This is a genomic window from Phenylobacterium sp. (genome assembly GCF_036264965.1).
Taxonomy (GTDB): domain Bacteria; phylum Pseudomonadota; class Alphaproteobacteria; order Caulobacterales; family Caulobacteraceae; genus Phenylobacterium.
Genome location: NZ_DATAPY010000139.1, coordinates 1 through 53,895, shown reverse-complemented (window position 1 = coordinate 53,895; position 53,895 = coordinate 1). Strand labels below are relative to the sequence as shown.

The window sequence follows — 53,895 nt, the reverse complement described above, 5'->3', positions numbered from 1 at the left end:
TCGGGCCGACGCCCTGGGCGCGGGAGACGGCGGCCTGGTCGCCGCGCTGGGCGGCGGAGGACAGCTCGGCGGGCGGCAGGACGTCGAGGACGGCGAGTGCGGCCTTGGGTCCCACGCCCTGGATGGTCTTCAGCATGACGAAGGCGCGGCGTTCGTGGCGGTCCAGGAAGCCGTAGAGGGTCATGCCCGTCTGCTCGCCCCACTGGCTTTCGATGTGCAGGTCGATCGTCCCGCCCACCGCCGGCATCCGGCCCAGCGTCCGCGACCCGCAGCGCACGACATAGCCGACGCCCGAGACGTCGATCAGCGCATCCTCCTCGCCCACTTCGGCGACCAGGCCCCAGAGGCGGCCGATCATGGGAGGGGTCCGATCAGGACGTGCGGCCGCATGGGTCCCCGGCTCGGCCTGCGCGGCTTCGCCGCTCCGTTGGCCGGGGATGAGCGGGTTCTAATGTGAATCACGTTCGGCATCTGTTCTGACATTGCCGTAAACCGCGTCGCCCTGCTTGAAAACCGTGAACGCCCGTAGATCATCGGCGCGTGGCCCCGCGTCGTGCGTTAACCCAGCTTCTCAACCAAACGTGGCCCGCGGCCCACCGGCCGGGACGCGACAAATTTGTTCGGTTGGCAGGCGGCCGGCGGCGGCTAGTGTCGCGGGACAGTCGGGGACCAGATGACCGAAACGCCAGCGCCCAAGGCCAGCACGCATCCCGGCGTCTATCTCCTCCTTTACCTGCCCTACGGCATCGCCTCCGGCTATGTGACCGTGACCCTGGGCTGGCTGCTCAGCCACGCCGGCGCCAGCGTGGCGCAGATCGCCGCGCTCGCCAGCATGACGCTCCTGCCCAACACCTGGAAGGTCGCCTGGGCGCCGGTGATCGACACCACGCTGAGCGCCAAGGCCTGGTTCATGATCGGCCTGGTCGCCACGGCCGCCAGCCTGGCCGGGATCGCGATCCTACCCTTGGAGGTGAGCCTGCTGCCGGTGTTCAGCGCCCTGGTGTTCGCCGGCAGCGTGGCGGCCAGCGTCACCTCCATCGCCGTGGACCGGCTGATGGCCTTCGACGTGCCCGATCACCTGAAGGGCCAGGCCGGCGGCTGGAGCCAGGCGGGCAACCTGGGCGGCGCGGGCCTGGGCGGTGGGCTTGGGTTGTGGTTGGCGCAGCATTCCGGCCATCCGTGGATCTCCGGCTCCCTGCTGGCCGTGGTCAGCCTGGCCTGCGCCTGGCCGCTGATCCGCATCGTCGAGCCCGGCCGGGTGGGCCACGGCAAGAGCTATTGGGCGACGCTGGTCGAGACCGGCGCCGATGTGCTGACCCTGATCAAGACGCGGATCGGCCTGCTCGCCTGCTTCCTGATGCTGCTGCCGATCGGCTCGGGCGGCCTGCAGCAGCTCTGGGCGGCGATCGCCAAGGACTGGAGCGCCGGCGCCGACGAGGTGGCCCTGGTGGGCGGCCTGCTGTCCGGCCTGGTCAGCATCCCCGGCTGCATCCTCGGCGGCTACATCGCCGACAAGATCGACCGCAAGCGGGCCTACGCCCTGTTCGGGATCGTGCTGTCGATGGTGGCGGTGGGCATGGCGCTGGCGCCGCGCACGCCGATCAGCTTCCTGGTCGTGGCCTGCCTCTACAACGCCGTCGTCGGCTTATGTTACGGGGCCTATTCGGCGGTGACCCTGGAGGCCATCGGCAAGGGCGCGGCGGGCACCAAGTTCAACCTGATCTCCTCGCTCTCTAACGTGCCGATCCTGGTGGTCACCCTGGTGGACGGCTGGGCGGAGACGAGGTTCGGGGCGACGGGCATGCTCTATGTCGAGGCGGCGATGGGCGTGGCCGGGGTCGTGGTCTACAGCGCCGTGGCGCTGGCCACGCGGGGGATGAGCTGGGGCGTGCTGTTCGGGCGCGGCAAGATCGCCCCGGCGGCTTAGGCTCAGTCATTTTGGCCACGGAAAACACGGAAAGAGCACGGAAAAGGGGAGAATGGCGCTGGCGCCGGGCCAGGAGGAATCGCGCGCTATGCGCGCAATGAAGTCGCCCCTTCCATCGAAGATCTAGGCGCCTTCCGTGCTCTTTCCGTGTTTTCCGTGGCCAATTCGGAAGGCGCGCGCCGCGCGGGCCTCTCGGGATTGGCCGCTAGCCGTGCGGGGGTGGGATGGCGGAGTCCCAGGGCGGGTCGGTTCCGTGCGGGGAATTGTCCATCACGCTTTCCGCGCAGGCGCTAAGCAGGACGGCGGCGGCGAGCAGGGCGATCCAGCGCATGGGCGGTACCTCCGGGACCGCACCAGACTGCGCCCAGGGCCGGGCCGAATTGGGGCGGCTGACCTTCGGGGAAACCAAAAGCCGTCGCCGCGTTCTATCCGGGCCGGTCGGGGTTTTGGGACATGACGATGATGAAGCCCCTTGCTCTCTCCCTGATCGCCGCCGCCGGCGCCCTGAGCCTCGCCGCCTGCGCCGACGGAGGCTACGGCGGCCACTATTTCGGCGGCGGCTACGACGCGTTCTACGACGACGCCTATGGCCCCTATTATGGCGGCTACTGGGGGCCGGACGACGTGTTCCTCTACCGCCACGAACGGAACGGCGAGTTCGTCCGCGACGAGGCCCACCACTTCCGCCATGAGCACGGCGGCACGGGATTCCACGGCGTGCATACGATGCGCGCGCCGGCCGCGCCTGCCGCGGGCGAACACCGGCCGGGCTAGCGGTCGAGCCACGAAAATCCTTCTCCCCTTGTGGGAGAAGGTGTCAGGCGAAGGCCTGACGGATGTGGGGTTGCGCTCCGCTCTCCGCGCGACCCAGCTGTCAGATTGGATAGGGCTTTCGACCCCACTCCGACCTGCTCCGCAGGCCACCTTCTCCCACAAGGGGAGAAGGACGCCGTGGGCTAAGCCACTCTTCCCAGCGTCCGCGCCCGCCGGGCGTGGGCGTGGGCGATGGCGACGGCCAGCGCGTCTGCGGCGTCGGCGGTGGTGTCGCCGGCGGTGGGCAGCAGGCGGCGGATCATGAAGCCGACCTGGGTCTTGTCCGCAGCCCCGGTGCCGACCACGGCCTTCTTGACCACGGTGGCGGCGTATTCGGCGACGCTTAAGCCCGCCCGCGCCGGCGCGATCAGGCAGCAGGCCCGCGCGTGCCCCAGCTTCAGCGCCGACTGGGCGTTGGTGTTCATGAAGGTCTCCTCCACCGCCGCCTCATGCGGGGCGTGGAGCGCGACCACTTCGGAGATCTGGTCGAAGAGGACCAGCAGCCGCTCGGAGAACGGCAGGCTGTCCTTCGGCGCGATCACCCCGTGGGCGATGTGGGTGAGCCGCGCGCCCTCCACCGAGATCACGCCCCAGCCGGTGCGGCGCAGGCCCGGGTCGAGGCCGAGGATGCGGAGGAGTTGATTCGGGGCGTTCATCGTCTGTTCCAGTGTGACTGAGCTAGAGATGAAGCGGAAGGGTTGATGAAGGGTGAGTGGGGGAAGGATCGCGGAACTAGGGCGCCTTCTCGCGGCCGGCCCTCAGTTTTGCGTTCCCGTGGCCGACGAGCGTCATGCCGTTTGCGTCGAAAAGCACGTCGAGGTCGGACGTATAGGCGTAGTAGCGGTCCGGACCGTTGGGCAGCAGGAAGACCGGCGCAGTACCGCTGATTTCAGCCGTGAGCATGGAGTCTCGCGCCCCCTTGACGGTGATCGTGCGCCCATCCGGCATATCGTAGACCCCCTCGTACCGCGCGATCGTGCTGGCCGGCAGGATGGCAAACGCCAGGTTCACCGGTACAGTGGGCGGCAGGACAAATCGAAAGCCGTCGAGGATCAGTTTTGGGTAGTACGAGAGATGGACGTCACCCGGATAGGACCGCGCCTCCAAGGTGATGCCGGGCTGGTTCTTCAGCGCCTCAGCCATACTCGCGAAACCTTGCCGCATCATCCGGTTTTCGGCGGTTGTGCCATCCTCGTCACCGCCAACGGCTAGGAATACCCGGACGCCGTGGGCCGCCTTGGCTGCCTTGGCGACGCGCCCGACGATGGTGGGGTCCCGCGGCACGACTAGGCTGCCGATGATGTAGCCCGAAAAGGCGTCCGGCCTATCCGTGAAGACGTTGGCGGCAAACACCGCGCCGAGCGAGTGACCGAACAGGACCGAGCCGGCCGGGTCGGCTGGATATCTTGCTTCGATAAACGGCTTGAGATCCTGCAGCAAAAAGGCCTCGAACGCGGCGCCACCACCTCCCGCAGTGGTCCCGGCGACCGTGAACGGATTGTGCGTGAAATCGGTCGCGCGAAAGTTTTGCTGGCCGGAGACATAGTCGATGCTGACGACGATGGCGGGAGCCATGAAGTCGCGCGCGGAGAGGAAGAGGCTTTGGAGCCCCGCTAGTCCATAGCCGCCGTCGAGCGCGTAGATCGCCGGGAGCTTCTGGCCGGGGAGGAAGACGGTCGCGCGAGGTACATACACCACGACCTCGAAATCGCGGCCGAGCCGGTCGGCATGCAGCAAGAACCGGGTCGCGCTCGACTCGGTAACGGGCCCCTCGGAGACGACCTTCAGCGGCTCTCCGAACGCCGCCTCATGCACTGCTGCGGCGACGAACATGGCCAGACCCATCGCGAGCAATCGACGCATGTCCCCTCCCGAACCGCGCTGAGGTGATCCGCCAAGCTTGGCGATAATGCGACCGTCGGCAGCGCGCCCGAATCGCCAAGCCAAATGGCCGCCATGAGATTTAAGCCGGAGACTGGGGTTGGCCTTGGGCCCTCGGCTGAGGTCAGGGCTTCTCCCCTCATCCGCTCATCCCCGCGAAGGCGGGGATCCATGCGGCGGCGGGACGCGGTCAGCAGGGGGTCTGCTTCGGGCTCGGCTTGGGTCCCCGCCTTCGCGGGGACGAGCGGTGGAAAACGCACTGAATTTTTGGCCCCTGGCCGACCTCGTGAGACCATCTCCCCATGCCGCCCAAACCCCGTTTCCGCTCCCGCCGCACGCTGGCGCCGCAGCCTTCGCCGCCCGGTCTCTATGTCTCCACCTACACGCCGGAGCTGGGGGCGGAGATCTGTCGGCGGTTGGCGGTGGGGGAGAGCTTGCGCTCGATCTGCCGGCGGGACCCCGCGATGCCGACGGAGCGGACGGTGTGGAACTGGGCGCGGGCGCATCCGGCGTTCGCGAACATGAAGCGCCATGCGCTGAACGTGGCGCGGGCCGCGGCGCTGGCGGCGCAGGGCGAGGCGGACCTGGCGCGGCGAGCGGCGCGGGCCTCGGCCCGCAAGGCGGTGGGCCGGACGGGGCGGCCCAGCGGCTACAGCCGCGAGGTCGTGGACCCCATCCTGGCGCCGATGATGGGCGGCGAGACGCTGGCGGAGATCTGCGCGCAGCCAGGCCGGCCGTCGGTGGCGACGGTGTTCAACTGGCTGCGGCGCTATCCGGAGTTCCTGGAGCGCTACCGCTGGGCCAAAGACCGGGCGCCGGACATCATGGCCGGCGAGGCCTGCGAGGACCTGCCGTGGCTCGGCGAGCGGGAGTCCTACGCGCTGCTGCGGCGCACCGTGCGCGAGAGCGACAAGCGCGCCGCGCGGCTGTCGCTGAAGCGCTATGCGCCGTGGGCAGGGCCCACGCAGGTGACCATGGCGGTGGAAGAGCCCGACGGGGTGCGGCGGACGATCTATGGCGGGGCGGCGGGAGTGGCGGGGCCTGTCGGGACCGCGCCCACCGGCGCGTCCTAGGGGCGAGTTGAACGGAGACGCGGATGACCTTCCAGGCCTATCTCGACAACATCCGGGCGAAGACGGGCAAGGGGCCGGAGGAGTTCAGGCCCCTGGCTGAGGCGCGCGGCCTGCTGGCGCCAGGGGTGAAGGCCGGCGCGGTGGCGGCGTGGCTGAAGGCGGACTTCGACCTGGGCCATGGGCACGCCATGGCGGTGATCGCCAGCTGGCGGCGCGGGCCGGACGGGGTGCGGGCCTCGCCGGAGTCGCGGCTGGACAAACTGTTCTCCGGCGGGCGGGCGGCGTGGAGGGGCGTGTTCGAGGACCTCCTGGCGGCCGCCCGCGGGTTTGGCGGCGCCGGCGCGGTGACCAGTTCGGCCGCCGACAAGTACGTCAGCCTGATGCGTGATGGGCGGAAGTTCGCGATCCTGCAGCCGGGCGCCGCCTTCCTGGACCTGGGCTTCAAGGTCCCGGGCGCGGCGGCGACAGAGCGCCTTGCCCTGGCGGGCGCCTGGAACGCCATGGTCACACACCGCGTCCGCGTCGCCACGCCGGGCGAGGTCGACGCCGAGGTGCTGGCCTGGCTGCGTGCGGCCTATGACGTTGCGGCGAAGGCTGGCTAGGGGAAAGGCGCGGCGAATTCGCGTCCGGCGGCGCCGAATGGGCCGCCCGCGAGTTGATTGGGTCCTGACCAACCGCCTCGCGAGGGACCCTTGGCCACGCCCGCTCCCCCAACCCTGCCCCCGATCCTGCCGTCGCTCCTGCCCTCGACGATCCCCACCGACCCGACCGTGCCGGTGTTCGTCAAGGACGCGCGCCGCCTGTTGCTGGGTGACGGGGAGCTGATGCGCCACATGGCCGACGCGGCCGGCGGCCTGGCGGTGAACCTGGCCCTGGCCCTGGCGATGTTCCTGGGCACGCTATGGGCCGCCAACTGGCTGTCGCAGCTGACCAGCCGCGGCATCGCCAGGGCGCACCGCCGCCGACCGCCGGACACCACCCTGCAGAGCTTCGCCGCCTCGCTGGTGCGCTACTTGGTGGTCGTCATCGGCCTGGTCGCGGTGCTGGGGCAACTCGGGGTCAAGACGACCTCGGTGATCGCGGTGCTGGGCGCGGCGTCCCTGGCCATCGGCCTGGCGCTGCAAGGGGCGTTGGCCAATGTGGCGGCCGGCGTGATGCTGCTGATCCTGCGGCCCTATCGGGTGGGCGACGCCGTCGAGGTGGCCGGCCGGCAAGGCACGGTGCGCGGCCTCGACCTCTTCACCACGCGGCTGGCCAGCGGCGACAACCTCAGCGTCCATGTGCCCAACGCCAAGGTGTTCGGCGACATCGTCGTCAACCAGAGCACGCCGGCGGCGCGGCAGGCGAGCCTGGATTTCGTGATCGACTACGAGGACGACGTGGACCGGGCGCTGGAGATCCTGCTGACTTCGGCCGGCGCCGAGCCGGCGGTTTCGCCCAAGCCGGAACCCTGGGCGCGGATGACCGCGATGGGCGAGCGCGGGGTGACGGTGAGCTTACGCGCCTGGTTCACCCCCAACGCCTTCGACACCGGCCGCTACGACCTGATGAAACGGGTGAAGGACGCGCTGGAGGCGGAGGGCTTCACCTTCCCCTATCCGCAACAGGTGGCGGTGGAGGCCCGCAAGTTCGAGCCGCCGCACAGCCGACGTCGCGCCAAGGCCCAGGCCGCGACGGCGAGTAAGCGAGCCGGCAAGCCGGCGATCAGCCGACGATCGTCCGGTCCTCGCTCCACCAGAGCGGGCTCTTCGAAAGGTCGATGAAGCGGCGCTCGTCCTCCAGCAGGAGCGCGCCGGCGGCGCGCGCCTCTGGGCGCTGGGCGTTGGCCGCCACGGCCTCCAGGCTGTCGAACCAGAGCTCGGCGACGCCGTCGTATTCGGCCGGCGCGGCGCGAGCGGCGCGGACCTCCGTGTTGACGTCCGCCGGCAGGCTGTGGGCCTGGACGTAGCGGCGGATCTGCAGGTCCTCAGCCACCGAAGCCACCAACGGCCCGTGGGTGTTGAACCAGTAGTGCTGGAAGGCCTCGCGGCTGAGGTGCGGCGCGCGGATGAGGCAGAAGGTCAGCTTGATCATGTCAGTCCGGAGACGCTCCCGCCACGGTTGGGCCGCAAACCCTGTGATCCTCACCTGACTGAGTTGACAAGGTCCAGTGCTTCCCCGCCACTGGGGGCAGGGGACGATGTAGCGTAAACTTCGAGGCCGAGCATGACCCTGCCCACCGAAGCCGTCACCCTGGCCGGGAGCGGCCTGACCTTCATCAACTCCTACGACGCCAGCGTCACCGACGCCTATCGCAGTGCGGTGATCACGGCCGAGAACTTCCTGCAGGGCCACTTCACCAACCAGCTGACGGTAAGCGTGGACTTCAGCTACGCGGCGCTCGGCGCCGGGACCAGCGGCTCGAACAACTTCAACGAGATCAACGTCAGCTATGCGAGCCTGGCGTCGGCGCTGCGGTCGCACGCGACAACGGCGGACGATGTCGCCTCGGTGAACGGCCTGCCGGCCAGCGATCCCTCGGGCGGCGTCGGCTTTGCGCTCCCCGAGGCCCAGGCGGTGATGCTGGGGCTGGCGACGCAGTCCAACGACGTCGACGATGCGGTGACGCTGAACAGCAACCTCGGCTTCGCCTTCGGCCAGGACGCGGTGGGGGTGATCGAGCACGAGATCAGCGAGGGCGTCTTCGGGCGGACCTCCAGCCTGGGGTTCGCCGAGACCCGCTGGAACCCGCTGGACCTGTTCCGTTTCACAGCCAACGGGACGCGGGATTACACCGGCGGTTCGGACGGGGTGGCGACCTTCTTCGGCCTGGACGCCAACCAAGTCTCGGCGCTGCAGTACCACAACTCGGTGAGCGCCACGGGCCACTTCGACGGCCAGGACCTGGGCGACTGGGACCACACCTTCGGCGACGCTTTCGGCCCGGGCGGGCCGGGTGCGGCGGGCGTGATCTCGTCCACCGACCTGCAGGTGCTGGGCGTGCTGGGGTGGAATTCGACGCCCTTCGTTCCGGCCGCGGACGACTTCGCCAACAGCCTCTCCGACACCAGCCACCCGATCGGCCAGCTGGCGATCGGCGGGTCGATCAACGCGGCCCTGCAGCAGGCCGGCGACCGCGACTGGTTCGCGGTGCAGTTCCAGGCGGGCGCCACCTACACGATCAGCGAGACCGGCCACACAGGCGGCGGCGGGACGCTGGCCGATCCCTTCCTGCGGCTGCACGATTCCACCGGCGCGGTGATCGCGTCGGACGACGACATCGTCGACGGGACCAACCCGGACTCGCGGATCTCGTTCACGGCGGCTACGAGCGGGACCTATTACGTGGAGACCGGGGCCTTCGCCGACGGCTATGCCGGCACCTACCGGGTGAGCGTCAGCCAGACCAGCGGCTCAACCGCGCCGCCCGGGGAGGTGCTGAACCCGGGACCGGGCGACAACACCCTGCAGGGCGGCGCCGGCAACGACACGATCACCGGCGGCTCGGGGAACAACTACCTGCGCGGCGGCGCCGGCGACGACATCATCAACGGCGGCTCCGGCTTCAACGACATGAACGGCAACATGGGGAACGACACCCTCCATGGCGGCACAGGGACCAACTGGGTGGTCGGCGGCCAGGGCGACGACTCGCTGGTCGGCGGCGGCGGGTTCCAGGACCTGGTGCTGGGCAACCTCGGCAACGATACCCTGGTCGCGGGCTCGCAAGCCAATGTCCTGCGGGGCGGCCAGGGCGACGACGTCATCACCGGCGGCCCCGGCAACGACTTCATCTCCGGCGACCTGGGCAACGACACCGAGACCGGCGGCGGCGGGGCGGATATTTTCCACGGCTCGCAGTCCGTCGGCGTCGACCAGATCATGGACTTCAACTACGCGCAGGGCGACCGGGTCGAGCTGGACCCGGGCACCACCTTCATGACGACGCAGATCGGCCCCAACACGGTGGTCGAGCTGGGCAATGGCAGCGAGATGATCCTGATGGGGGTGCAGCTCTCGACGCTGCCCAGCGACTGGATCTTCCTGGGTACGCAGTCGCACCTCTAGGCTATTTGCCGGGTCGCTCTTCCTGATCGACTGACTTGGGGCAAGTCAGCCGAGAAACGCTCCGCAGACAGCAAGAGACCCGCGACCGGGGAGATCGCGGGTCTGGCGCCCGCCCGGCGGCCGGGGAGCCTGGGCGGGCTGGCTGGAAGGCCGGGGGAGGGCCCTCACACTCCATGTACGCACGGAGATTACGTTTAGACGCGGCTGGCGAATTGCACCGCGGCGGCGGCCTTTTCGTGGGCTTCGGCGCGGACGCCGGCCTGGCAAGCGGCCTTGCTGGTCAGGTTACGCTCGACGACGCAGAACTTGCTGGCGGCGCGGTCGACGCGTTGTTCGAAGGCGGCGCGGCCGGACGCGCTGGCCATGTTCAGGTCGCCGGTCTGGACCCGTTCGCCGGCGTGGGCGGCGGTGGTCAGGGCGGCGATCGGCAGGACGGCCAGGGCCAGGGTGGCGACGCCGGCGACGCGGGAGGTGATCTTGGCGGTGTTCATGGTCGTATTCCTCTTTCAAATCTGAATGGCGGTGCGGGCCGCCGATGAAGAGGGAATACTTGGGGACACCTGTTAAGTCCCGTGAAGTCTCCGTAATGACCTCGAATTCACAAAGTTACCATGCATTCATTACCTAAACGCGATGTAATGTTCTGAACGCGTTGTAATGTTCAGCCGTGGTAGTCGGGCACGCCGATCAGCTGCAGGAAGCTGATGGCGACCACTGGCTTCTGCGGGACGTTGGTGAAATTGGCCGCGGGGCGCGCTTCGACGGCCAGGGTCGCGATGATCCAGGCGTCGGGGAAGGCCTTCAGCTCGCGGTCGGGCATGGCCTTCAGGTGCGGGCAGTGGGTCAGCGCGCGCTCGGCGCAGGCGCGGTGCAGGGGCGCGATGGCGCCGGCGTCGAGCAGGCGCTGGTCGTCCGGCATGTCGGCCGGCAGCCAGACCCCCATGTTGCGGGCGCGGACCTCGGCGGCGGTGGTCCAGTGGCCGGTCTGGCTCCAGCGATCGCCGTTGGCGGTGGGCTTGCCGCACATGGGGCAGAGCATCTCGCGTACCGATTTGCGCTGGCGGAAGAAGTGGTTGCGCGAATAGAGCGGCCGTCCCTCGCCGGGCTTTTCGGCCTGGGCCACGGCGATCGCGCCGTCGACGCTGGGGCAGGGACCGACGCCCAGCATTGGCTCCTCCGACCAGCTGGTCACCCACGGCACATCGACGCCGACCTGAAGTCTCGAAGCGGTGGTCATGGATCAGGCTTTCGGAGTCGTCGCGGGCGTCGGAGCGGGCGGTGCGGCCTCAGGCGCGGCGGCGGGCGGCGGCGAGGCGGGGTCCGGCGGCGGGGCGCGGCGGATGGAGATGATCTTCACCGGGTGGACCAATATCTCGCCCTTCATGGCGCCGACGCCGGCGTTGGGATCGGTGGGCTTGCCGAGGATCGCTTCGGCCACCGGCTTGCCGTCGGTCATCCGCCCGAAGGCCGCGAAGCCGGGATCGGTCGCCGTCGCGTCGAGATAGGTCATGTCGCCGATGCAGATGACCCAATCGGCCTGGGCGGTGCCCGGCGCATAGCGGCCCATGGAGATCGCCCCGTCGGTGTGCTTGATGCCGGTCTTCAGCGTGCTCTCGTGGGCGATGGGCGGCAGCTTCTTCTTCACGTCGTCGCGCAGGCCGCCTTGGATGGCGCCGTAGTCGTTGGCCGCCTGGCCCGGCGGCTTCGACGCCCGGTAGAAGGTCGCCCCGTCATAGAGCTTGCGGTCGACGTATTTCAGGAAGTTGGCGACGGTGATCGGGGCCTTGTCGGGATAGAGCTCGACGGTGATCACGCCCTCGGTGGTGGTGATCACCACGCGGGGATTGGTCGGGGACTGCGCATGAGCTGAAGTGGCGGCGAGGCTCGCGGCGGCGGCGAGGGCGAGGAGGGTTCGGCGGAGGAGCATGGGCCGAACTTACCCGATGGCGCCGGCGCGGCAACGCACGATGGTGTCGGTCTGGCCGGTGGCGCGCGGACCTGGGGGCGTGAGCGCGAAGGTCTCGGTCCGTTTGGCGCATACCCGGCGCGGCGCGCCCACGCCCGAGATCTGGGTGACCACATCGGCGGCAAGCTGGGCGGTGCGGCCGTCGGCGGCGAGCATCACCGCGCCGAGGCTCAGGGTCTCGTGGACCTTGCCGCGCGCGAGGGTCTTGCGGCTCTGCTCGCGGGCTTCAGCCAGCGTGCTGACGCCGTAGGGCACGATCCTGTTGTCGTTGCCGAGCGCCTGGTCGGTGAAGCGCGCTGTCGGTGCGAAGGTGGCGAAATAGGCGGCAAGATCGCCGGCGTTCCAGGCGTGCGACTGGCGTTCCGCCAGGCCGCGGACCTGCGACTCTGTCAGGCGTGGATCGGCCAGGGCCGGGGCTGTGAGCAGCGCCACGACGCCGAGCACGAGCAGCCCGCGCATGTCCCTACCGCTGCCAGAAGTGGAAGGCGCGCCAGCCGGCCTGCAGGGCGTCGAGGTCGAGACCGAGCTTGAAGCTGAGCGTGGCCGCGCCGCGGAACAGGATGGCGCTGGCCCCCGGGACCCAGAAGATCACCAGCAGCAGGCCGATCATCACCAGGCCCTCGACCTTGCGGATCTGCGGCGCTAGGACGGCGGGCAGGAACGGGCGGATCGCGCCGAACCCGTCGAGGCCGGGGATCGGCAGCAGGTTGAGGATCAGGCCCATGGCCTGCAGGAAGCCCAGCACCGTCAGGGCCTCGAAGAGGGTCATCGGCCCCGCGCCCGCCACGCCCCACCCGGCCCAGAACGACAGGCCAAACGCAATCGCCAGCAGGACGACCAGGGTCGCCGCCGGCCCGGCCAGCGACGCCGCGGCGCGCCACAGCCGGGTTCGGATCAGGTCGTTGCGGATATAGACCGCCCCGCCTGGAAAGCCGATGCCGCCCATGGCCAACGCCAGCAGCGGCAGCACCAGGCTGACGCCCAGGTCGCCATAGCGGCGCGGGTCGAAGGACAGATAGCCCTTCTCGGTGACGGTGCGGTCGCCGCCCAGCCAGGCCACCGCGGCATGGCTGAACTCGTGGACCATCACCGACAGGATCCAGCCCACCATCACGAAGGCGAAGACCGCCAGGCCGCTGGGCTGTTCGACGATCCACGCGCCGAGCGCCAGCCAGACCAGCAGGATGGCCGGCCCGACGAAGGGGTTGGGTTTGGCGGGCGCGGGCGCGGGCGGGGAAGCGGCGGAATCGGTCACGCCGCCAGCCCTATCACATCGGCGGCTTGGCGCCGTTTTCCCCGACCGAGACGGAGTTGGCCACCATGCCGTTCGCCGTCTTGCCGACGACCATGAAGACCGGCGTGCCCACCTTGACCATCTCGCGCTTGCCCGGGCCGATCTGCACGACGGGCACATTGGCCGGCACGGTGATGTGGCGCTTGCCGTAGGAGTAATCGACGTCCAGTTCGCGGCTGCCCTTCTTGCCGGCCACGACCGTGCCGACGGTGCCGTTGGTCATCATCGAGCCGGGCTTCAGGTCCCAGCCGTAGTGGCCTTCACCCATCTTCACGCCGGGCGGGAAGACGTGGACCTCAAGGCTCTCGCCCGCGCCGTCGGCTTTGGGCATTTCCGAGGTGCCGATGAAGCTGCCCGGCTGGATGGCGTCGAGGGCCACAGCCTTGGTCATGGCCACGGTCCAGCTGGGCGTGAGCGCGATGGTCTGCGGGCCCTTGTCGGTCTTCACGGTCAGCGACGTGTCGGTCATGGCGGTGACGACGCCGCGGACGACGGTGGGCGCGGGCGGGGTCTGGGCGGCGGCGGTCAAGGCGGTGGCGCTGAGCGCCAGGGCGGCGGCGAACTTGCTCATGTTGGCTTCCATCGGGGTGTTTCCCTCGTCGGCCGTTCCAGCTGAACGCCGTTCGCGCATGGAATAGGAAGCCTTGACGCTAGCGTCAACTTGGCTGGAGCGCCTACTTCCGCATCGCAGCCGTCGCCGCCCGCGTCGCCTTGAACTCGGAGTCGGGGTTCCAGGTCGGCCAGCGGGTCGAGTTGGCGAGGTCGTGGCCGACCTCGTAGAGCAGGTCGATGTCCTGGGCCGCGCCGCGCAGGTCCCAGGCGGCGCTCCAGTCGTCGCAGACCTGATGGTAGCATTTGGCGGTGTAGTCGTTGACCCAGCGCTCGCCGGCCGCGCGGCCGCCCTCGACCAGGTCGGGCCCGCCGGCCATGCCCATGATCAGCACCGTCGGCACCCCGCGCTTGGCGACGCTGAAGTGGTCGGCGCGGTAGAACAGCGCCTTCTCGGGGTGCGGGTCCGGCGTGATGGTGCGGTGCTGACGGGCGGCGGCCTTGGCCATGTCGCCTTCCAGGCTGTCCTTGCCGGAGCCGACCAGCACCAGGTCGTGGCTGGGCCCGGCGGTCTCGACCACGTCCATGGTGAAATTGCCGGCGGTGGTCGCCAGCGGGAACTTGGCGTGGGTGGCGTAGTATTCGCTGCCCAAGAGGCCGCGCTCCTCGGCGGTCCAGACGCCGAAGACGACGGTGCGCTGCGGCTTCGGGCCCTTGGCGAAGGCGCGCGCGATCTCCAGCACGCCGGCCACGCCGATGCCGTCGTCGGCGGCGCCGTGGCGCACGGTGTCGCCAGTCGCGTCGGGCGGGCCCTGGCCGAAGGCGTCCCAGTGCGCGCCGAACATGACGCTTTCCTGCGGCCGCGTGGTCCCGGGGATCTGCGCCAGGACGTTGTGGCTAGTGATCCGCTGTGTCTTGATCGCGTAGTCGGCGGAGAAGGTCGCGCCCTTCAGCTCGACCGGTTTGAATCCGTAGGTCCGCGCACGGACTTTCTCGGCTTCGAAGTCCAGGCCGGCCTGTTTGAACAGATCCACAGCCAGGTCGCGCTGGATCCAGCCCTGGAGCAGAGGGTGGACCTTGGTGGCGTCGGGGCGGACCACGTCGTAGCTGTCGCCGTTGGAGGCGACCACCGTCGACCAGCCGTAAGCGGCGCCGGCGGTCTCGTGGACGATCAGGCAGCCGATCGCGCCTTTGCGGGCCGCCTCCTCGAACTTGTAGATCCAGCGGCCGTAGTAGGTGGCGGCCTGTCCGCCGAACTTGCCGGCCACCGGCTCGCCCGGCTTGGCCTCGAAATCGGGGTCGTTGATCAGCACGACGGCGATCTTGCCCTTCAGGTCGACGCCCTTGAAGTCGTCCCACTTCCGCTCCGGGGCGGTGACGCCGTAGCCGACGAAGACCAGGGGCGCGTGCTCGACCTGCACGCGGCTGACCGGGCGCTGCGACCAGATCATCACGTCCTTGGTCTCGGCGAGGTCCCGGGTTTGGCCGCCGGAGGTGAGCGAGAAGTGGGTCGCGGCCGGGTCGACCTGGAAGCGGATCAGCGGCACGGCCTGGGTCCAGCCGCCCTTGTCGCCGGCGGGCTTCAGGCCGGCGGCTTTGAACTGGCTTTCGATGTAGGCGAGCGTGCCCGCCTCGCCGGGGCCGCCCGGCGCGCGGCCGGCGAGCTTGGAGTCAGCCAGGACTTTCACGTCGGCGGAGAGGCGCGCGGGCGAGATCGGGCCGGAGTCGAATCTGGTCTGAGCGGAGGCGGAGAAGGCCGTCAGGGCGGCGGCGAGGACGAGTGAAGGGATGCGCATGGCGCAACCCTAGCGCAGATGCTCCCCATAGGGGGAGCTGTCAGCCCCCGGGGCTCGGCCGAAGGCCGACCCGAGGATAAACTCCGCTGACTGAGGGGTTTCCTCTCCGGCGCTCGGGATGTCGGCCGTCGCGGGCTCGGCGGGTGAAACCCCCTCCGTCTCGGCGCCGGCGCGCCGATCCACCTCCCCCAGATCGCGCTCCGCGCTGAGGGAGGATCTGGGCGTGTCGGCCAATCCTAGCCATCAATCTCAGGGCTGCCAGTTTGCTTGGCGGTTCGGGCAATTCAAGGACGCGCCAAAGGCGCGCCGCGCGCGGCCGGCCATGGGCCGGTCCTTGACTTGCCCGAACCGCCAAGCTCGCATCTGACCATGAGATTTAAGGGCCGGAAGCATCCTGAAGGATGCTCCCCCCGGGCCGGGCTCAGCGCGGATGGCCGGCCTGTGAGCTCCGGGTCGCAAGCGGACGGCGGGCGCGACCGGTCAGGCTGAGGCCAGCGCGCCGGCGTTCGATCCGGAGGCTGCGAGGTCCGTCCCGCGGATGCGTCGCGAATAGACCTGAGCCAGGACGAAGGTCGACGCCGTGGTCGTCAACGAGCTGAGGGCCAGGCTCCAGAGGCGGTCCGTCGGCGATCTTGGGAGGTGGTGCGTCCAGGCGCCGGCCACTGTGAGGAGCACGCCTGGCAGGATCAACAGGACCGCTGCCAGCAGGAACGGCCCGTAGGCCTGGCTCATCCAGCGCAGGGCGCGCAGGGGTGAAAGCCGGTCGCCGACCAGCAGGCTGATCGGCCACAGGGCGATCGCCGCGGCGGCGAGTGGCAGGCCGATCGCGGCGACGTTGAACCGGGCCATCTGGACCAGCAGGTCGTGGACGGGCGCGCCGAGCGGATGTGGCGCCACGGCCAGGGTCACGCTCAGCGAGACGATGTTCCAGGCCACCATCAAACCCACATAGCTGGCGAGCCGCAGATCGGGGCGCAACGCCATGGGTCTGCGTTCCAGCAGCCAGCGGATCAGCAGGCCCGAGACCACCGCCGTCGCAGCGCCGATGGCGAGGCTGAAGGCTGTCTGTGCGGGGTCGAAGCCTCGGCTGGGCGCCGTGACGTGGGCCATCCTCAGGATCGGCTGGACGGCCTCCAGCAGCCCCCGCGCCGCCCAGGCCGCGAGGAACACCGGCCACGCGGCGCCGATCGCCCGCGCGGCGGCGGCGGCCATCGGGCCGAACCGCACATGATGGTCTGAGCAGTCCTGGTCCATCGCGCCCTCCCCGGCCGAAGCGGATTTAGTCTGCGCTCAGGTTGCAGGCCGCGCAAACCACCCGCCGCCCGTGCCCCAAAAGAAAAGGGCCGGCGCTTCGCAGCGTCGGCCCCAATCCATTTCCGCGGCTTCCGAGGAAGCCGGCGTCAGTCCTTAGGCGCTTTGCAGCTGGCCCGCGGACGTCTTGCCATTGCGGGGGTCCTTTTCCAGCTCGTAGCTGATCTTTTGACCCTCGTTCAGCGAGGACATGTTGGCCCGCTCAACAGCCGAGATGTGCACGAACACGTCTTGGCCGCCGTCGTCGGGCTGGATGAAACCAAAGCCTTTTTGGCCGTTGAACCACTTCACGACACCAGTCGCCATATTAGTATCCCTTCCGGGGTCTTAAGTATTCACGCGCCCACGATAGGCGGCGAGATCAAATTTTCGGAGAGGGTCGAGGGCGGTTCCGGCGCCCGATTGGAAAATCGGGGATGGAGAGCGGGCGAGCCAAAACGATATTCGATGCCCCCATATCCCATCGTCTTCCGAGAAAGGCAAGGAAATTCGCCCCGTTTTCGCCGATAAGGGGAGACGTGGAGAGGGTTTACATGTAGAAAACTTGGTTCCTGACCTCTTTGACAACCGTCCCGGGCTCGCGGCGCGCGCGCCGTGCTTAGAAGGATCTTTTTCATCATGGCCATTCGTGGCGCGGCTGAGCGCGAAACCCTTACCGTTGCGCGACACGAAGGCCGATGGGCGGTCGAACATCTGGGCGTCTTCTCCGACCACACCTCCGAGAAGGAAGAGGCCAAGGCCGCCGCCAACAAGCGCGCCCGCGCCCTCCAGGATCAAGGCCGTCCCTGCCAGGTGCGGGTGAGCGGCGAACACGGCTTCTTCGCGGACGCATGATGATGAGCAGCTCCTCCGACAAACCCGCCCGCCGCCGCGGCTCCGCCGCAGACGAGGCCCGCCACTCCATCGAAGCCGCCGAGGCCGACGGCGTCGCGCGCAAGGTGATGACCCTGCGCATGACCCTGCGCGACGTCTCCGAACTGAAGCGCGACCCCAAGGTCGCCACCGCCGACATCAGCTTCGGCCCCGACGGCATGCACTATCTGGGCGTGGCGGTCGAAGCCGGCGGGGTGGTGCAGTCGACCCTCGACCGCGGCGACACCAGCTTCGTCCGTGGCGCGGCCGCCGAACCGCCGCCCGCCAAGGTCAAGGCGACGCGCAAGAAGGCCGTCAAGAAAGTCGCCGCGACGGCCGCCGCGGAGTAAGCCCCAAAAGGGCGCCGCCTATTTGGTCTCCATGGCCCAGACGCCATTCCAGTCCGCCGCCAGCGGATGGCCTTGCATATCCTCGATCCGGCTGAGGAAGAGGCGGCTGGGCTTGTCGTCCGGCATGTGGCGGATCGTGTCGTCGAAGGCGGCTCGGGCCGCTTTCCAGTCCTGCCGGCGATAGGCGTCGAGACCGCGTGCGTAGGCCTCCCGGGCCGCCAATATGGCCGCCGGGACCTGATCGCGCCGGCCAAGGAGTTCGAAAACCCGCACCGGGGCGGTCTGGCCCACCACGATCAGGCTATCGATTTCCCGCACCTCGATGTCGTCGCCGAGACGGCCGACCGTCTCTTCGGCCAGCAGGATCTGCGTGCCGTAGAGCTTGTTCGCCCCTTCCAGGCGTGAAGCCAGGTTCACCGCATCGCCCATCACGGTGAAGTTCCGCATCACGTCGGAGCCGATGCTGCCCACCAAGACCTCGCCGGTGGCGATGCCGATGCGCAGGTTCACCGAAGGCAGGCCCTGCTTCATGTTCACCAGGTCGGGCAACTCGGCCTGCAACTGCGGCACGCGCGCGATCTGCGCCATCGCCGAGAGTGCGGCCAGCGTCCCCTGTTCGGCGTCGGTCACGAAGGGAGGGCCCCAATAGGCCATCATGGCGTCGCCGATGAACTTGTCGATGACGCCCCGGTTATCCCTCACCGCCTCCGACATCAGGGTGAAATGCCGGTTCATGATGGCCACCAGGCCCCGTGGCGTCATCTGCTCGCTCATCCGGGTGAAGCCCTGCAGGTCGCAGAACATCACCGTCATGGTCCGCCGCTCGCCCTCCTGGCCGAGCGCCTGCGGCGCGGCGATCAACTGCCGGGCGATGCGGTTGTCGATGTATTTGCCGAACAGCTCGCGCGCCCGGATACCGACACGAAGTTCCTCGGTCATCTGGTTGAACGCCTCGGTCAGGCGACCCACCTCGTCCTTGGTCTTCACCGGCACCTGGACTTCCAGTTGGCCGGAGCTGATCGCCCGGATGCCCACGAGCAGGTCCCGGAGCGGGCGGACGAGCTGGCGGGCCAGGACCAGCGCCGTGCCGATCGCCAGCACACAGGCCAGCGTCAGCAGGGCCACGCTGACGTCCATGGCGCGCGCCTGATGGACCGTGACTTGCCGGCCCGCGTCGCTGGCCGCGGCGAAGACCATCGAGCGTGTCGTGTCCATGTAGCTGTCGTAGTTTGCGCGCCATTTGGTGAGGTCGCTGAAACCCTCGTTGAATTGGGCCATGTCGCCGTGGTCCAACGCGGTGATCAGCTTCACTTGCCGGTCGAGGTGGCTCTTCTCCTCGTTTTCGATCCAGGTCAGGCGTTCGTCGATGCGGGCCAGCTGGGCCTTGTCGACCAGGGGATCGGGGTTCGAAAGCTCCCTGGCGGTGATCCGGCGCGCTTCGACGAGGTTCTTGTGAACCAGGTCGTCGAGCACCTGCAGGCGGGCCACGGTCGACGGCAGGTCATTGCCCGGGTGGTGCAGTCCCAGGGTCTTTTCGAGGATGTATTGCCGGGTCCGGTAGGCTTCCTCGGTCGTGTAGACGTTGATCGTGGCGGCGTCGCCATAGATGTTCAGGTACCCACTGGTGATCCGCTGGATGCCGAGGCTGACGTTCCTGGACGAGATCAGGTTGACGACCGAGACGATGGTCATCGCGACCACCACGGTCGCGGCGATCAGGAAGATCTTCGCGGCGACGGAGACGTTCATGCCTTCCCCCAAGGATCAAGCACGCGAGGTCGCGGGGTGAGGTGATCTAACACCTTCACCGTATGAATGCACGCTAGAGGTGTGGGCCGGAGTTTCCGCCCAAGGTGACGCCGGGCCGCCCTATTTCTGGGCGGCTGCGACGCCGTTCAGGCCGGCATGCAACCAGCCGCTTTCGTTGGAGTTCTTCGAGGCGGCGAGCAGCTGCTCGATCGCGTGCCTGCGGGCCGCCAGCGCGGCGGGGTTCTTGGGCTCGGCGGCGAGGGCGGCGCTGGTCAGGCGTAGCGCGAGCGCCGGGTCCGTGGCCACCAGGGCCTCGGCGCGCGCCGCCACGGGACTTGCCCCGCCGGCGATGCGCACGATCTCCGAATAGGCCTCGAGCGGGGCGGTGGCGTACGTGGTCGCCGGATCGCCATCAAACCAGCCGGCGTAGCCCTCATAGATGCCGCGCACCGACCAGCTGATCGCGCCGTAGCCCTCGCCCACATAGAGCGCCGGCGGCAGCTTGATGGTCTTCATCAGGCTGTAGACGTCCTGGCCCTGGTTCATGCCCTTCACCGTGGCGTCGTGCACATAGAGGATGGCGTCGCGGTACTGGGTCAGCACGCGCTGGACGTTGGCGGCGCCGACGATGGGCACGCCGTGGCTCGGCAGGACGATTTCCGGCTTCAACGCCAGGACCTTGTTGATCGACTCCACATAGTTCAGGGCCGGCCGCGCAGGCGTACCCCGCAGCGTGTACATGTTGGGGAACGACGCATAGTAGTTGTCCCCGATGAAGAGCGCCTTCAGCTCCGGGATCCAGACGTTGAGCATGTCCGGGGTCTCGCCCGGCATGGCCAGGCAGTCGAAGGTCAGGTCGCCCAGCTTGAACTTGTATTCCTTGTCGAACAGCACGTCGGCGAGCGCCGGGGCGGCGTAGTTCCCAGGGCTCGCGCCCGCGCCGCGCGCGCCGGCGCCCAGGGCGCCCGGCGAGGCGTTGTACTGGGCGGAGTTGCGCATGACGAAAAAGCCCTCCAGCCGGGCCTGATAGTTGCGGAACTCGACCTCATTGGCCTGGCCGATGACGTGGGTCCCCGCCTCCTTCCAGGCGGGGACGCCGCCGGTGTGGTCGCCGTGGCTGTGGGTCAGGATGATGTCCTTGACCGGACCGGTGGAGACCGCGCGAAGCAGGGCCTTGTGGCGCGCGGCGTTCATCGGCAGGGAGGTGTCGATGATCACGTTGCCGGCCTTGGTGGTCACCATGAAGGTGTTGCCGAAGCCGGTGGCCTGGAAGATGCGGCCGCCCGCGAAGGCGAGGGCCTTGGTCTGGCCGGCGCCGGCGCTGGTCGGCTGGTTGGCGCCGAGCGGGAGGTCCCCGGTCGGATTGGAGCCCGTCGGATTGGGCTGCGCCGGCGCCGGGGTGGCGGTCGCCAGGGCGAGGATCAGGGCCAGGGCGTGGCGCATCGGAAGCTCCTTCGTAAGACCGCCGCGCTTGACGCCGCGCGCGCGGCAAGGCTGATCGCCGGCCATGAACGACATGCCCGACGATGCAAGCCAAGACAAAGAGGCCGCGCGGCGCAAGCTGATGGGCCGCGCCATGGTGATCGGCCTTCTGGTGCTGGTGGCGATCTACGCCGTCTTCACGTTCCTCGGACGGCGCTGACCAGCTATTTCGCCTCGGCGGCGGCCTTCATGGTGCCGAGCAGGCCGGTGAACTGCTTGGTGCGGTTGGCCTTGTCGGCCGCCTTGTCTTCCGCTTCGTGCTTGGGCAGGGCGTCGGCGTCATAGACCAGGGTGTAGAGCAGCTTGGAATGGCCCTTGTCGATCGGCTGGATCTCCACGGTGCCGTGGTAGTCGATCGGGCTCTTCGGCTGGCTGTAGGTGTAGGACCAGGCGGTCTTGGCCACGAGCAGCTCGTTGATGCGTCCGGCGATGGTGCGGACCGAGCCCACCTGGCCCTCCGCGCCCGCGATCGTGCAGGTGGTCTTGAACCAGGTCCCGATCAGGCAGTAGCCGGAGATCTTCGGCCACGCCGCATCGGCCGAGGCGTTGACGGTGGTTTCCAGCGGGATGGTGACGAAGTCGGCGGCGCGGGTGGCCCCGGCGCAGAGCGTGAGGCCGGCGAGCGCGGCGGCGGCGATCTTCAGGTTCATCTTGAGTTTCCCCCTCATTTTGGTTGGTCGAACCCAACTGTGCCCATGCGACGTGGCGGAAGCCAAGTCCCTCCGGCGCGGCGTTCTATGCCGTGGGCAGGCGCAGGCTGGCGCGGACGCCTGCGTGCGCCGGGTCGTAGACCACCTGCGAACTGAGACTGACGGCCATGGCCTTGATCAGCCGCCCGCCCAGGCCTGTGCCATGGGCCGCGGCGCCGGCGGTGAGGCCGGGGCCATCGTCCTCGACGGAGAGGGTCAGGCCGTCGCCGCCGTCGGCCAGCCGGATGCGCACCTCACCGGCCTCGCCGCGCTTGTAGGCGTACTTGCAGGCGTTGGTGACCAGCTCGTTGACGATCACGCCTACCGAGACCGCCTGATCGGTCGCCAGCCGCACCGGCTCGGCGACCAGGCTGAGGCGCCGCGGCGATGCGGGGGACGACAGCGTGTCCTGCAGCTCGCGCACCAGGGCGTTGAGGTATTCACGCATGTCCACGGACTCGACGTCGCCCGAGGAATAGAGCCGGCGGTGGACCTGAATGATCGCCTCAATGCGCCGCTGGGTGTCCTTCAGCGCCGCACGTGACTCGCCCTCCAGGGCCGACGCCTGCATCTGCACGAAGGCCGAGACCAGCTGCAGGCTGTTGGCCACCCTGTGGTTCACCTCGCGCAGCAGGGCCTCCAGGCGGGCGTTGCTGGTCGAGAGATCGGCGGTGCGCGTGGCCACCTGCGCCTCGAGGTCGCGGTTGAGCGTGCTGAGCTCGGCGCGCGAGGCGGTGAGGTCGCGGGTGTAGCGCAGGATCACCAGCAGCGATCCGACGCCCACGGCGAGCAGCAACAGGCCCGCGCCGATGGCGATCTGGACGAGACGGTCGATCGAGGCCCGGCGCGCCCGGTCGCGCTGCGCCAGCTTGGTCCGCTCCAGCGCCAGCATGCGGTCGGTCTGGGCGCGCAGGGCGCGGGTGGTGGCCACGCCGGTGTCTTCGTAGAAGGCCGAGCTGTCGTCCGCGCCGCCGCGGGCGAAGGCGATGGAGACGTCGATCGCCTGGACCTGCTGGTCCAGCAGCTTGCGCAGCGCTGCCACGTTGGCCTGCTGCTGCGGGTTATCGAGTGTCAGCTTGCGGATGCGATCAACGCCGGCGTCGATCTGGCCGCGGACCGTCTGGACACCGCTGGCGAAGCGCTCGTCGCGGGACAGCAGGTAGCCGCGCCGGGCCGCCTCGATCCGCTCGTCGAGGATGCGGAAGTCGGAGATGGACGACTCCACCTCATAGGTGTGGGCCACCAGGCCGGTGAAGTTGAAGTTCTGGGCCATGACCGAGGCGGCGAGCGCGCCCACCGCCACCAAGGTGAGGAACCCCACCGCCACCGCGCCGAAGACGAGGCTGTTGAACGACCGCTGGGAGCGGGCCTGCCGACGGTCGCTCGCGCGGGTTTCAGCCGGCGAGGGATTCAAGTTCGGCCGCGTCGATATCTTCGTTCGAATAGACGTCCTGGACGTCGTCGTCGTCGTCGAGGGTCTCCAGGAGCTTCATCAGGGTCGCCGCCCCGTCGCCGGTGATCGGCGTGCGGACCTTGGGCCGCCAGGCGATGGCGGTGGCCTTGGCCGGACCGAGCGCCGCCTCCAGGGCGGCGGCGACGTCGGAAAGGTCGGCGAAGGCGGTGTAGATCACATGGCCGTCCTCGTCGGATTCCACATCCTCGGCGCCGGCCTCGATGGCGGCTTCCATGACCTTGTCCTCCGAGCCGGCCTGCGGCCCGTAGGTGATCTGGCCGACCCGGTCCCACATGAACGAGACGGAGCCGGTTTCGCCCAGGTTCCCGCCGTATTTCGAGAAGGTGGAGCGCACGGAGGCGGCGGAGCGGTTGCGGTTGTCGGTCAGCACCTCGACGATGACCCCGACCCCGCCGGGACCGAAGCCCTCGTAGCGGATCTCCTCATAGGCCTCCGCCTCGCCGCCGCTGGCCTTCTTGATGGCGCGGTCGATGACGTCCTTGGGCAGGGACTCGGCCTTGGCGTTGTTCACCGCCAGCCGCAGCCGCGCGTTCATCGCCGGATCGGGCAGGCCCGCCTTGGCGGCCACGGTGATCTCGCGGGAAAGCTTGGAGAACAGCTTGGAGCGCGCACTGTCGGCGCGGCCCTTGCGATGCATGATGTTCTTGAACTTGGAATGTCCGGCCATGGTCCGCTTGCGGTCGATCGAGGAAGGGGGAGAGACGCGGTTCTATCCTTCGGGCCCGCGGATCGGAACCCCTGCCATGCGCGCGGGTTTGCCTCAGTGGACCCCAAGCGGGAGGCTTTGTCATGAGCGAACAGGTCGTCGAGGACTTGGAAGACCTCGAACAGCCGGCGGCGAACGGCGAGCTTGTGCACTGGATGGGACGCAAGCCGCTGACGGTCGGTCCCACCGGGCTCTCCGTCGCTGCGGCCAGTGGCTTCATCCTGGGCGTGGCGGGAACCCTGACAGTCCTGGCGCTGGCCGGCTGGCTGGGGCCCGAGCGCGAGATCGCGGCGCCGCGCAGGCGGTAGCGGCGGCTACTCCATCGGCTCGCAGTCGATACGGCCGACGCCGCCATGCTGCAGCAGGAAGACCGCGTCCTGCGGCACGTCCTGCTGGCCGGCCTGATCGCGCGGCAGGTTGGCGTAGAGGCCGCGCAAGACCCGGCCTGAGATGCCGTGGCTGACCGCGATGATCCTGCGCTCCGGTTCCGGCGGCAGCTCGGCCAGCCAGGCGCTGACCCGGGCGGCGACGTCCTCGTAGCTCTCGCCGGTGGCGGCGTCGAAGGCCCAGCCGGTCTTGCCGAAGGTCTCCGGGTGCTCGGCCTCCAGTTCGGCGCGCAGGCGTCCGTCATGAGCGCCCCAACTCATCTCCTTCAGCCGGTCGTCAAGCTCCACCGGGAGGCCGCCCAGCTTCTGCGAGACGATCTCGGCCGTGGCGTGGGCGCGGCCGAGCGGGCTGGAGACGATGCGCCAGCCCCGCGGCTCGCGGATCAGGTCGGCCAGCAGGCGGCCCACCGCCTTGGCCTGGCGGACGCCAAGCTCGGTGAGCGGACTATCGACGTGGCCCTGGATGCGGCGCTCGCGGTTGAACTCGGTCTGGCCGTGCCGAACCAGATAGATCATCGCTTGCGGCGCACCACGGGATGCGAGGTCGAGAGCCCGCCGTCGACGGCGATGGTCTGGCCGTTGACGTAGGAGGAGTCGTCGCTGGCCAGGAACAGGCCGGCGTGGGCGATCTCGTCCGGCATGCCATAGCGGGTCAGCGGGTTGAGCTGGCCGATCTTGTCCTCGTTGCCGCGGGCCCGGGCGCCGTCGAAGATCGGCTTGGTCATGCCGGTCTCGATCAGGCCGGGCGCGACGGCGTTGACCCGCACGCCGGTCCCGTAGAACTCGTTGGCCGAGGTCTGGGCCAGGCTGATCACGCCGGCCTTCGACGCCGAATAAGCCGGGCCGCCGGCGCCGGAGCGGATGCCGGCCACAGAGGCCGTGCAGATGATCGAACCCTTGCCGGCCGCGATCATCGGGACCGAGGCGTGCTTCACGGCCAGGAAGGCGCCGATCAGGTTCACCCGCAGGATCTCGGACCAGTAGTCGGCGGTCTGTTCGTGCAGCGGCGTCCAGCCGCCGGAGATGCCGGCGTTGGCCCAAACCACGTCCAGCGTGCCGAACTCGGCCTGAGCGCGGTCGATGTAGGACTTCACGAAGGCCTCGTCGCCGGCGTCGCCCTGCATGGCGATGGCCTTGCCGCCGGCTTGGCCGACCATGGCGGCCGTCTCAGTCACGCTCTCGGCGCGGTCGACGCAGACCAGGCGCGCGCCCTCGACGGCGAACAGCAGGCTGGCGGCGCGGCCGATACCGCTGCCGGCGCCGGTGATGACCGCCGTGCGGCCCTGGAGACGTCCCATGGAATTTCCTTTGATCTCTAGACCGTGGCTTTGGCGCGGCTGGCCGCTGTGACGATGGCGTCGACGAAGGTGTCGTAGAGGCCGGGCGGCAGGTCGTGGCCCATGCCGGGAATGATCCGCAATTCCGCGCCGGGAATGGCCGCGGCGGTGGCTTCGCCGCCGATGGGCATCAGCAGAGGATCGTCGGCGCCGTGCAGCACCACGACCGGCAGCTTCAGGCCCCTCAGCGCCGCGGTGCGGTCGCCGTCGGCGCGCACGGCGGCCATCTGGCGGGCGACGCCGGGCGGATTGAAGGCGCGCGTGTATTCGGCGATGACGCGGGCGCGGTTCTCTTCGTCCGTAAACGGATATTTTGGGCTGCCGATGGTGCGCGTGTTGGCCATGCGGTCGGCCAGATAGGCCTGGAAATCGGCCTTGGGGTCCGGTGGCGGCGCGTTCAGCACCGCGGCGGCTTCCGGCGTCGACTTGAAGGCGTCGGCGGCGCCGGTGGTGGACATGATTGACGTCATCGAGAGCACCCGCCCGGGGTGATCCAGCGCGATCCGTTGGACGATCATCCCGCCCATGGAGACGCCGGCGATATGGGCCTGCTTCACGCCCGCGGCGTCGAGGACGGCCACGGCGTCATTGGCCATGTCCTTCAGCGTGTAAGCCTCGCCCGGCCACGTGGAGAGGCCGGTGTCGCGGTTGTCGAGGCGGATGGCACGATAGCCCTTGGCGGCCAGCTTCTCGCAGAAGGCTTCCGGCCAGCGGGTCATCTGCGAGCCCAGGCCGTTGACCAGCAGGATCGCGTCCGGCCGATCGTCGCCGAAGCTCTGCCATTCGATCTCGATCGGGCCGTTGCGGGCGCGGGGCATGGGCAGGTCTCTCCAAAAATGGCCGTCATCCCGGCCGCAGCGAAGCGGAGAGCCGGGACCCAGGACTTCAGGCTGTGCGGCCGCCCCTGGGTCCCGGATCGGCTCTTCGGCCGTCCGGGATGACGGATGAAATTACGGAACTAGCAGCACTCTCCCGACCGCCAGGCGGCTTTCGATGTAGCGGTGGGCCTCGTGGGCGTCCTTCAGCGGGAAAACGCGGTCGATCAGCACTTTCAGGGACCCGTCGGCCACGTCCTGGATGAGCTGCTGGATGTTGTCGTGCACCCGGTCGGTGGCGATCTCGGCGCCCAGGAAGACGCCCGAGAGCGAGCGGTTGCCGCCCATCATGGTCCCAACATCGACCTTCATCGGTTCACGCCCGGCCTGGCCGACCATGGAGACCCGGCCGCGGTAGGCGAGGCTCAGGATCGAGGACTGCAGGGTCGGACCGCCCACCGGGTCGACGATCACGTCGGCCATGTGCTTATCGGTCAGGCGCGCGACCTCGGTCACGACATCGTCGCGCTGGTAGTTGATGCCGTGGGTGAGGCCATAGGCCTTGAGCTTCTCCAGGCGCTCGTCGGAAGAGGCGGTGGCCAGGACCATGGCCGCCCCAGCCCGCGCTGCCAGCTGGATCGCCGCGACGCCGACGCCGGAGGCGCCGGCCTGCACCAGGACGATCTCGCCCTTCTTCATGCGGCCGAATTCGAAGAGGCAGTCGTGGGCGGTGCCGAAGGGCACGGGAATGGCGGCGGCCAGGCGGACATCCATGCCGGGCGGGATCACCCAGGCGGTGCGGGCGGCCACGGCGCGCAGCTCGGCGTGGCTGCCGAAGGCCCCGGTGGTGACCGCCTTGTCGCCGACCTTGATATTGTCGACCTCTTCGCCGACCGCGACCACCTCGCCGGCGGCCTGGTAGCCCACGATATGCGGCTTGGTGGCAAGCGCGCCGCGGAAGCGGTTGAGCGTGTCGCCGCCCTCGATCGAGACCGCCTCGACGCGGATGACGATGCCCTTGCGGTGGCATTCCGGATCCGGGACATCCTCGTAGCGGAAGACGTCCGGGCCGCCGTTCTCGTAATAGACTGCAGCCTTCATGATGGCGTTTCCCTATGAAACATCTGTTTGACTCAACCCATTCCACGGCCAACCTGGGCGCGCAAGATCGAAGCAGGGGAAGGATTGGACCATGACGCGGGCGCTGGTGTTGGGCGGCGGTGGGCCCGTGGGGATCGCCTGGGAAAGCGGGCTGATCGCGGGCCTCGCGCAGGGTGGCGTGAACCTGGGGACGGCCGACTTCACCATGGGCACCTCGGCGGGGTCGTTCGTGGGGGCCAGGCTGGCGCTGGGGTCGGACCCGGCGACGCTGGCCGACCCGATCATCGCCGACCAGATTTCCCCCAACCAGGATCGGAGCGAGAGCCAGCGCAGCTCCGAGCGCGCGGCGCCGGCCGACCTGACGCGGCTGATGCAGCTGATGGGCGAGGTCCACAGCGGGGCGCGCAATCCCGCCGAGGTCCGCGCCGAGATCGGCGCCTGGGCCCTGGCGGCTGAGACGCCCAGCGAAGACGCCTTCATCGGGAGCTTCGGCCGTTCGTTCTCAACCCTACCGGTCGACGCGTGGCCGGAGCGGGGCTTCGCCTGCGCGGCGGTGGATGCGCAGACCGGCGCCTTCAAGATGTGGACCAAGGAGTCCGGCGTGGGCGTGGTGCGCGCGGTGGCCTCGAGCTGCAGCGTGCCGGGGGTCTATCCGCCGGTGACGCTGAACGGGCGGCGCTACATCGACGGCGGCATGCGCTCGGCCACCAACGCCGACATGGCCATCGGCCACGAGCTGGTGGTGGTGATCGCGCTGCGCCTGGGGGCCGGCGGCGGGGTCGTCGGCGAGCGGATGACCGCCCAGTTCGATCAGGAGATCGAGACCCTGAAGGACGGCGGCGCGACGGTGCTGACCATCACCCCCGACGAGGGCAGCGTCGAAGCGTTCGGCGTCAACCTGATGGATTTCCGCAAACGCCCCGGGGCGGCCAGGGCGGGACTGGCCCAGGGCCTGGCCTATGCGAAGGACGTCAGCGCCTACTGGAGCTAGCCGTCAGCCGGCCCGCTCGGCGTTCTGGCGGCCGAACAGGAAGCCTTCCACGAAGGTCCAGAGTTCGGCCATTTCGCGCGCCGCTTCCGTTGGCGGATCGAGTTCCTCAACCGATCGGCCCAGTTCGAGCGCCGACTGATAGGTCAGCCGCGCCCGAAGGATGCTCGGGATCACCGGCAGGCGCAGCAGCAGCAAGGCCTCCAGGGCGCGCTTCACCGACGGGGTCTCGACCCCGGTGCGCGCCGGGGGCGCCTGGTTGATCACCACCAGCGCGGGCTTGCGCAGGCGCCGCACGATCGACGCCGTCTGGATCGCCGCGGCGAGGTCGACGAAGGTCGGGCGGATGACCAGCAGGCAAAGGTCGGCCGCGACGATGGCGTAGCTGATCTCCTCCTCGACGACCGCTGGGGTGTCGATCACCATGAGGTCGGCGCCGGTCTTCACCGCGCCGAGCTGCAGGGTGAAAAGCTTGGCGCCGGAGGTTTCGACCAGCTCCGGCCCGGCGCCACGGCGGCCCTTCAGGATATAGGTGGCGGTCCGCTGGGCGTCGGTGTCCGCCAGCAGGACCTTACGGCCACGCAGGTGGGCGGCCAGGGCCACATGCAGAGCCACCGTGCTCTTCCCCGATCCGCCCTTGCGCGCAATGACGGCGATCGTGCGCATGGAGGCGTGAGGCGGTGTCCGGGGAGAGCCAGGGAGGGCGCAACCTTGACTGTAGCCTGTGACAGACGCGCGACCGGCGCCGGCGGCTAGCCGTTCTTTTTCACGAACGCCCGGATCGCCGCGATGATCTGGTCCTGGTCGTCTTCGGTGAGGTAAGGGTGCATCGGCAGGCTGATGACTTGGCCGGCCTTGGCCTCGGTGACCGGCAGGCCGCCCGGCGCGGTCGGGTAGACCGAATAGACGCCCTGCTTGTGGATCGGGATCGGATAGTAGACAGCGGTCGGCACGCCCTGCTCGCGCAGCTGCGGGCCAAGGTCGTCGCGGCCGCCCTTCACATCATTGGGAATTTCGATCGTGTACTGCGCCCAGACGCTGATGCCGCCGTCCTGCACCGTGGGCGTCTTCACCAGGTCCGAGAGGCCCGTGGCATAGCGGTCCGCGACGCGGTTGCGGGCGACGATCTCGTCCTTGAAGATCTTCAGCTTCTCCAGCAGGACGGCGGCCTGGATGGTGTCCATCCGGGAATTCATCCCGATACGGACGTTCAGGTATTTCGGGTCGTGCTCGAAGGTCTTGCCCTCGATGTCCGATTTCACCGCCTGGCCGTGGACGCGCAAGGACACCAGCAGGTCGTGGAACTTCTCGTCCTTGCAGAGCACCGCGCCGCCGTCGCCGTAGCAGCCCAGCGGCTTGGCCGGGAAGAAGGAGGTGGTGGTGACGTCGGCCCAGTGGATGGGATGCTTGCCGTCCAGCGTGCAGCCGAAGCCCTGGGCCGAGTCGCTGATCAGCTTCAGGCCGTGCTTGGCGCAGACCCGGGCGATCGCCGGATAGTCCGCCGGGCCGCCGAACAGGTCGACGGCGATCACCGCGCGGGGGGTGAGCTTGCCCTCGCGCTTCACCGCCTCGATGGCGGCCTGCAGGCTTTCCGGGTCAAGATTGTAGGTCTCCGGATCGATGTCCACGAACACCGGCGAGGCGCCGACCAGCGGCATGGCCTCGGCCGTGGCGGCGAAGGTGAAGGAGGGGCAGAAGACCGCGTCGCCTGGGCCGATCCCCCAGGCCATCAGCGGCAGGACCAGGGCCTCGGTGCCTGAGCCGCAGGATAGCGCATGGGGCGCCTGGCCGAAGGCGGCCAGCTGGCGTTCGAACTCGCCGATCTCCGGCCCCATGATGTAGGCCCCCGAGCGCACCACCTTGAGGATGGCGTCCTCCAGGGGCTGGCCGAGGCGCTTGCGCTGCGCCTGCAGGTCGATGAACGGGATCATGGCTAAGGCCTCTCGCGAAGGTGCGGGGCGCCTATGCCATGCATCGGGCGCCAGCGCCAAAACACGCTTGGTGTCGCGGTGTTTCGCGATCCTTCAAGAGACGAGACAGGCCTGGCCGCCAAGCCGGGCTTTCGTCGCTCCTGGTCCCTGCCATTCGCCAAAGGAGCCGAAACCATAGCGCGACGAACCGGCGTAACTCTCCACGCCGCAAGGGGCGAGGCTGGCGTGACTTGGCGAGTCGGTGAACGGGCTTCCAAACTTGACCCTAGGGGCGTCCCATACAACCTTCGCCATCAGGGCGCGGAACGATACGGGTAAGGCTGCGGACCTGCTGCACGGGGATCGGAGCGCTTAGTGGGATTAGAATTTCTTGCTATCGCCGCCCCGATTGGCTGGGTCGGCGCATGGATCGCCGGCTCGATCCTTTATCGCCGAAAATCGGGCAAGCCCCTGTTCCCCCGCGCTCCCGATAACGCAGTCTTTGCTGAAGCTTGGCGCTCGGGACGCTCGCTAAAGAATGTGCTGACGCGCATCGGCGGCGCCAGAAACTGCCTCCTGGTCTATGTGGCTGACGGCGCGCTGACGATCGTTCCCGTGTTTCCATTCAACCTGATGTTCTTGCCCGAAACCTATGGGCTGGAGACAACCATCCCTATTTCCGACATCAGGGTTACCTCCCTCGATGGGCTGTTCGGGAAGCGGCTCCTACTGACGATTGCGGGGCTCAAGGAACAGCGCTTCGAGCTTTGGTTGCGCGATCAGCAAGGTTTTCGAGATGCACTTGAAGGCAAGAGCGTCGCTCTCATCAGACCTACCCACGAAAAGCGTTTAGATCGACCTCGCGCAGGTTGGCGTCTGAATCTTTTCCGTGTGTTCGCGGTGGTCTGGGGCGTTGGAGCGGGCGCGGCGGGCCTTACTGGTTTAGCCCAAGATACCAGCTTCAGATCACACGGGATGATCGCGACCGGGAGGATTGTCGGACACACCGGCGAGATCGGGGCCAAGAATGACATGGGGGTCGTGCAATACGAGGTCGGCGGCCGCGCCTACACCCTGACCTCGCTCCGGGGATCGGGGATCTACAAAATCGGAGATCTGGAAAAGGTCCGCTACCTGCCGGATGACCCCGCCTCGGCGCGGGAGGATGACTACCTGGGCTTTGACTTCCTGTTTGCGTGTCTCGGCTCTTGCATACTGGTACTCGCGTTGACCATCGGTCGGATTGCGCGAGTTTTCACTCGGTCTATGAATGTGTGAGGCGCGCTCGCGGTTGGTTCGCTATGCCCGGCGTGCCTGCTTTAGCGAAGCCAGCATTTCCCGCCGCAGAATGGCGTTCAGGCGGCCCTGGTATCCCTTCCCCTGCGATTTGAGCCAATCCAGCACGTCGGCGTCCACGCGAGCCGTGATCTGCTGCTTTACGGGCCGGTAGAAGCGGCCCCGGACGCCAGCGCTCCACGCCTCGTCTGACAACTCGGGGATGTCGCGGGTGTCGATAGTCTCGTCATGCAACGCCGCCAGCGTGGCCAGGTGCTCGCGCTGCGCATCGGTCAGCGCCGGCGGCGTTTCCGCGTTGTGGTTATCCAGCTTCGTTTTCATAGCGTCGCCTCTCTCGCGGCGTGGCCCGTCGCGCTGAAATGATGCGGATGACGTCCACCGCTCCGCCTTCGGCGTCTTCCTCGGTGACCGTGTGCGCCACCACGAGGATCACGAAGCCCTCGACCGCCCCAACGGTTTGCCACCGCTGCTCGCCGCCCTCGATGCGATCCTGAACCGAGAGATGCAGCGGATCCTGAAATACCTGCCGGGCTTCCTCGAAGCTCACACCGTCATGCTTGCGCTGATTTGAAAGGTTTTTAGCCTCGTCCCATTCAAATCGGACGCTGGTTACAGATTCCATATAATTATGATTTTGTAGTTACACAAGCTGGAGGTCGTCGCATCCCGCATTGGTTCCCGGTGCGTGTGGATGTGGAAAGCCCTGGATGCGGAGTCAGCGCTTGAACCTCGCTTCCCCACCCGTCTCCCGCGGATCAAGTCCGGGGTCGCCACCCTCCCCGGAACGGGGAGGGATGATCTCGTCAGATCTGCCGCGCCCTGCCTTCCCAGTAGGGGGCGCGGACCTTGTTGCGCTGGATCTTGCCGGCTTCGGAGCGGGGAAGCTCGGTGACGAAGTCGATGCTGCGCGGGACCTTGAAGGCCGGCAGGTTCATGCGCGCGAAGGCCAGGATCTCCTGGGCCAGCTCGTCGGAGGGCGCATAGCCGTCCTTCAGCAGGATCACCGCCTTGACCTGCTCGCCCCACTCGTCGTGCGGAACGCCGACGGTGGAGCTGTCGGCCACCGCGGGGTGCTTGATCAGCTCATTGTCGATCTCCTGGGGATAGATGTTCACCCCGCCGGAGATGATCGTCTCGGCGTTGCGGCCGGTGAGGAACAGATAGCCGTCCTCGTCGAAGTAGCCGACGTCGCCCATGGTGAAGTAGTCGTCGACCCGGTTGGCGTTGGTCTTGGCCTCGTCCTTGTAATAGGTGAAGCCGCCGCCCGGGGGCAGCTGATGGTAGATGGTCCCGGGCACGCCGGTCGGGCATTCATTGCCCTGCTCGTCGAGGATCTTGGAGCCGAGCAGCGCCGGGCGCTTGCCGACGCTGCCGGGCTTCTTCAGCCACTCCTCCGACGAGATCACGAAGCCCGCGCCGCCCTCGGAGCCGGCATAGTACTCGTTGAGCACGGGTCCGAACCACTCGATCATCGCCGCCTTCACTTCCGGCGGGCAGGGCGCAGCGCCGTGGACGATGTACTTCACGTGGCTGATGTCGTGCTCGTCCTTGACCTCCTGCGGCACCGACAGCAGGCGCTGGAACATGATCGGCACCAGGTGCATGTGGGTCACCCGCTTGCCGGTGATGGTGGCCAGCACCTGCACCGAATCCCACTTGTCGAGGAACACCAGTTCGCAGCCCGCGCCCATGGCGCCGCGCACGTCGAAGGCCAGTGGCGCGGCGTGATAGGCGGGACCGGCGCAGAGCTGCACCGAGCTCGTGTGGTCGTAGCCGCGCATGGTGTAGAGCGCCTGCACCGGGACGATCGGCTGGGCGCGGAAGACGCCCTTCGGCCGGCCCGTGGTGCCGGAGGTGTACATCATGGCGTTGCCGAGCAGGGGATCGGCGATATCGCCTCCGTCGAGACCGGCGAGCGGCTGGTCGTAGGGTTCGAAGCCCGGGATCGGTCCGCCGATGGCGATCTTGGCCCTGACGCCGGGGCACTGGGCGACGGCGGCCTCGGACGCGGCCACCCGCTGCTCGCAGAACACCGCCTTCGCCTCGCAATCCTTGATGATGTAGGCGATCTCGTCGGCGTTGAGGTGCCAGTTCACCGGGGTGATCCGCCAGCCGGCCCTTTGCGTCGCGGCCAGGACCTCGACGAACTCTGCGCGGTTGGAGCAGACCAGCGCCACAGCGTCGCCGGCCGCGAGACCCTTGGCGCGCAGCAGGCGCACGATGCGGTTGGCCTGGGCGTTGACCTTGCCCCAGGTGTGGGTCTTGCCGTCGGGATCGTGGATGAAAACCGCATTCGGCTTCAGATCGGCCCAGACGGCGATCGTCATCCCCTGGGCGGCCGCCTCGTTCAAACGGTCGTCGAGGCTCGCCCCGACCAGGCCTTGGCGGTCCTTCACGTCTTCCATCAAATCCTCCCGGCGCCTTCACATGAAGCGGCGCGCTGAATGCTTTTGGAGGCCTTACGGAGGACGGGACGAAATAATCCGCGTCCCTTGTCGACCCGGGGACCTCGACGCCACCAAATCACGGGAGGAAGCAGGCGACAATTGGGCTTCGCCGCCCACGGGCGTCGCGAGGCCCTAGCGGGTCAGCTCGCAGATCCAGTTGACCTCCCAGGTCTTGCCGGCGTCGGCGGAAAAGGCCTGCTCCATGTGAGCCTCGGTCTGGCCGGCGTGGGACCACTCGTAGCGGATCAGGACCGAGCGGCCTTTCCAGTCCCCGTAGGCGTAGAAGCGTCCCACGCCGCCCTCGAACGCGCCGATCTGCGGTGGCAGGTCCAAGGTGCCCGCGTCCATATCGACGCCGTAGATGCTCCACTGCTGGGACGTCGGATTGTAGATCCGAAGCGTCTGGGCCTTGATGTGCAGATGGTCCTTGGCATCGTCGACCTCGAAGTCCTCGAGGTTGGCGTTTGTGCCGAACATCTTGTGGTGGTTCGAGCGGCCGTCGTACTCGACCCACGCGGTGGAGCCGGCCAGCCGCTCTGGGAGGCGCTGCACGTGGGCCTTCCAGTCGCCGATCAGGAAGTCGAAGTCGTGGGCGCCGTCGCGCACCGCGGGCGGCGGGACCCGGGCCGGCTGGGCGGTCGCCGGGATCGGCGCGAGGAGGGCCGCGGCGAGTAGCCTGGCGGCGGGGCGGTTGCTTCGGAACATGTCGAGCCTCGTTTCAGAACGAGGCGGATCCCTAGAGCTGGCCTGCTGACACCTTCCTGTCAGCTGCCGATCCGGCTAGCTGAAGGTCTTGGAGGCCCAGCGCCAGGCGAAATAGCCGGCGCTGGCGCCGACGCACGTCAGCAACGTGCCCCAGCAGATGTCGATCAGGGTGATGCGGGTGGCCCAGACCTTCAGCGTCGCCTGGTTGGTCAGGTCGTAGGTGGCGTAGGCGAAGGCGCCCAGCAGGGCGCCGGTCAGCGCGATCTTGCCAAGGCCGGCGTCCTTGTTCGGCAGGATCGCCAGGACCACTACGCCCAGGACGTACACCAGGTAGAAGACGATGGCCGCGGGCAGAGCGGGCTTGTCGGCCAAGGCGTAGTCGAGCGTCGGGCGATAGACGCGCTGGCCGGCCACCGTCAGGTAGACCGCGTCGAGGGCGGCGATGGCGACGCCGGTTCCCAGATAGGTGACCAGGTATTTGAGCATTTCATCCCCCAAGCTCGTCATGGCCGGTCTTGTACCGGCCATCCATACGCGCCAGCGTTCGTGATTGGCCTGGGCCGACCGCGTCTATGGATCCCCGGGACAAGCCCGGGGATGACGCCCGAAATTGAAACTAGCTTGGCCTTAGCCGGTAATGGCTGACGCCCCATTCCCCGCCGCCACGGTGACCGAAGAGGCCGGCGGTGGCCAGGAAGAACAGCCGCCAGCGGCGATGCCAGAGCCCGGCCTTGTCGCCATAGACCGCCGTCAGCACCGGGCGGATGGTCGCGATGTTGCGGTCGTAGTTGGCGAGCCAGTCGAGCGCCGTCTTCTCATAGTGGGCCCCGCTCCAGCGCCAGTCCTGTTCCACCGCGAAGAGGTCGGGGAACTGGCGCATCAGGTTGTGGCTGGGCATGACGCCGCCGGCGAAGAAGTGCTGGGCGATCCAGTCGGCCTCGTCCTCGACATCGAACCGATAGGGGCCGGTGCGATGGGTGAAGATGTGGATGAACAGTCGCCCGTCCGGCTTCAGCCAGGTCTTCACCCGGCCCAGCAGGGCGCGCCAGTTGGCCATGTGCTCGAACATCTCGATGCTTACGACGCGGTCGTACCTGTCGGGCGCCTGGAAGTCGTTCATGTCGCAGGTGATGACCTCCAGGTTGCCGAGTCCGCGCTCCTGGGCCCGCGCCAGGATGAAGGCGCGCTGGCTTGCGGAATTGGAGACCGACGTGATGCGCGCGTTCGGATAGGCCTCAGCCATCCACAGCGACAGCGAGCCCCAGCCGCAGCCGAGCTCGAGGATGGTCTGGCCGTCGCACAGGTCGGCGTGGGCGCAGGTCTCGGTCAGCGCGCGGTCCTCGGCCTGGGCCAGGGTGTCGCCGGGCTCGTAGAGGCAGGACGAGTACTTCAGCCGCGGGCCCAGACAGCTGAGGAAGAAGGCCGCGGGGACCTCGTAGTGCTGCTCGTTGGCCGCGTCGGTGTGCTCGGCGATCGGGCGCTCGGCCATCTGGCGGGCGAAGGCGGCGTCGGCGTCGGGGCCCGCCGCGGCCGCCTGCTTGCGGGCGCCGGACACCAGGAACTCGATGGCGGCCCTGCGCATCGCGTCGGGAAGCGGGGCGCCCTCGAACGCTTGGAGGGCGGTGGCGACGAAACTCATACTGGGGTCCCCTAGGCGGATTTCGGCGGGAGCGGGAAGAAGGCGCTGACGCGGGCCTGGTAGGCGCGGTAGGCGTCGCCCTTGGACTGCAGCTGGGCGGCTTCCAAGGGCGGGATGCCGCTGACGCGGGTGAGCAGCAGGAACATCACGATGGGCGCCGTGAAGCTGAGCCAGGCAACCGGCCGGGTGGGATCGAAGCCGATCACCGGATAGGCCAGCCAGCCCAGCCATTCGAAGAAGTAGTTGGGGTGCCGCGACCAGCCCCAAAGGCCGACCTCGGCGACCTTGCCGTGGTTCGCTGGATCGGCCTTGAAGAGCTTCATCTGGGCGTCGGCCAGTCCCTCGCCGCCGATGGCGAGCAAGAGGATCGCGACGCCCAGCACATCGCGGAAGGCGAGCGCCGCGCCGGGCGTGCGCGCCGCGATCAGCACCGACAGGCCGAGTAGCGCCGCAGCCGGCGCCTGCGGCAGGGTCACGAACAGCATATTGCGCGCATAGGCCGCGCCCCAGTCCTTGCGGAACTGGGCGTAGCGCGGGTCTTCGTGGCGGGCCACCCGCGGCGCCAGATAGCCGCCGAGGCGAAGCGCCCAGAATGCGACCAGCGCGGCCACCAGCCACTGGCGTTGTTGTGGCGCGGCGCCGGGCTCCAGCGGGAACAGAGAGGCGCCCGCGAGCGCTACGCCTGTGCCGAAGGTCCAGAAGACGTCGGTCCAGCCGCCGTTCTTCCGCGCTAGGCCATACCCCCAGGCGCAGAGCATCACGACGGTCATGGAGACAAGCACGGCGAGGCTCAAAATCCAGATCATGTCGGAGCCACTTTCCACGTCAGCCATACGCGGTCATACCTTGGATCGGATGCATCCGCTGGGGGAAGCCTCCCGTAGCTCAAAGAGGCCTCATCGCGCCGGCGATAAGGTCCTGTTTGCTCAAGGGGTCACGTGTGTTCGACTCGGATGAACGTCGTCTACGGGTCGCGGTCGTAGGGGGCGGGATCGGCGGCCTTTCGGCGGCCTGGCTGCTTTCGAGTCGCCACGAGGTGGTGCTGTTCGAGGCTGACGGGCGGCTCGGCGGCCACGCCAACACCGTCGAGGCGCCTGGCCAGGACGGCGCCGCGGCGACCCCGGTGGACACCGGCTTCATCGTCTACAATGAGCCGAACTATCCCAATTTCACCGCCCTGCTCGACCACCTGGGCGTGGCTTCGATTCCGGCCGACATGGCGCTCAGCGTCAGCCTGGACGACGGCGATTTCGAATACTCCAGCTTCGGCATGAGCGGCGTGTTCGCCCAGAAGCGGAACATCTTCTCGGCGCGCTTCTGGTCGATGCTGCGCGACGTGACGCGCTTCTACCGCCACGGGCCCAGGGACCTGGCCGCGCTGGAGGCGCCGCTGACATCGCTGGACGACTACCTGGCGCAGAAGGGCTACTGCCAGGCGTTCCGCGACGACCACCTGCTGCCCCAGGCCGCGGCCATCTGGTCGACGCCGCTGGCGGCGATCGGCGCCTATCCGGCCGCCGCCCTGATCCGCTTCTTCCAGAACCACGGCATGATGAGCGTGTTCGGTCGGGGCCTTTGGCGCACGGTGCAGGGCGGCAGCCGATCCTACGTCCGCAAGCTGACCGAGGCCTTCCGAGGCGACGTGCGCGCCGGGGTGCGGGTGACCGGCGTGCGGCGCGTGGCGGGCGGCGTGGAGGTGCGCGACGTCACCGGCCATGTGGAGCGCTTCGACGAGGTGGTGATCGCCACCCACGGCGATGCGGCGCTGGCCCTGCTGGACGACCCGACGCCGGAGGAGCGCCGCATCCTGGGGGCCTTCAGATACAGCCGCAACCTGACGGTGCTGCACACCGACCCCAGCCTGATGCCCCGGCGCAAGGCCGCCTGGACCAGCTGGAACCACATCGGCCGCCGGGACAATCCGGAGGACGGCTGCGTCACCTACTGGATGAACCGCCTGCAGAGCCTGAAGAGTGACCAGGACCTGTTCGTTACGCTCAAGCCCACACGGCCGATCGCGCCCGAAGCCGTGATCAAGACCGAGGTCTACGACCACCCGCTGTTCGACGCCGGCGCCATCGCCGCCCAGCGCGAGCTCTGGAGCCTGCAGGGCGCCCGGAACACCTGGTTCTGCGGCTCCTACTTCGGCCACGGCTTCCATGAGGATGCGCTGCAGGCGGGCCTGGCGGCGGCCGAGCAACTGGGCGGCGTGCGCCGGCCCTGGACCGTGGCGGGCGAGTCCTCGCGCATCCACGTCGCCGCGCCGCGGGAGCCTGTGGAGGCCGCCGCGTGACCCTCGCCTCGGGGCTTTATTGCGGCCTCGTCAGCCACGCGCGGGTGAAGCCGCGAAAGCACAAACTGGCCTACAAGGTCTTCATGCTGCTCATCGACCTGGATGAGCTTCCCAGCCTCAAGCTCAAGACCTTGGGCGTCGAGCGCTTCAACCTGTTCGGCTTCGACCCCAAACGGTTCGGCGACGGTTCCGGCCGGCCATTGAAGGCGCAGATCGAATCCACGCTGACCGAGGCCGGCATTCCCACGGGTGGGCCGGTCCGCATGCTGGCCATGCCGCAGATCCTGGGCCGGGCGTTCAATCCGCTGACGGTCTATTTCTGCCACACGCCCAAGGGGGCGCTGTCGGCCATCCTCTATGAGGTCAACAACACCTTCGGCGAGCGGCACAGCTACCTGATCCCGGCGCCCGATGCGGCCCTGGTGAAGCAGGGCTGCGCCAAGGGCTTCTACGTCTCGCCGTTCATGGACATGGACCTGACCTACGCCTTCCGCATCCTGCGCCCGGAGGCGCGGGTGCTGGTGGCGGTGGATACCTCCGACGGCGAGGGTCTGGTCCTGGCGGCGAGCTTCTCCGGCGAGCGGCGTGAGCTCACCGACCGTGAACTGCTCCGCGCCTGGCTGACCCATCCCTGGATGACCCTCGGCGTCGTGGCGGCGATCCACATCGAGGCCCTGCAGATCTGGCTGAAGGGCGAGAAGGTCCGCGTGCGGCCGCCGCTCCCGGAACGGGCCGTCACGGTGTCCCCGGCGGCGAAGCTGGCGGCTTAGCTTTCCCTCCCAATGAGGGGGAGGGAAGGACTTGACTGATCATTCAAGTTGCGACTTGATGGATCGATCAATCAAGGCCGCGCCATGCCCATCGATACCCGCCTGCGCATCCTGATCGCCGCCATGGAGCTGTTTTCGGAGAAGGGCTACGGCTCGACGTCGATCTCCGACATCCTGAGCCGCAGCCAGGCCAATTCGGGCAGCCTCTACCACTTCTTCCCAGGCAAGCAGGACCTGTTGGTCGGCGTGCTGGAGCTCTACCGCGACGGCATCTACCGGATGCTGCTGGAGCCGGCGTGGCAGGGCGTCGAGGACCCCATCGAGCGGATCTTCGCGCTCATGGCGCGCTACCGGCTTGCGCTGGCGGAGAGCGAATGCCTCTACGGCTGTCCGATCGGCAGCCTGGCGCTGGAGCTGCATGAGCCGGACCCGCCGGTGCGCGAGCTTTTGGCGCAGAACTTCACCGGCTGGACCACGGCGATCGGCAAATGCCTGTCCGCGGGCGCGGCGCGGCTGCCGCGCGGAACCGACGTGGCGGCGCTGGCCGAGTTCGTCCTGACCACCATGGAGGGCGGCGTCATGCAGGCGCGCACCCACCGCGACATCGCCTATTTCGACCGCAACATCGATCAACTGCGCCGCCACATGGCGTTGCTGGAACAAAGCGCCCGGCAGGGGGCCGCGGCGTGAGCTGAGCAAGGATCAACCAAGGGGGAGTTTTCGATGCCACATGTGAACTGGCTGGCCGTCCTGGCCGCGGCCCTGGCGAGCTTCGTGCTGGGCGGGGTCTGGTATTCGGCGCTGTTTTCCAAGGCCTGGCAGGCGGCGGCGGGCTTGAGTGACGCCGACGTGGCGGGCGGGAACAAGGCGCTGATGTTCGGCGGCGCATTCGTCCTGTCGCTGGCGCAGTCGGCGGTGTTCGCGATGTTCTTAGGACCCAATCCGGCGCCGATGCTCGGCGTCGGCGCAGGCTTCGCCGCCGGGCTCTGCTGGGTGGCCGCAGGCCTGGGGATCACTTACATTTTCGAACGGCGCAGCCCGAAGCTGTTCCTGATCAACGGCGGCTACGCGACCCTGCAATTCACCGCCATCGGCGCGATCCTGGGGTTCTGGCACTGATGCGCGGGCGGGTGCTCGGAAGCCTGGCCGTCCTGGCGTTCGCGGGCGTGGCGCAGGCCGAGGGCTCGAAGGCCGATCTGGCGGCGGTGCGTGACACCTCCAGCATCGACCAGACTGGCGCGAGGCTCTTACAGGACACGGTGCGGATCCATGCGCCGTCGGCGGTGGTGTGGACGGCGCTCACCGACCAGGCGGCTTATCGAGGCTGGGCCGCGCCGGTCAGTTTCATCGATTTCCGGATCGGCGGCGCGGTCGAGGTGGCGTTCGACCCCAAGGGGAAACAGGGCGATCCGACGAACCTGAAGCAGCAGATCACTGCCTATGTGCCGGGCCGGCTGATCGCCTTCCGCAACCGGCCGTCGACGGTCGGGCCGCCGGGGTTTGCAGTCTATCCGCAGCTGGCCATCGTCATCGAGCTGAAGCCCTTGGCTGGCGGCGACACCGAGGTCGCGCTCTCGCAAGTGGGCTACGGCCAGGGCAAGGACTTCGACGCCCTCTACGGCTTCTTCAAGAGCCACAATCCGGAATACCTGGCGGACCTGAAGGCCTTCTGCGAGCGGCCGGCGAAGTAGGGTCTAGGCCTTCAGGAAGACGTGGACCTCGCCGACGTCGCCCAGGGGGATCGGCTCGCGGTCGGGGGTCAGGCCGGCCGGCGCGGCCAGGGGAACCGGATCGGTGATGTAGAAGGTCTGGCGCTCCAGGGACTGGCGGAGCGCCTGGCCGCGGGCGTCGAGCTCGACATATTCGATCACCTGATCCATCCGGCCCACATCCTCGCGGAAGCCGCGCTCGCGCACGAACAGCAGGATCCGCCCGCCGGTGGCGGTCGGCTGGTCCAGCACCGGCTGGCTGGACTCGGCCGGCCCCGGCAGGCGCATGATGTCGATCAGCGGCAGGTGGAAGGCCGCCAGCCCGCCGGACTTCAGGTGCCGTGAGGCCGTGGCGAAAGTGTTCTTCCACGCCATGCCGCGCGGCACGTGGGCCAGGGTGAAATAGGCGCAGATCACCAGGTCGAAGGTCTTCTTGAGGTCGAGCACGGTCATGTCGCCGCGCTTCAGCTCCACGCGGGCGGCGATCGCGGACGGCAGCTCCGCGTGCTTGGCGGCGGCCTGGGCCAGCATGGCGGGCGCGATATCGACGCCGACGACGGAAAAGCCCCGCTCGGCGAGCGCGAAGGTCAGGCGGCCGGTGCCGGCGCCCAGCTCCAGGATCCTGCCGCCGGCGGGCGCCAGCCGGGCATAGATATCGAGGTCGCCCTCCAGGCGCGTGTCGACCGCTGTGACCGTGTCGTAGAAGGCCGCGCTCAGGCCTTTTTCGGCGTAGTAGGGGCGCGTGGTCATCGGGGTCCCATGGACGTAACGTCGAGGTTACGCAACTGTCATGCCCGAGGTCGTTGCGCCGGATCAACGGCAGGGCCAAATATCGCCGTATGACGAGGCTCGATCACGGGCCTTAGGGGAGCTGAGACAAATCGTGGAACGTATCCAGACCCGCCCAATCGCGAAGCTTTGGGCGCGCGCGGCCCTGATCGTGCTCGCGCCGCTATTGCTCGCCGCCTGCGGCTACAACGCCATCCCGACCAAGAACATCGCCGCCCAGACGAAATGGTCTGAGGTGCAGAACCAGTACCAGCGCCGCGCCGACCTGATCCCGAACCTGGTGAATACGGTCAAGGGCTATGCGGCCCAGGAGAAATCCACCCTGGTCGAGGTGACCGAGGCCCGCGCCTCGGCGACGCAGGTCAAGGTCGACGCCTCGACGATCACCAACCCGGCGCAGTTCCAGCAGTACCAGCAGGCGCAGGACAAGCTCTCCGGCGTGCTGGGCCGGCTGATGATGATCCAGGAAAAGTACCCGGACCTGAAGTCGAACGAGAACTTCCTGGCCCTGCAGAGCCAGCTCGAGGGCACCGAGAACCGGATCGCGGTCGCCCGGCGCGACTACAACGAGGCGGTCCAGGACTACAACACCACCCTGGTGACCTTCCCGCAGGTGATCTGGGCCAAGACGCTGCACTCCGACGCCAAGCCGATGCAGCTGTTCTCGGCCAGCGCCTCGGCCCAGGGCGCGCCGACGGTCAGCTTCGACACCACGCCGCCACCGACGCCTTCGGGCGTGACCCCCGGCAGCCCGCCGCCGGCCGCTCCGGCGCCGAAATGACCGACCTCGCCCGCGCCCGCCTCCGTCGAGGAGGCGGGCTGCTGACCGCGGTCCTGGCTTTCGTCGCGATCGCGACGGTGGCCTTCGCCGCGGTCCCGAAGTTCCCGGCGCTGACCGGCCGCGTGGTGGACGACGCCCACATCCTGTCGCCGGCGACGGCGCAGAAGCTGGATGGCGAGCTGGCGGGGCTGGAGCAGCAAACCGGCCACCAGCTGGTGATCGCCACCGTGCCGGACCTGCAAGGCTTCGAGATCGAGGATTACGGCTACCAGCTCGGCCGCGCCTGGCAGCTGGGCCGGAAGGGCGTCAACGACGGGGCGATCCTGCTGGTCGCGCCCAAGGAGCACAAGGTCCGCATCGAGGTGGGCTATGGGCTGGAGCCGGTGCTGACCGATGCGCTCACCAGCCTGATCCTGCAGCGCAAGGTGCTCCCGCAGTTCAAGCAGGGCCAGATGGAGGCCGGCGTCGTCGCCGGCGCCGAGGCGGTGATCGCCCAGCTGTCCCTGCCCGACGACCAGGCCAAGGCCAATGTCGCCCAGGCTCAGGCGCAGCCGCGGCCGCAGGCTGCCGATCGCGGCGGGGCGGGCGCGCGCATTCCGGTCTTCCTGATCCTGCTGATCGTCTTCTGGGTGATCTCCGGCCTGTTGCGGGCCGGCGGGCGCGGCTTCGGCGGCGCCTGGTGGCTGCTGCCGTTCTTCCTGGGCGGCGGCGGACGCGGCGGCGGTTGGGGCGGTGGCGGCGGCGGCGGGGGTTTCTCCGGCGGCGGCGGATCGTTCGGCGGCGGCGGATCGTCGGGGAGCTGGTGATGAAGCATCTGTCTCCATCCGACCTGGCGGCCATCGAGGCGGCGGTCAAAGCCGCCGAGGCCCGCACCACCGGCGAGATCTACTGCGTCGTCACCGAGGAAAGCGGTCACTATGCCGAGACGGTGGTCGCCTGGGCGGCGGGCGTCGCCCTGCTGGGGCCGGCGGTGCTGCTGCTGGCCGGGGTGCACGTGACCGTCCCCGACCTGTTCTCAAGCTGGAGCGCCTCCGACGTGAGCGTCGCCATCGCGCAGGCGGTCCGCAGCGCGCTGGTCGGCGCGATCGTGGTCCAGGGGGCGCTGTTCGTGATCACCGCCCTGATCGTGGCCATCCATCCGATCCGCCGGGCGCTGACGCCCAAGAGCGTGAAGCGCCATCAGGTGCATCGCCGCGCCGCCGAGCACTTCGCCGCCAAGGGCCTGCACCTCACCGAGGCGCGGACCGGGGTGATGATCTTCGTCTCCCTGGGCGAGCGGATGGCCGAGCTGATCGCCGACGAGGGCATAGCCGACCACGTCGAGCCGCACGTCTGGGACAAGGCCATGACGGCCCTGACCGAGGGCCTGAAGCGCGGCGATCCGGAAGCCGCATTCGAAGGCGCGGGCCGTCAATGCGGCGACGTCCTGGCGGCGAAGTTCCCCGCACCGCCCGGTGAGAAGCCCAACGAACTGCCGGATGCGGTGGTCGTGCTGCCCCGGATCTGACCGGCTTGAGGCGATCAGCCGCACAGGGTTATCCGGTTCGTAACGATACATCTTCTGGTATTGCCGCACCCGGCACGCCGCGACAGATTGCGGCCCGGTACGGTTGGACGGGCTAAGGCCGTTGGACGCTTCGAGCGATAGAGCGCCGGAAGATGATCCCATCGTGCGGTCCGTGGCCGACGCGACGGCCTTGGGCATGGCGTTCCAGATCGAGGCCAAGGCGGACGGTGCGCGGCGCTTCACCTTTGTAGGCCAGCGCTGCCTGGCGGTGAACGGCGTGCCGGCCGAGGCCGCCATGGCCAAGGCGTCGACGCTCTACGACATGATCCTGCCCGAACATCGCGCGGCGTTCGACGCCGCCGAGGCCGCGGCGATGGCGGCGATGCAGCCCTTCGACATCGAAGTGGCGATGCGGCGCGCGGACGGAGAGGTGCGCTGGCATCGCATCGCCTCGATGCCACGGCGCCAGCCGGACGGCGCGGTGCTGTGGGACGGGTTGCAGATCGACGTCACCGACCGCCGGCGCATGGCCGCCGCCTTGAGCGAGCAGCGCCGCCGCCTTGAGGTCGCGGTCGAGGCGACCGGCCTGGGTTTCTGGGAGTGGGACGTCGCGGCCCGCACGGTCACCTGGTCGGACCGCAACAAGGCGCTCTACGGCCTGCCGCTCGACGCCGAGCTCACCGTGGAACGCTATCTGGCGCTGGTGGATCCCGAAGACGTCGACAGCGTCCGCAACGCCTTCCTCGGCGCGCGCGACAAGCCGCAGGGCGGCGACTATTCACTGGAGCACCGCATCGTCACGCCGGCGGGGGACCTGCGCTGGATCCTGGTCAACGCGCGGGTCGCCAATGATGCGCCCGGCAAGGCGCGGCTGGTGGTCGGCACCTCGCTGGACATCACCGCGCGCAAGGCCGCCGAGGAACGGCTGAAGCTGCAGATGGGCGAGCTGGCCCATCGGGCGAAGAACGGCATCGCCATCCTGATGGCCATCGTCAGCCAGACCGCGCGCGGCCAGGAGACCGTCGAGGGCTTCCTGGAGCTGATCATGGCCCGGCTGCAGGCCATGTCGAGTTCACAGGACCTGGTCACGGCCTCGGGCGGCCAGCCGATCGCGCTGAGCGACGTGGTCGCCAGGGCCCTGGAGCCCTTCGGCCGCACGCGGGTCGACGTCGACCCGGCGATCGCCGAGGTGACGCTGCGCGGCGAGATGGCGATCGGCATGGGCCTGCTGCTGCACGAGATGGCCACCAACGCGATCAAGTACGGGGCGCTGTCCAACGGCCGCGGCCGCGTCACCATCGCCCCTGAGGCCGCGCCGGAGGGCCACGCCGGCTTCGCCTGGCGCGAGAGCGGCGGTCCGGAGATTGTCGCGCCCAATGCGCCGGGCTTTGGGACACGCCTCCTGCAGATGGTCCTGCGGCCGCAGGGCGGAGCGGTGCAATTCAGCTTCCAGCCCGACGGTTTCCAGGCCCATGTGGAAATCCCAACCGTTCGGTAGATAGATTACCTAACGCTCTTTCCTTGCGGCAGGCGGCGCGGCGGCGGTAAATTCCGCGCCAGGTCCAAGGGAGAAGACGTCATGACGTTCAAGCTCAACGTCAACGGCAAGGTGATGGAGGCCGATGTCGACCCCGACACGCCGCTCCTCTGGACGTTGCGCGACGCGCTCGGCATCACCGGCCCCAAGTTCGGCTGCGGCATCGGCGCCTGCGGCGCCTGCACGGTGCACATCGACGGCAAGCCGGTGAGAAGCTGCACCCGGCCGGTCTCGTCGGTCGGCGCCGGCGCGATCACCACCATCGAGGCGATGGAGCACCATCCGATCGGCAAGAAAGTGCAGGCCGCCTGGATGGACCTGGACGTCGCTCAGTGCGGCTATTGCCAGCCCGGTCAGATCATGGCGGCCACGGCGCTGTTGGCGGAAAAGCCGAAGCCGACCGACGCCGACATCGACGCGGCGATGACCAACATCTGCCGCTGCGCCACCTACACGCGCATCCGCGCGGCGATCAAACAGGCCTCCGGCCAGAAGGTGAAGGCGTAAGGCCATGACCCTCGAACTTACCGGCGCCTCGCGGCGCGATCTGCTGAAGGCCTCCGTCGTCGGCGGCGGCTTGGTGCTGTCCTTCTCCATCGCCGCCAAGGCGGAAGCCGCGGCGGGCGCCGGCGCCCAGGCGCTGAATGCCTATGTGCGCGTGGCCCCCGACGGCATCGTCACCATCATGGGCAAGAACCCGGAGATCGGTCAGGGCATCAAGACCAGCCTGCCAATGATCATCGCCGAGGAGCTGGACGTCGCCTGGGAGAACGTCCGCATCGAACAGGCGGACTGCGATCCCAAGCTCTATGGCCGCCAGTTCGCCGGCGGCAGCCTGGCGACCCCGATGAACTGGGACGACCTGCGCAAGGTGGGCGCCGTCGCCCGCGCGATGCTGGTCAACGCCGCGGCGACCGCCTGGAACTGCCCGTCCGGCGAGTGCAAGACCGACGCCGGTCACGTGATCCACGTCTCGACGGGCCGCAAGGCGACCTACGGCGCCCTGGCCGGGCAATGCGCCGGCATCCCCACGCCCGACCCGAAGACCGTGCCGCTGAAGGACCCCAAGGCCTACAAGATCATCGGCAAGGCCAAGCCGCAGTACGACACCGCCAAGATCGTCACCGGCCAGCCGCTGTTCGGCATCGACGTCAAAGTGCCGGGGATGCTCTACGCGACTTATGAAAAGGCGCCGGTTTTCGGCGCCAAGGTTGCCAGCGCCAATCTCGACGCCGCGCGCGCCGTGAAGGGCGTGAAGAAGGCCTTCATCGTCGAGGGGGGCACGGACCTTTCCGGCCTGTTGCCCGGCGTGGCGGTGGTCGGCGACAGCTGGTGGGCGGCCCGCAAAGGCCGCAACGCGCTGGCGACGACATGGGCGGACCACCCGACGTCGAAGCAGAATAGCACTGACTTCGACAAGCGCGCCGTCGAGCTGAACGCCGGCGCGCCGATGACCAGCCTGCGCAAGGACGGCGACGTTGATGCAGCGCTTGCCGGCGCCGCGCATAAGGTGGAGGCGGCTTATGCCTACCCCTTCCTCAGCCACGCACCCTTGGAGCCGCAGAACACCACGGCCCAGTTCAAGGATGGCAAGCTGGAGATCTGGGCGCCGAGCCAGAACCCCGAGCCAGGCCGCCAGCTCTGCGCCAAGACGCTCGGCATCAAGCCGGAGGACATCACCGTCCACATGACCCGCTGCGGCGGCGGCTTCGGCCGGCGCCTCAGCAACGACTATATGGTCGAGGCGGCGTGGATTGCGCGCGAAACCGGAGCTCCGGTGAAGCTGTTGTGGACGCGTGAAGACGACATGCACCACGATTTCTATCGGCCGGCCGGCTACCACTTCTTCAAGGGCGGCGTGGACGACAAGGGCAATCTGGTCGCCTGGCAGAACCACTTCGTCACCTTCGGCGAGGGCGACAAGGTGGCCTCCAGCGCCGGCATGGGCGGGACCGAGTTCCCCAGCCGCTTCGTGCCCAACTGCAAGATCGACCAGTCGACCATCCCGCTGGGCGTGCCCACGGGGCCGATGCGGGCGCCGGGCTCCAATGCGCTGGCCTTCGTGAACCAGAGCTTCATCGACGAGCTGGCGCATGCGGCGGGCGCTGACCCGTTGGCCTTCCGCATGAAGCTCCTGGGCGACAAGCCGATGGTTGGCGAAGGCCCCTCCGGCTACAACGCCGCGCGCATGAAGGGCGTGCTAGCCGCCGTTGAGCAGATGAGCGGCTGGAAGGATCGCGCCAAGCTGCCGCAGGGCAGCGGCATGGGCGTCGCCTTCCACTACAGCCACGCCGGCTACTTCGCCGAGGTGGTGCAGGCGGCGGTCTCCAAGGACGGCGCGATCAAGGTGCAGCAGGTCTGGATCGCCGCCGACGTGGGCCGCCAGATCGTCAATCCGGCGGGCGCCATGAACCAGGTGCAGGGCGCGGCGTTGGAGGGCATCAGCCACGCCCTCTACCAGAAGATCACCATCAAGAACGGCGCGGCGAGCCCCAGCAATTTCGCCGAATACCGCCTGCTGAAGATGGCCGACGCGCCGCCGGTGGAGGTGAAGTTCGTGATCACCGATTATCCGCCGACCGGCCTGGGCGAGCCCGCCCTGCCGCCGGTGATCCCGGCGCTGTGCAACGCCATCTTCGCCGCGACGGGGAAGCGGATTCGCAGCCTGCCGATCGATGTGAAGCAGTTGAAGACCTAATCCCCGTCATCCCGGACGTCCAGCAGGCCGATCCGGGACCCAGGAGCCGTCGCACAGCTTGAACCCCTGGGTCCCGGCTCCCCCCCGGATCAAGTCCGGGGGGGAGCCGGGATGACGGTGAGAGAATGGGCGGATAAGGTTTCCCCGAGGCGGCGGCAGACCGCTCGTTCGAACGGGGACGGTCCACGTGCAGAAGCTTCTGATCGCCAATCGGGGCGAGATCGCCGTCCGGATCGCGCGCACCGCCGCGGAGATGGGGATCGCCACGGTGGCGGTCTACTCCGAGGACGACGCGGCCTCGCTGCACACCCGCAAGGCGGACGAGGCGGTGGGCCTGAAGGGCTCCGGGCCAGCGGCCTATCTCGACATCGCCCAGGTGGTCGCCGCGGCCAAGGATGCCGGGTGCGACGCCGTGCATCCCGGCTACGGGTTCCTCTCCGAGAACGCCGCCTTCGCGCGGGCTTGCGCCGAGGCGGGCCTGACCTTCGTGGGGCCGTCGCCGGCGACGCTGGAGCTGTTCGGCGACAAGGGCCGGGCGCGGGCGCGGGCGCAGGATTGCTGCGTCCCGGTGCTCCCGGGCACCGAGGGGCCGACCAGCCTGGCAGAGGCCCAGGCCTTCTTCGCCGAGCTCGGCGAAGACGGGGCCATGATGATCAAGGCCGTGGCCGGCGGCGGCGGACGCGGCATGCGTCCGGTCATGGACGTCGCGGAGCTGGAGGCGGCCTTCGAGCGCTGCGCTTCGGAGGCCAAGGCCGCGTTCGGCAACGGCGACCTCTACGTCGAGCGCTTCCTGCCGCGGGCCCGCCACGTCGAGGTGCAGATTGTCGGCGACGGCGTCGCGGTCAGTCACCTCTGGGACCGCGAGTGCAGCCTGCAGCGCCAGCGGCAGAAGGTGGTGGAGATCGCCCCGGCCGACATGCTGCCGCCGGCCCTGCGCGCGCAGCTGTTCGCGGCCGCCGTCAGCCTGGGCGAGGCGGCGGGCTATCGCGGCCTGGGGACCATGGAGTTCCTGGTCGGGCGCGAACGGTTCGTGTTCATCGAGGGTAATGCCCGGCTGCAGGTCGAGCACACGGTCACCGAAGAGGTCACCGGCCTGGATCTGGTGCGGCTGCAGCTGCAGATCGCCGACGGTGCGACGCTGGCGGACCTTCATCTGACGCAGGCGGAGGTCCCGCCGCCGCGGGGTCATGCGGTGCAGGTGCGGGTCAATCTGGAGACCATGGCGGCGGACGGTTCGGCCAAGCCAGCGGGCGGCCTCCTGACCGCCTTCGAGCCGCCGTCGGGGCCGGGGATCCGTGTCGACGGCTTCGGCTATGCCGGCTACCGCACCAGCGCGCGGTTCGACAGCCTGCTGGCCAAGCTGATCGTGCATGCGGGCGCGGGCGGCCTGGAACGCGCCGTCGCCAAGGCCTACCGGGGCCTGAGTGAGTTCCGCATCGAGGGCTCGGCCACCAACATCGCCTTCCTGCAGCACCTGCTGGCGCGGCCGGAGGTGGCCGCGGGCGACCTGCACACCCGGTTCATCGACGAGCATATCGCCGAACTGGTCGGGACGGCGGAGGTCCACCCCAGACTCTACTTCGACGCGCCGGCGAAGGCCGCGGCCGGGGCGCAGCGGGTGGGTTATCAGATCGACGCGGCGGACCCGCTGGCGGTGCTGGCGCTCGGCAAGCAGGAGGTCGCTCAGCCTACGGAAGATATAGAGCTCGAGGGTCCCGAAGGGACCAAGGCGCTGCGTGCGCCGCTGCAGGGGACGGTGATCGCCATCTCCGCGGCGGTGGGGGACGAGGTGCGCGTCGGCCAGCCGCTGATGATCATGGAATCCATGAAGATGGAGCATGTGATCACGGCGCAGGTCTCGGGGATCGTGCGCCAGGTGACGGTGGCGGCCGGCGAGACGGTGTTCGAGGATCACCCCTTAGCCTTCATCGAAGAGGCCGAGGTGGCCGGCGGTTCAGGGGCGGAGGAAGAGGCCGTAGACCTGGACTATATCCGCCCGGATCTGGCCGAGGTGCTGGCCCGCCAGGCCATGACGCGGGACGCGGCGCGGCCCGAGGCGGTGGCGCGTCGGCGCAAGACCGGCCAGCGCACGGCGCGGGAAAACGTCGAGGACCTGGTCGATCCGGGCAGCTTCGTGGAGTACGGGCCGCTGGTGGTGGCCGCGCGGCGGCGGCGCCACTCCCTGGACGAGCTGGTCAGGACCACGCCCGCCGACGGAATGATCATGGGCTGGGCCAGCGTCAACGGCGACCGCTTCGCCGAAGACCGGGCGCGCACGGCGGTGCTCTCCTACGACTACACCGTGCTGGCCGGCACCCAGGGGGCCAACAACCACTGGAAGCTCGACCGGATGAGCGAGCTGATCCATCGCTGGCGGACGCCGACGGTGTTCTTCACCGAGGGAGGCGGCGGGCGGCCCGGCGACACCGAGGGCGGCGGGTTCACGCGCGGCTTCGAGTTCTGGGGCAAGCTGTCGGGGACCGTGCCGTTGGTCGGGATCAACTCCGGCCGCTGCTTCGCCGGCAACGCGGCGATCCTCGGTTGTTGCGACGTGATCATCGCCACCAAGGATTCGGCGCTCGGCATGGGCGGTCCGGCCATGGTGGAAGGCGGCGGCTTGGGCGTTTTCCGCCCGGACGAGATCGGGCCGATCAAGGTCATGCAGGCCAATGGCACCATCGACGTGCTGGTCGAGGATGAAGCCGAGGCGGTGCAGGCCGCTAAGAAGTACCTCACCTATTTCCAGGGCCCGCTGGCCGACTGGACGTGTGCGGACCAGCGGCTGCTGCGCCGGGCGATCCCGGAGAACCGCCTGCGGGTCTACGACGTCCGCAAGGTGATTGAGCTGATCGCCGACGAGGGCAGCGTGCTGGAACTGCGGCCCAAGTTCGGCCTGGCCATGGTCACGGCCTTCATCCGCGTCGAGGGCAAGCCCATGGGCGTGTTCGCCAACAACCCGATGCATATCGGCGGCGCGATCGATAGCGACGCCTCGGACAAGGCCGCGCGGTTCCTGCAGCTCTGCGAGGCCTTCGATATCCCCGTCCTGTCGTTGTCGGACACGCCCGGCAACATGGTCGGGCCCGAGGCGGAGAAGACCGGCCTGATCCGACACTGCTCGCGGTTGTTCGTGATCGGCGCGAACCTGACCGTGCCGATCTTTTCGGTGATCCTGCGCAAGTCCTACGGCCTGGGCGCCATCGCCATGACCGGCGGCAGCTATCAGGCGGCGATGTTCTGCGTCTCCTGGCCCACCGGCGAGTTCGGCGGCATGGGCCTGGAGGGCTCTGTGAAGCTCGGCTACCGGAACGAACTGGCGGCGATCGAGGACCCGGTCGCCCGCAAGGCCAAGTTCGATGAGATGGTCGCCGCAGCCTACGCCAACGGCAAGGCTATGGCCCGCGGCTCGCACCCGGCCCTGGACGACGTCATCGACCCGGCGGACACGCGCCGCTGGATCGCGGGCGGCCTGAAGGTTTTGCCGCCAACGCCGGCGCGTACGGAGAAGAAGCTGCGGTGGGTGGACAGCTGGTGAGCGTCATCCCTCCCCATTAACGGAGGGAAGGCTTAGTGCGCCGAATACGTCCTGAGTACGTCCTCGACGATGCGTTCCAATTGGCCGAGCGTGTTGCACTGCTTGGCCACGTGGGTGAAGCGCTGGTAGCGGTACATGACGCTGTCGCCCTGGCCCCAGTAGCTCTCGGGTTCGGGGTTCAGCCAGATCACGGCGCGGGCGCGCTGCTGGATCAGGTGCATCAGGTCCAGGCGCGGGTCGGCGAAGTTGGAGCGGCCATCCCCTAAGATGATCACCGTGGTGTGGCGGTCGACGCGGTCGATGTGGTTTTCGACGAAGTCCTCCAGCGCCTTGCCGTAGTCGGTCTGCTGGAAGCCGATGGTCTGCAGCACCTTGAGGATCGCGCCCTCGACGCCATTGTCGTCGAGGATGGCGTTGACTGGGATCAGCCGGCCGGAGAAGGCGAAGGCGTCCAGGCGGTCGACCACCTCGTTCAGGGAATAGAGGAAGGTCAGCAGGAACTGGGCGGCGGCGGCCACGGACTTGGAGACGTCGCAGATCGCCACGATCGACGGCTTGTCGACCTTCTTGATCTTCCACTCGATCTCGAAGGGCACGCCGCCGTGGGCCATGGATTTGCGCAGCGTCTTGCGGACGTCCAGGTGGCCGCGATTGGCGGTGTGGCGGCGGCGCGAGTAGCGGTCGGCCAGGCGCTTGGCCATGCGCTTGACCAGGGCCTGCATCATCGCGAGGTCGACGGGGTCGATGCCGCCGTCGGCGTTCAGCGCCTTCTTGGCGAGCATCTCTTCGCGCAGCTGCTTGCCGGAGCCTGAGGCGTAAAGCTCGTGCTGACGCTCGACGAAGGCCTGGGCCTGGGCGGCCAGGCCCTTGCGCGCGGCGTCCAGCCGGTCGGCGACGCCCTGGCCGTCGGGCATGCGCCGGGCGTTGGCGATGATCTGCTCGATCTCGGCCAGGCCCATCTCGTCCAGCAGGCGTCGCGTCAGGCGGCTGCGCTGGGTCGAGAGGCGGATCTCGGCGACGCCGGCGCGGTCGGCGGCCTCCTCCATGGACTGGGCCAAGCCCGCCGCGTCACCCTTCAGCAGCATCTGCGCCAGGGGCGATTCCGCAAGACCCGGCGTCTGATGGTCGCTCTCCTGGCTCTCTCCCTCCGGCGGCGGCGGGACGCCGAGATCGAACGGCGCGCGGGTGAAGAAGGTCTCGAAGGCCTGGTCGAAGCGGACCACCTCGTCCTTGGACTTTGCCAGGGTGGCGCAGAGCGCATCCTTGAAGAGCTCGCGGTCGGCGTAGCCCACGGCCGCGACCGTGCGCGCAGCGTCGATCGCCTCGGCCGGGGTGACCTTCACGTCTGCGGCGCGGAGGGCGCGGAGGAATTCTTCGAGGGTGTGCTGCATGCTACCTCCCCCATCGTGGCAGCGATGGCGGGAGGGGGACCGCTCGCCGAGCGTAGCGAAGAGCGAGTGGTGGAGGGGGCGAGCGTCGTCCACCGAACTCGCCACCGCCGATCCAGTCCGCCGAGCTTGAGGTTTGCCCCCTCCACCATCCGCTCTTCGGCGGATGGTCCCCCTCCCGCCGCTGTGCGGGGGAGGTAGCGGCTCGGCTCGGGCGCATGTCCCTCACCGCCGCTGCAGCAGCTCGGCGATCTGGGGTTCGACGGCGACGATGTCCTGCTCGAACTTCAGGATCACGTTCAGGG

The 53,895-nt window shown here is 68.6% G+C and carries 58 protein-coding genes and 1 pseudogene (1 of these 59 only partly in view); 25 read left to right on the top strand and 34 right to left on the bottom strand.

Features of this window, described 5'->3' with window-relative positions:
• Positions 1 to 358: the 5' portion of a Holliday junction branch migration protein RuvA gene (gene ruvA, locus VHS75_RS18695; RefSeq protein WP_329640125.1), read on the bottom strand. It extends 257 nt beyond the left edge of the window; only the first 358 of its 615 coding nucleotides appear in the window; its start codon is at positions 356 to 358; the stop codon falls past the left edge of the window.
• A 315-nt stretch (positions 359 to 673) separates the two neighbouring features.
• Between ruvA and VHS75_RS18690 the strand changes: the two genes are divergently transcribed.
• Positions 674 to 1,927, top strand: a complete 1,254-nt coding sequence (locus tag VHS75_RS18690; protein ID WP_329640124.1) for an MFS transporter — start codon at positions 674 to 676, stop codon at positions 1,925 to 1,927.
• A 205-nt stretch (positions 1,928 to 2,132) separates the two neighbouring features.
• On the opposite strand, the gene VHS75_RS18685 is transcribed toward VHS75_RS18690, so the two are convergent.
• Positions 2,133 to 2,258 carry a hypothetical protein gene (locus VHS75_RS18685; protein WP_329640123.1) on the bottom strand — a complete coding sequence of 42 codons (126 nt, stop codon included), beginning with the start codon at positions 2,256 to 2,258 and terminating at the stop codon, positions 2,133 to 2,135.
• A 128-nt stretch (positions 2,259 to 2,386) separates the two neighbouring features.
• On the opposite strand from VHS75_RS18685, the gene VHS75_RS18680 reads away from it, so the two are divergent.
• Positions 2,387 to 2,701, top strand: coding sequence for a hypothetical protein (locus VHS75_RS18680; protein WP_329640122.1), 315 nt, complete (start codon positions 2,387 to 2,389; stop codon positions 2,699 to 2,701).
• Between the two features lie 182 nt (positions 2,702 to 2,883).
• Here the strand turns inward: VHS75_RS18680 and ruvC are convergent, their stop codons facing one another.
• Positions 2,884 to 3,396 (bottom strand): crossover junction endodeoxyribonuclease RuvC, encoded by a 513-nt coding sequence (gene ruvC / locus VHS75_RS18675; RefSeq protein WP_329640121.1) that lies wholly within the window; start codon positions 3,394 to 3,396, stop codon positions 2,884 to 2,886.
• A 76-nt stretch (positions 3,397 to 3,472) separates the two neighbouring features.
• The gene (locus tag VHS75_RS18670) at positions 3,473 to 4,603 is read right to left on the bottom strand and encodes an alpha/beta hydrolase (RefSeq protein ID WP_329640120.1); all 1,131 of its coding nucleotides are present in this window, start codon (positions 4,601 to 4,603) and stop codon (positions 3,473 to 3,475) included.
• A gap of 320 nt (positions 4,604 to 4,923) precedes the next feature.
• Here VHS75_RS18670 and VHS75_RS18665 point away from each other — a divergent pair, with 320 nt between their 5' ends.
• From VHS75_RS18665 to VHS75_RS18655, 3 genes are all read left to right on the top strand, one after another.
• A complete protein-coding gene (locus VHS75_RS18665; protein ID WP_329640119.1) occupies positions 4,924 to 5,694 on the top strand; it encodes a hypothetical protein in 771 nt (256 codons plus the stop codon).
• A 23-nt stretch (positions 5,695 to 5,717) separates the two neighbouring features.
• The gene (locus VHS75_RS18660) at positions 5,718 to 6,296 is read left to right on the top strand and encodes a DUF4287 domain-containing protein (RefSeq protein WP_329640118.1); all 579 of its coding nucleotides are present in this window, start codon (positions 5,718 to 5,720) and stop codon (positions 6,294 to 6,296) included.
• A 90-nt stretch (positions 6,297 to 6,386) separates the two neighbouring features.
• Complete coding sequence (locus tag VHS75_RS18655) at positions 6,387 to 7,457, top strand: mechanosensitive ion channel family protein (protein WP_329640117.1); 1,071 nt, start codon at positions 6,387 to 6,389, stop codon at positions 7,455 to 7,457.
• Here the strand turns inward: VHS75_RS18655 and VHS75_RS18650 are convergent.
• The gene (locus VHS75_RS18650) at positions 7,399 to 7,767 is read right to left on the bottom strand and encodes an EthD domain-containing protein (protein WP_329640116.1); all 369 of its coding nucleotides are present in this window, start codon (positions 7,765 to 7,767) and stop codon (positions 7,399 to 7,401) included. The two genes, VHS75_RS18655 and VHS75_RS18650, sit on opposite strands and share 59 nt — an antisense overlap.
• A 132-nt stretch (positions 7,768 to 7,899) precedes the next feature.
• On the opposite strand from VHS75_RS18650, the gene VHS75_RS18645 reads away from it, so the two are divergent.
• On the top strand, positions 7,900 to 9,741 hold the full coding sequence (locus tag VHS75_RS18645) for an NF038122 family metalloprotease (protein WP_329640115.1): 1,842 nt from the start codon (positions 7,900 to 7,902) through the stop codon (positions 9,739 to 9,741).
• A 194-nt stretch (positions 9,742 to 9,935) separates the two neighbouring features.
• Here the strand turns inward: VHS75_RS18645 and VHS75_RS18640 are convergent, their stop codons facing one another.
• From VHS75_RS18640 to VHS75_RS18600, 9 genes are all read right to left on the bottom strand, one after another.
• Positions 9,936 to 10,232: a UrcA family protein gene (locus VHS75_RS18640; protein ID WP_329640114.1), complete on the bottom strand. Its 297-nt coding sequence runs from the start codon at positions 10,230 to 10,232 to the stop codon at positions 9,936 to 9,938.
• A 170-nt stretch (positions 10,233 to 10,402) separates the two neighbouring features.
• Positions 10,403 to 10,978 carry a hypothetical protein gene (locus tag VHS75_RS18635; protein ID WP_329640113.1) on the bottom strand — a complete coding sequence of 192 codons (576 nt, stop codon included), beginning with the start codon at positions 10,976 to 10,978 and terminating at the stop codon, positions 10,403 to 10,405.
• Between the two features lie 3 nt (positions 10,979 to 10,981).
• Positions 10,982 to 11,668, bottom strand: coding sequence for a peptidylprolyl isomerase (locus VHS75_RS18630; protein ID WP_329640112.1), 687 nt, complete (start codon positions 11,666 to 11,668; stop codon positions 10,982 to 10,984).
• Positions 11,669 to 11,677: 9 nt separating this feature from the next.
• The gene (locus tag VHS75_RS18625) at positions 11,678 to 12,166 is read right to left on the bottom strand and encodes a hypothetical protein (protein WP_329640111.1); all 489 of its coding nucleotides are present in this window, start codon (positions 12,164 to 12,166) and stop codon (positions 11,678 to 11,680) included.
• 4 nt (positions 12,167 to 12,170) lie between these two features.
• On the bottom strand, positions 12,171 to 12,962 hold the full coding sequence (locus VHS75_RS18620; RefSeq protein WP_329640110.1) for a site-2 protease family protein: 792 nt from the start codon (positions 12,960 to 12,962) through the stop codon (positions 12,171 to 12,173).
• Between the two features lie 13 nt (positions 12,963 to 12,975).
• Positions 12,976 to 13,572, bottom strand: a complete 597-nt coding sequence (locus VHS75_RS18615; protein WP_329640109.1) for a hypothetical protein — start codon at positions 13,570 to 13,572, stop codon at positions 12,976 to 12,978.
• Between the two features lie 103 nt (positions 13,573 to 13,675).
• Positions 13,676 to 15,346: a M28 family metallopeptidase gene (locus VHS75_RS18610; protein WP_329640108.1), complete on the bottom strand. Its 1,671-nt coding sequence runs from the start codon at positions 15,344 to 15,346 to the stop codon at positions 13,676 to 13,678.
• A gap of 480 nt (positions 15,347 to 15,826) precedes the next feature.
• Complete coding sequence (locus VHS75_RS18605) at positions 15,827 to 16,600, bottom strand: hypothetical protein (protein WP_329640107.1); 774 nt, start codon at positions 16,598 to 16,600, stop codon at positions 15,827 to 15,829.
• 153 nt (positions 16,601 to 16,753) lie between these two features.
• Positions 16,754 to 16,963 carry a cold-shock protein gene (locus tag VHS75_RS18600; RefSeq protein ID WP_293371733.1) on the bottom strand — a complete coding sequence of 70 codons (210 nt, stop codon included), beginning with the start codon at positions 16,961 to 16,963 and terminating at the stop codon, positions 16,754 to 16,756.
• Between the two features lie 312 nt (positions 16,964 to 17,275).
• On the opposite strand from VHS75_RS18600, the gene VHS75_RS18595 reads away from it, so the two are divergent.
• Positions 17,276 to 17,491: a hypothetical protein gene (locus VHS75_RS18595; RefSeq protein WP_329640106.1), complete on the top strand. Its 216-nt coding sequence runs from the start codon at positions 17,276 to 17,278 to the stop codon at positions 17,489 to 17,491.
• A gap of 2 nt (positions 17,492 to 17,493) precedes the next feature.
• Entirely contained in the window at positions 17,494 to 17,859 is a 366-nt protein-coding gene (locus VHS75_RS18590; RefSeq protein WP_329640105.1) for a hypothetical protein, read from the top strand.
• An 18-nt stretch (positions 17,860 to 17,877) separates the two neighbouring features.
• On the opposite strand, the gene VHS75_RS18585 is transcribed toward VHS75_RS18590, so the two are convergent.
• Both VHS75_RS18585 and VHS75_RS18580 read right to left on the bottom strand, forming a co-directional pair.
• Positions 17,878 to 19,608 (bottom strand): adenylate/guanylate cyclase domain-containing protein, encoded by a 1,731-nt coding sequence (locus VHS75_RS18585; RefSeq protein WP_329640104.1) that lies wholly within the window; start codon positions 19,606 to 19,608, stop codon positions 17,878 to 17,880.
• 120 nt (positions 19,609 to 19,728) lie between these two features.
• Positions 19,729 to 21,051, bottom strand: coding sequence for an MBL fold metallo-hydrolase (locus VHS75_RS18580; protein WP_329640103.1), 1,323 nt, complete (start codon positions 21,049 to 21,051; stop codon positions 19,729 to 19,731).
• 64 nt (positions 21,052 to 21,115) lie between these two features.
• On the opposite strand from VHS75_RS18580, the gene VHS75_RS18575 reads away from it, so the two are divergent.
• Positions 21,116 to 21,250 carry a hypothetical protein gene (locus VHS75_RS18575; RefSeq protein ID WP_329640102.1) on the top strand — a complete coding sequence of 45 codons (135 nt, stop codon included), beginning with the start codon at positions 21,116 to 21,118 and terminating at the stop codon, positions 21,248 to 21,250.
• A 4-nt stretch (positions 21,251 to 21,254) separates the two neighbouring features.
• Here the strand turns inward: VHS75_RS18575 and VHS75_RS18570 are convergent, their stop codons facing one another.
• The 3 genes from VHS75_RS18570 to VHS75_RS18560 all read right to left on the bottom strand — a co-directional run bounded on the left by VHS75_RS18570 (position 21,255) and on the right by VHS75_RS18560 (position 23,920).
• Positions 21,255 to 21,740: an SRPBCC family protein gene (locus tag VHS75_RS18570; protein WP_329640101.1), complete on the bottom strand. Its 486-nt coding sequence runs from the start codon at positions 21,738 to 21,740 to the stop codon at positions 21,255 to 21,257.
• Between the two features lie 85 nt (positions 21,741 to 21,825).
• Positions 21,826 to 23,193, bottom strand: a complete 1,368-nt coding sequence (locus VHS75_RS18565) for a sensor histidine kinase (protein ID WP_329640100.1) — start codon at positions 23,191 to 23,193, stop codon at positions 21,826 to 21,828.
• The gene (locus tag VHS75_RS18560; RefSeq protein WP_329640099.1) at positions 23,174 to 23,920 is read right to left on the bottom strand and encodes a YebC/PmpR family DNA-binding transcriptional regulator; all 747 of its coding nucleotides are present in this window, start codon (positions 23,918 to 23,920) and stop codon (positions 23,174 to 23,176) included. The genes VHS75_RS18565 and VHS75_RS18560 overlap by 20 nt, the downstream gene beginning before the upstream one ends.
• 122 nt (positions 23,921 to 24,042) lie before the next feature.
• Here VHS75_RS18560 and VHS75_RS18555 point away from each other — a divergent pair, with 122 nt between their 5' ends.
• Positions 24,043 to 24,267 carry a hypothetical protein gene (locus tag VHS75_RS18555; protein ID WP_329640098.1) on the top strand — a complete coding sequence of 75 codons (225 nt, stop codon included), beginning with the start codon at positions 24,043 to 24,045 and terminating at the stop codon, positions 24,265 to 24,267.
• 6 nt (positions 24,268 to 24,273) lie between these two features.
• On the opposite strand, the gene VHS75_RS18550 is transcribed toward VHS75_RS18555, so the two are convergent.
• From VHS75_RS18550 to VHS75_RS18540, 3 genes are read right to left on the bottom strand one after another with little or no spacing between them, the layout of a single operon-like run.
• Positions 24,274 to 24,861 carry a histidine phosphatase family protein gene (locus tag VHS75_RS18550; RefSeq protein ID WP_329640097.1) on the bottom strand — a complete coding sequence of 196 codons (588 nt, stop codon included), beginning with the start codon at positions 24,859 to 24,861 and terminating at the stop codon, positions 24,274 to 24,276.
• Positions 24,858 to 25,643, bottom strand: coding sequence for an SDR family NAD(P)-dependent oxidoreductase (locus VHS75_RS18545; RefSeq protein ID WP_329640096.1), 786 nt, complete (start codon positions 25,641 to 25,643; stop codon positions 24,858 to 24,860). Before VHS75_RS18545 ends, VHS75_RS18550 begins: the two co-directional genes overlap by 4 nt.
• A gap of 17 nt (positions 25,644 to 25,660) precedes the next feature.
• Complete coding sequence (locus tag VHS75_RS18540; protein WP_329640095.1) at positions 25,661 to 26,500, bottom strand: alpha/beta hydrolase; 840 nt, start codon at positions 26,498 to 26,500, stop codon at positions 25,661 to 25,663.
• 14 nt (positions 26,501 to 26,514) lie between these two features.
• On the opposite strand from VHS75_RS18540, the pseudogene VHS75_RS18535 reads away from it, so the two are divergent.
• Positions 26,515 to 26,610 (top strand): annotated as a pseudogene (locus VHS75_RS18535) (hypothetical protein); the annotation flags it as partial.
• Positions 26,611 to 26,632: 22 nt separating this feature from the next.
• Here VHS75_RS18535 and VHS75_RS18530 read toward each other — a convergent pair.
• A complete protein-coding gene (locus VHS75_RS18530) occupies positions 26,633 to 27,598 on the bottom strand; it encodes a zinc-binding alcohol dehydrogenase family protein (RefSeq protein WP_329640094.1) in 966 nt (321 codons plus the stop codon).
• Positions 27,599 to 27,689: 91 nt separating this feature from the next.
• Between VHS75_RS18530 and VHS75_RS18525 the strand changes: the two genes are divergently transcribed.
• Positions 27,690 to 28,589 (top strand): patatin-like phospholipase family protein, encoded by a 900-nt coding sequence (locus tag VHS75_RS18525; protein WP_329640093.1) that lies wholly within the window; start codon positions 27,690 to 27,692, stop codon positions 28,587 to 28,589.
• Between the two features lie 3 nt (positions 28,590 to 28,592).
• Here the strand turns inward: VHS75_RS18525 and VHS75_RS18520 are convergent, their stop codons facing one another.
• Complete coding sequence (locus VHS75_RS18520; RefSeq protein WP_329640092.1) at positions 28,593 to 29,252, bottom strand: ParA family protein; 660 nt, start codon at positions 29,250 to 29,252, stop codon at positions 28,593 to 28,595.
• A gap of 86 nt (positions 29,253 to 29,338) precedes the next feature.
• A complete protein-coding gene (locus VHS75_RS18515) occupies positions 29,339 to 30,517 on the bottom strand; it encodes a DegT/DnrJ/EryC1/StrS aminotransferase family protein (RefSeq protein WP_329640091.1) in 1,179 nt (392 codons plus the stop codon).
• Positions 30,518 to 30,871: 354 nt separating this feature from the next.
• Between VHS75_RS18515 and VHS75_RS18510 the strand changes: the two genes are divergently transcribed.
• Complete coding sequence (locus VHS75_RS18510; protein WP_329640090.1) at positions 30,872 to 31,774, top strand: DUF3592 domain-containing protein; 903 nt, start codon at positions 30,872 to 30,874, stop codon at positions 31,772 to 31,774.
• A 21-nt stretch (positions 31,775 to 31,795) separates the two neighbouring features.
• Here the strand turns inward: VHS75_RS18510 and VHS75_RS18505 are convergent, their stop codons facing one another.
• From VHS75_RS18505 to VHS75_RS18475, 7 genes are all read right to left on the bottom strand, one after another.
• Positions 31,796 to 32,113: a BrnA antitoxin family protein gene (locus VHS75_RS18505; RefSeq protein WP_329640089.1), complete on the bottom strand. Its 318-nt coding sequence runs from the start codon at positions 32,111 to 32,113 to the stop codon at positions 31,796 to 31,798.
• On the bottom strand, positions 32,094 to 32,414 hold the full coding sequence (locus tag VHS75_RS18500; protein WP_329640088.1) for a BrnT family toxin: 321 nt from the start codon (positions 32,412 to 32,414) through the stop codon (positions 32,094 to 32,096). The genes VHS75_RS18505 and VHS75_RS18500 overlap by 20 nt, the downstream gene beginning before the upstream one ends.
• A 181-nt stretch (positions 32,415 to 32,595) precedes the next feature.
• Positions 32,596 to 34,197: an AMP-binding protein gene (locus VHS75_RS18495; protein WP_329640087.1), complete on the bottom strand. Its 1,602-nt coding sequence runs from the start codon at positions 34,195 to 34,197 to the stop codon at positions 32,596 to 32,598.
• Positions 34,198 to 34,371: 174 nt separating this feature from the next.
• A complete protein-coding gene (locus VHS75_RS18490) occupies positions 34,372 to 34,944 on the bottom strand; it encodes a hypothetical protein (protein ID WP_329640086.1) in 573 nt (190 codons plus the stop codon).
• Positions 34,945 to 35,019: 75 nt separating this feature from the next.
• Positions 35,020 to 35,430, bottom strand: a complete 411-nt coding sequence (locus tag VHS75_RS18485; protein ID WP_329640085.1) for a DUF2177 family protein — start codon at positions 35,428 to 35,430, stop codon at positions 35,020 to 35,022.
• 130 nt (positions 35,431 to 35,560) lie between these two features.
• Positions 35,561 to 36,583, bottom strand: a complete 1,023-nt coding sequence (locus VHS75_RS18480; RefSeq protein ID WP_329640084.1) for a cyclopropane-fatty-acyl-phospholipid synthase family protein — start codon at positions 36,581 to 36,583, stop codon at positions 35,561 to 35,563.
• 11 nt (positions 36,584 to 36,594) lie between these two features.
• Complete coding sequence (locus tag VHS75_RS18475; protein ID WP_329640083.1) at positions 36,595 to 37,389, bottom strand: DUF1295 domain-containing protein; 795 nt, start codon at positions 37,387 to 37,389, stop codon at positions 36,595 to 36,597.
• Between the two features lie 134 nt (positions 37,390 to 37,523).
• Between VHS75_RS18475 and VHS75_RS18470 the strand changes: the two genes are divergently transcribed.
• The 5 genes from VHS75_RS18470 to VHS75_RS18450 all read left to right on the top strand — a co-directional run bounded on the left by VHS75_RS18470 (position 37,524) and on the right by VHS75_RS18450 (position 41,337).
• Positions 37,524 to 38,876: an NAD(P)/FAD-dependent oxidoreductase gene (locus VHS75_RS18470; RefSeq protein WP_329640082.1), complete on the top strand. Its 1,353-nt coding sequence runs from the start codon at positions 37,524 to 37,526 to the stop codon at positions 38,874 to 38,876.
• A complete protein-coding gene (locus tag VHS75_RS18465) occupies positions 38,873 to 39,646 on the top strand; it encodes a DUF1365 domain-containing protein (protein WP_329640081.1) in 774 nt (257 codons plus the stop codon). The genes VHS75_RS18470 and VHS75_RS18465 overlap by 4 nt, the downstream gene beginning before the upstream one ends.
• Before the next feature lie 84 nt (positions 39,647 to 39,730).
• Positions 39,731 to 40,336: a TetR/AcrR family transcriptional regulator gene (locus tag VHS75_RS18460; RefSeq protein ID WP_329640080.1), complete on the top strand. Its 606-nt coding sequence runs from the start codon at positions 39,731 to 39,733 to the stop codon at positions 40,334 to 40,336.
• A gap of 33 nt (positions 40,337 to 40,369) precedes the next feature.
• Entirely contained in the window at positions 40,370 to 40,765 is a 396-nt protein-coding gene (locus tag VHS75_RS18455; protein ID WP_329640079.1) for a DUF1761 domain-containing protein, read from the top strand.
• 11 nt (positions 40,766 to 40,776) lie between these two features.
• Positions 40,777 to 41,337, top strand: coding sequence for an SRPBCC domain-containing protein (locus VHS75_RS18450; RefSeq protein WP_329640078.1), 561 nt, complete (start codon positions 40,777 to 40,779; stop codon positions 41,335 to 41,337).
• A 3-nt stretch (positions 41,338 to 41,340) separates the two neighbouring features.
• Here the strand turns inward: VHS75_RS18450 and VHS75_RS18445 are convergent, their stop codons facing one another.
• A complete protein-coding gene (locus VHS75_RS18445) occupies positions 41,341 to 42,105 on the bottom strand; it encodes a class I SAM-dependent methyltransferase (RefSeq protein ID WP_329640077.1) in 765 nt (254 codons plus the stop codon).
• A 142-nt stretch (positions 42,106 to 42,247) separates the two neighbouring features.
• Here VHS75_RS18445 and VHS75_RS18440 point away from each other — a divergent pair, with 142 nt between their 5' ends.
• From VHS75_RS18440 to VHS75_RS18410, 7 genes are all read left to right on the top strand, one after another.
• Complete coding sequence (locus tag VHS75_RS18440) at positions 42,248 to 42,925, top strand: LemA family protein (protein ID WP_329640138.1); 678 nt, start codon at positions 42,248 to 42,250, stop codon at positions 42,923 to 42,925.
• Complete coding sequence (locus VHS75_RS18435; RefSeq protein ID WP_329640076.1) at positions 42,922 to 43,731, top strand: TPM domain-containing protein; 810 nt, start codon at positions 42,922 to 42,924, stop codon at positions 43,729 to 43,731. The genes VHS75_RS18440 and VHS75_RS18435 overlap by 4 nt, the downstream gene beginning before the upstream one ends.
• The gene (locus tag VHS75_RS18430) at positions 43,731 to 44,432 is read left to right on the top strand and encodes a TPM domain-containing protein (RefSeq protein WP_329640075.1); all 702 of its coding nucleotides are present in this window, start codon (positions 43,731 to 43,733) and stop codon (positions 44,430 to 44,432) included. The genes VHS75_RS18435 and VHS75_RS18430 overlap by 1 nt, the downstream gene beginning before the upstream one ends.
• A 163-nt stretch (positions 44,433 to 44,595) precedes the next feature.
• The gene (locus VHS75_RS18425) at positions 44,596 to 45,930 is read left to right on the top strand and encodes a sensor histidine kinase (protein WP_329640074.1); all 1,335 of its coding nucleotides are present in this window, start codon (positions 44,596 to 44,598) and stop codon (positions 45,928 to 45,930) included.
• Positions 45,931 to 46,011: 81 nt separating this feature from the next.
• Complete coding sequence (locus VHS75_RS18420; RefSeq protein ID WP_329640073.1) at positions 46,012 to 46,476, top strand: (2Fe-2S)-binding protein; 465 nt, start codon at positions 46,012 to 46,014, stop codon at positions 46,474 to 46,476.
• 4 nt (positions 46,477 to 46,480) lie between these two features.
• Positions 46,481 to 48,667 (top strand): xanthine dehydrogenase family protein molybdopterin-binding subunit, encoded by a 2,187-nt coding sequence (locus tag VHS75_RS18415; protein ID WP_329640072.1) that lies wholly within the window; start codon positions 46,481 to 46,483, stop codon positions 48,665 to 48,667.
• 187 nt (positions 48,668 to 48,854) lie between these two features.
• Positions 48,855 to 52,202, top strand: a complete 3,348-nt coding sequence (locus tag VHS75_RS18410; RefSeq protein ID WP_329640071.1) for a carboxyl transferase domain-containing protein — start codon at positions 48,855 to 48,857, stop codon at positions 52,200 to 52,202.
• 32 nt (positions 52,203 to 52,234) lie between these two features.
• On the opposite strand, the gene VHS75_RS18405 is transcribed toward VHS75_RS18410, so the two are convergent.
• Positions 52,235 to 53,593 carry a vWA domain-containing protein gene (locus VHS75_RS18405; RefSeq protein ID WP_329640070.1) on the bottom strand — a complete coding sequence of 453 codons (1,359 nt, stop codon included), beginning with the start codon at positions 53,591 to 53,593 and terminating at the stop codon, positions 52,235 to 52,237.
• Positions 53,594 to 53,895: the final 302 nt, after the last annotated feature.

Bases quoted from the DNA above. Each gene is read 5' to 3' on its own strand.
- VHS75_RS18690 (WP_329640124.1), top strand. From the start codon at position 674: ATGACCGAAACGCCAGCGCCCAAGGCCAGCACGCATCCCGGCGTCTAT.
- VHS75_RS18685 (WP_329640123.1), bottom strand. From the start codon at position 2,258: ATGCGCTGGATCGCCCTGCTCGCCGCCGCCGTCCTGCTTAGCGCCTGC.
- VHS75_RS18680 (WP_329640122.1), top strand. From the start codon at position 2,387: ATGATGAAGCCCCTTGCTCTCTCCCTGATCGCCGCCGCCGGCGCCCTG.
- ruvC (WP_329640121.1), bottom strand. From the start codon at position 3,396: ATGAACGCCCCGAATCAACTCCTCCGCATCCTCGGCCTCGACCCGGGC.
- VHS75_RS18670 (WP_329640120.1), bottom strand. From the start codon at position 4,603: ATGCGTCGATTGCTCGCGATGGGTCTGGCCATGTTCGTCGCCGCAGCA.
- VHS75_RS18665 (WP_329640119.1), top strand. From the start codon at position 4,924: ATGCCGCCCAAACCCCGTTTCCGCTCCCGCCGCACGCTGGCGCCGCAG.
- VHS75_RS18660 (WP_329640118.1), top strand. From the start codon at position 5,718: ATGACCTTCCAGGCCTATCTCGACAACATCCGGGCGAAGACGGGCAAG.
- VHS75_RS18650 (WP_329640116.1), bottom strand. From the start codon at position 7,767: ATGATCAAGCTGACCTTCTGCCTCATCCGCGCGCCGCACCTCAGCCGC.
- VHS75_RS18645 (WP_329640115.1), top strand. From the start codon at position 7,900: ATGACCCTGCCCACCGAAGCCGTCACCCTGGCCGGGAGCGGCCTGACC.
- VHS75_RS18640 (WP_329640114.1), bottom strand. From the start codon at position 10,232: ATGAACACCGCCAAGATCACCTCCCGCGTCGCCGGCGTCGCCACCCTG.
- VHS75_RS18635 (WP_329640113.1), bottom strand. From the start codon at position 10,978: ATGACCACCGCTTCGAGACTTCAGGTCGGCGTCGATGTGCCGTGGGTG.
- VHS75_RS18630 (WP_329640112.1), bottom strand. From the start codon at position 11,668: ATGCTCCTCCGCCGAACCCTCCTCGCCCTCGCCGCCGCCGCGAGCCTC.
- VHS75_RS18625 (WP_329640111.1), bottom strand. From the start codon at position 12,166: ATGCGCGGGCTGCTCGTGCTCGGCGTCGTGGCGCTGCTCACAGCCCCG.
- VHS75_RS18615 (WP_329640109.1), bottom strand. From the start codon at position 13,572: ATGAGCAAGTTCGCCGCCGCCCTGGCGCTCAGCGCCACCGCCTTGACC.
- VHS75_RS18610 (WP_329640108.1), bottom strand. From the start codon at position 15,346: ATGCGCATCCCTTCACTCGTCCTCGCCGCCGCCCTGACGGCCTTCTCC.
- VHS75_RS18605 (WP_329640107.1), bottom strand. From the start codon at position 16,600: ATGGACCAGGACTGCTCAGACCATCATGTGCGGTTCGGCCCGATGGCC.
- VHS75_RS18600 (WP_293371733.1), bottom strand. From the start codon at position 16,963: ATGGCGACTGGTGTCGTGAAGTGGTTCAACGGCCAAAAAGGCTTTGGT.
- VHS75_RS18595 (WP_329640106.1), top strand. From the start codon at position 17,276: ATGGCCATTCGTGGCGCGGCTGAGCGCGAAACCCTTACCGTTGCGCGA.
- VHS75_RS18590 (WP_329640105.1), top strand. From the start codon at position 17,494: ATGAGCAGCTCCTCCGACAAACCCGCCCGCCGCCGCGGCTCCGCCGCA.
- VHS75_RS18585 (WP_329640104.1), bottom strand. From the start codon at position 19,608: ATGAACGTCTCCGTCGCCGCGAAGATCTTCCTGATCGCCGCGACCGTG.
- VHS75_RS18580 (WP_329640103.1), bottom strand. From the start codon at position 21,051: ATGCGCCACGCCCTGGCCCTGATCCTCGCCCTGGCGACCGCCACCCCG.
- VHS75_RS18575 (WP_329640102.1), top strand. From the start codon at position 21,116: ATGAACGACATGCCCGACGATGCAAGCCAAGACAAAGAGGCCGCGCGG.
- VHS75_RS18570 (WP_329640101.1), bottom strand. From the start codon at position 21,740: ATGAACCTGAAGATCGCCGCCGCCGCGCTCGCCGGCCTCACGCTCTGC.
- VHS75_RS18560 (WP_329640099.1), bottom strand. From the start codon at position 23,920: ATGGCCGGACATTCCAAGTTCAAGAACATCATGCATCGCAAGGGCCGC.
- VHS75_RS18555 (WP_329640098.1), top strand. From the start codon at position 24,043: ATGAGCGAACAGGTCGTCGAGGACTTGGAAGACCTCGAACAGCCGGCG.
- VHS75_RS18550 (WP_329640097.1), bottom strand. From the start codon at position 24,861: ATGATCTATCTGGTTCGGCACGGCCAGACCGAGTTCAACCGCGAGCGC.
- VHS75_RS18545 (WP_329640096.1), bottom strand. From the start codon at position 25,643: ATGGGACGTCTCCAGGGCCGCACGGCGGTCATCACCGGCGCCGGCAGC.
- VHS75_RS18540 (WP_329640095.1), bottom strand. From the start codon at position 26,500: ATGCCCCGCGCCCGCAACGGCCCGATCGAGATCGAATGGCAGAGCTTC.
- VHS75_RS18530 (WP_329640094.1), bottom strand. From the start codon at position 27,598: ATGAAGGCTGCAGTCTATTACGAGAACGGCGGCCCGGACGTCTTCCGC.
- VHS75_RS18525 (WP_329640093.1), top strand. From the start codon at position 27,690: ATGACGCGGGCGCTGGTGTTGGGCGGCGGTGGGCCCGTGGGGATCGCC.
- VHS75_RS18520 (WP_329640092.1), bottom strand. From the start codon at position 29,252: ATGCGCACGATCGCCGTCATTGCGCGCAAGGGCGGATCGGGGAAGAGC.
- VHS75_RS18515 (WP_329640091.1), bottom strand. From the start codon at position 30,517: ATGATCCCGTTCATCGACCTGCAGGCGCAGCGCAAGCGCCTCGGCCAG.
- VHS75_RS18505 (WP_329640089.1), bottom strand. From the start codon at position 32,113: ATGAAAACGAAGCTGGATAACCACAACGCGGAAACGCCGCCGGCGCTG.
- VHS75_RS18500 (WP_329640088.1), bottom strand. From the start codon at position 32,414: ATGGAATCTGTAACCAGCGTCCGATTTGAATGGGACGAGGCTAAAAAC.
- VHS75_RS18495 (WP_329640087.1), bottom strand. From the start codon at position 34,197: ATGGAAGACGTGAAGGACCGCCAAGGCCTGGTCGGGGCGAGCCTCGAC.
- VHS75_RS18490 (WP_329640086.1), bottom strand. From the start codon at position 34,944: ATGTTCCGAAGCAACCGCCCCGCCGCCAGGCTACTCGCCGCGGCCCTC.
- VHS75_RS18485 (WP_329640085.1), bottom strand. From the start codon at position 35,430: ATGCTCAAATACCTGGTCACCTATCTGGGAACCGGCGTCGCCATCGCC.
- VHS75_RS18480 (WP_329640084.1), bottom strand. From the start codon at position 36,583: ATGAGTTTCGTCGCCACCGCCCTCCAAGCGTTCGAGGGCGCCCCGCTT.
- VHS75_RS18475 (WP_329640083.1), bottom strand. From the start codon at position 37,389: ATGATCTGGATTTTGAGCCTCGCCGTGCTTGTCTCCATGACCGTCGTG.
- VHS75_RS18460 (WP_329640080.1), top strand. From the start codon at position 39,731: ATGCCCATCGATACCCGCCTGCGCATCCTGATCGCCGCCATGGAGCTG.
- VHS75_RS18455 (WP_329640079.1), top strand. From the start codon at position 40,370: ATGCCACATGTGAACTGGCTGGCCGTCCTGGCCGCGGCCCTGGCGAGC.
- VHS75_RS18445 (WP_329640077.1), bottom strand. From the start codon at position 42,105: ATGACCACGCGCCCCTACTACGCCGAAAAAGGCCTGAGCGCGGCCTTC.
- VHS75_RS18435 (WP_329640076.1), top strand. From the start codon at position 42,922: ATGACCGACCTCGCCCGCGCCCGCCTCCGTCGAGGAGGCGGGCTGCTG.
- VHS75_RS18430 (WP_329640075.1), top strand. From the start codon at position 43,731: ATGAAGCATCTGTCTCCATCCGACCTGGCGGCCATCGAGGCGGCGGTC.
- VHS75_RS18420 (WP_329640073.1), top strand. From the start codon at position 46,012: ATGACGTTCAAGCTCAACGTCAACGGCAAGGTGATGGAGGCCGATGTC.
- VHS75_RS18415 (WP_329640072.1), top strand. From the start codon at position 46,481: ATGACCCTCGAACTTACCGGCGCCTCGCGGCGCGATCTGCTGAAGGCC.
- VHS75_RS18405 (WP_329640070.1), bottom strand. From the start codon at position 53,593: ATGCAGCACACCCTCGAAGAATTCCTCCGCGCCCTCCGCGCCGCAGAC.